Source organism: Pseudoalteromonas sp. OOF1S-7 (assembly GCF_022347765.1).
GTDB lineage: Bacteria > Pseudomonadota > Gammaproteobacteria > Enterobacterales > Alteromonadaceae > Pseudoalteromonas.
Genome location: NZ_JAKRFZ010000015.1, coordinates 1 through 57671, shown reverse-complemented (window position 1 = coordinate 57671; position 57671 = coordinate 1). Strand labels below are relative to the sequence as shown.

Annotated in this window: 55 protein-coding genes and 1 riboswitch (1 of these 56 running past the window's edge); of the genes, 30 read left to right on the top strand and 25 right to left on the bottom strand. The window is 49.1% G+C overall.

Annotation, left to right across the window (positions count from 1 at the left end):
- The 4 genes from MHN33_RS18650 to MHN33_RS18635 form a co-directional block, all read right to left on the bottom strand.
- Positions 1–146, bottom strand: partial view of an NAD(P)/FAD-dependent oxidoreductase gene (locus tag MHN33_RS18650; RefSeq protein ID WP_239400199.1) — the start only. The gene continues 952 nt to the left of window position 1, outside the view; 146 of the gene's 1098 nt are visible here — the first part of the coding sequence; it begins with the start codon at positions 144–146; its stop codon lies beyond the left edge, outside the window.
- An 86-nt stretch (positions 147–232) separates the two neighbouring features.
- On the bottom strand, positions 233–451 hold the full coding sequence (locus MHN33_RS18645; RefSeq protein ID WP_239400197.1) for a hypothetical protein: 219 nt from the start codon (positions 449–451) through the stop codon (positions 233–235).
- Positions 452–541: 90 nt separating this feature from the next.
- Positions 542–982, bottom strand: a complete 441-nt coding sequence (locus tag MHN33_RS18640; protein WP_239400195.1) for a PaaI family thioesterase — start codon at positions 980–982, stop codon at positions 542–544.
- Between the two features lie 15 nt (positions 983–997).
- Entirely contained in the window at positions 998–1396 is a 399-nt protein-coding gene (locus tag MHN33_RS18635; RefSeq protein WP_239400193.1) for an RNA-binding S4 domain-containing protein, read from the bottom strand.
- Positions 1397–1602: 206 nt separating this feature from the next.
- Between MHN33_RS18635 and MHN33_RS18630 the strand changes: the two genes are divergently transcribed.
- Both MHN33_RS18630 and MHN33_RS18625 read left to right on the top strand, forming a co-directional pair.
- On the top strand, positions 1603–1875 hold the full coding sequence (locus tag MHN33_RS18630; RefSeq protein ID WP_239400191.1) for a hypothetical protein: 273 nt from the start codon (positions 1603–1605) through the stop codon (positions 1873–1875).
- 84 nt (positions 1876–1959) lie between these two features.
- On the top strand, positions 1960–2634 hold the full coding sequence (locus MHN33_RS18625; protein ID WP_239400189.1) for a hypothetical protein: 675 nt from the start codon (positions 1960–1962) through the stop codon (positions 2632–2634).
- A 55-nt stretch (positions 2635–2689) separates the two neighbouring features.
- Here the strand turns inward: MHN33_RS18625 and MHN33_RS18620 are convergent, their stop codons facing one another.
- Complete coding sequence (locus MHN33_RS18620) at positions 2690–3352, bottom strand: DUF2959 domain-containing protein (protein ID WP_239400187.1); 663 nt, start codon at positions 3350–3352, stop codon at positions 2690–2692.
- A gap of 108 nt (positions 3353–3460) precedes the next feature.
- Here MHN33_RS18620 and MHN33_RS18615 point away from each other — a divergent pair, with 108 nt between their 5' ends.
- Genes MHN33_RS18615 through dtd form a run of 3 tightly spaced genes read left to right on the top strand, consistent with a single transcriptional unit; the run spans position 3461 to position 5778 of the window.
- Positions 3461–4345 (top strand): virulence factor BrkB family protein, encoded by an 885-nt coding sequence (locus tag MHN33_RS18615; protein ID WP_239400185.1) that lies wholly within the window; start codon positions 3461–3463, stop codon positions 4343–4345.
- A gap of 11 nt (positions 4346–4356) precedes the next feature.
- Positions 4357–5298, top strand: a complete 942-nt coding sequence (locus MHN33_RS18610; RefSeq protein ID WP_239400183.1) for an alpha/beta fold hydrolase — start codon at positions 4357–4359, stop codon at positions 5296–5298.
- Between the two features lie 42 nt (positions 5299–5340).
- On the top strand, positions 5341–5778 hold the full coding sequence (gene dtd / locus MHN33_RS18605) for a D-aminoacyl-tRNA deacylase (protein WP_239400181.1): 438 nt from the start codon (positions 5341–5343) through the stop codon (positions 5776–5778).
- Positions 5779–5790: 12 nt separating this feature from the next.
- On the opposite strand, the gene MHN33_RS18600 is transcribed toward dtd, so the two are convergent.
- A complete protein-coding gene (locus tag MHN33_RS18600; protein WP_239400179.1) occupies positions 5791–6480 on the bottom strand; it encodes a methyltransferase in 690 nt (229 codons plus the stop codon).
- A gap of 216 nt (positions 6481–6696) precedes the next feature.
- On the opposite strand from MHN33_RS18600, the gene MHN33_RS18595 reads away from it, so the two are divergent.
- Positions 6697–7590, top strand: coding sequence for a bifunctional GNAT family N-acetyltransferase/hotdog fold thioesterase (locus MHN33_RS18595; protein ID WP_239400177.1), 894 nt, complete (start codon positions 6697–6699; stop codon positions 7588–7590).
- Positions 7591–7631: 41 nt separating this feature from the next.
- Here MHN33_RS18595 and MHN33_RS18590 read toward each other — a convergent pair whose 3' ends face one another.
- Positions 7632–8654, bottom strand: coding sequence for a phospholipase A (locus MHN33_RS18590; RefSeq protein WP_239400175.1), 1023 nt, complete (start codon positions 8652–8654; stop codon positions 7632–7634).
- Between the two features lie 171 nt (positions 8655–8825).
- Here MHN33_RS18590 and MHN33_RS18585 point away from each other — a divergent pair, with 171 nt between their 5' ends.
- Positions 8826–9029 carry a hypothetical protein gene (locus MHN33_RS18585; RefSeq protein ID WP_239400173.1) on the top strand — a complete coding sequence of 68 codons (204 nt, stop codon included), beginning with the start codon at positions 8826–8828 and terminating at the stop codon, positions 9027–9029.
- A gap of 128 nt (positions 9030–9157) precedes the next feature.
- Here the strand turns inward: MHN33_RS18585 and MHN33_RS18580 are convergent, their stop codons facing one another.
- Genes MHN33_RS18580 through dapA form a run of 4 tightly spaced genes read right to left on the bottom strand, consistent with a single transcriptional unit; the run spans position 9158 to position 13125 of the window.
- Positions 9158–10270: a succinylglutamate desuccinylase/aspartoacylase family protein gene (locus MHN33_RS18580; RefSeq protein WP_239400171.1), complete on the bottom strand. Its 1113-nt coding sequence runs from the start codon at positions 10268–10270 to the stop codon at positions 9158–9160.
- Positions 10271–10272: 2 nt separating this feature from the next.
- Positions 10273–11478 carry a PLP-dependent decarboxylase gene (locus MHN33_RS18575; RefSeq protein ID WP_239400169.1) on the bottom strand — a complete coding sequence of 402 codons (1206 nt, stop codon included), beginning with the start codon at positions 11476–11478 and terminating at the stop codon, positions 10273–10275.
- Complete coding sequence (locus MHN33_RS18570) at positions 11478–12218, bottom strand: 2,3,4,5-tetrahydropyridine-2,6-dicarboxylate N-succinyltransferase (RefSeq protein WP_239400167.1); 741 nt, start codon at positions 12216–12218, stop codon at positions 11478–11480. The genes MHN33_RS18575 and MHN33_RS18570 overlap by 1 nt, the downstream gene beginning before the upstream one ends.
- A gap of 10 nt (positions 12219–12228) precedes the next feature.
- On the bottom strand, positions 12229–13125 hold the full coding sequence (dapA, locus tag MHN33_RS18565; RefSeq protein WP_239400165.1) for a 4-hydroxy-tetrahydrodipicolinate synthase: 897 nt from the start codon (positions 13123–13125) through the stop codon (positions 12229–12231).
- A 113-nt stretch (positions 13126–13238) separates the two neighbouring features.
- A riboswitch (Lysine riboswitch) is annotated at positions 13239–13415 on the bottom strand.
- 173 nt (positions 13416–13588) lie between these two features.
- Here dapA and MHN33_RS18560 point away from each other — a divergent pair.
- Complete coding sequence (locus tag MHN33_RS18560) at positions 13589–15343, top strand: response regulator (protein ID WP_239400163.1); 1755 nt, start codon at positions 13589–13591, stop codon at positions 15341–15343.
- Here MHN33_RS18560 and MHN33_RS18555 read toward each other — a convergent pair.
- Together MHN33_RS18555 and MHN33_RS18550 are read right to left on the bottom strand one after the other, a co-directional pair.
- Positions 15327–15941 (bottom strand): hypothetical protein, encoded by a 615-nt coding sequence (locus tag MHN33_RS18555; RefSeq protein ID WP_239400161.1) that lies wholly within the window; start codon positions 15939–15941, stop codon positions 15327–15329. The two genes, MHN33_RS18560 and MHN33_RS18555, sit on opposite strands and share 17 nt — an antisense overlap.
- Positions 15942–16036: 95 nt before the next feature.
- Positions 16037–16918, bottom strand: coding sequence for a TraB/GumN family protein (locus MHN33_RS18550; protein ID WP_239400159.1), 882 nt, complete (start codon positions 16916–16918; stop codon positions 16037–16039).
- 504 nt (positions 16919–17422) lie between these two features.
- On the opposite strand from MHN33_RS18550, the gene ilvG reads away from it, so the two are divergent.
- The 8 genes from ilvG (at position 17423) to can (ending at position 26866) form a co-directional block, all read left to right on the top strand.
- On the top strand, positions 17423–19078 hold the full coding sequence (gene ilvG, locus MHN33_RS18545; protein WP_239400157.1) for an acetolactate synthase 2 catalytic subunit: 1656 nt from the start codon (positions 17423–17425) through the stop codon (positions 19076–19078).
- Positions 19079–19106: 28 nt separating this feature from the next.
- A complete protein-coding gene (gene ilvM, locus MHN33_RS18540) occupies positions 19107–19346 on the top strand; it encodes an acetolactate synthase 2 small subunit (RefSeq protein WP_010383772.1) in 240 nt (79 codons plus the stop codon).
- A gap of 18 nt (positions 19347–19364) precedes the next feature.
- Positions 19365–20288 (top strand): branched-chain amino acid transaminase, encoded by a 924-nt coding sequence (locus MHN33_RS18535; RefSeq protein ID WP_239400155.1) that lies wholly within the window; start codon positions 19365–19367, stop codon positions 20286–20288.
- A gap of 109 nt (positions 20289–20397) precedes the next feature.
- Positions 20398–22254: a dihydroxy-acid dehydratase gene (ilvD, locus tag MHN33_RS18530; protein ID WP_239400153.1), complete on the top strand. Its 1857-nt coding sequence runs from the start codon at positions 20398–20400 to the stop codon at positions 22252–22254.
- Between the two features lie 2 nt (positions 22255–22256).
- Positions 22257–23801, top strand: a complete 1545-nt coding sequence (gene ilvA, locus MHN33_RS18525; RefSeq protein ID WP_239400151.1) for a threonine ammonia-lyase, biosynthetic — start codon at positions 22257–22259, stop codon at positions 23799–23801.
- A gap of 62 nt (positions 23802–23863) precedes the next feature.
- Positions 23864–24919 (top strand): ABC transporter substrate-binding protein, encoded by a 1056-nt coding sequence (locus tag MHN33_RS18520; protein WP_239400149.1) that lies wholly within the window; start codon positions 23864–23866, stop codon positions 24917–24919.
- Positions 24920–24994: 75 nt separating this feature from the next.
- Entirely contained in the window at positions 24995–26188 is a 1194-nt protein-coding gene (locus tag MHN33_RS18515; protein ID WP_239400147.1) for a methyltransferase, read from the top strand.
- A 9-nt stretch (positions 26189–26197) separates the two neighbouring features.
- Positions 26198–26866 carry a carbonate dehydratase gene (can, locus tag MHN33_RS18510; RefSeq protein WP_239400145.1) on the top strand — a complete coding sequence of 223 codons (669 nt, stop codon included), beginning with the start codon at positions 26198–26200 and terminating at the stop codon, positions 26864–26866.
- 3 nt (positions 26867–26869) lie between these two features.
- Here can and MHN33_RS18505 read toward each other — a convergent pair whose 3' ends face one another.
- The gene (locus tag MHN33_RS18505) at positions 26870–27142 is read right to left on the bottom strand and encodes an accessory factor UbiK family protein (protein ID WP_239400143.1); all 273 of its coding nucleotides are present in this window, start codon (positions 27140–27142) and stop codon (positions 26870–26872) included.
- Between the two features lie 127 nt (positions 27143–27269).
- Between MHN33_RS18505 and rep the strand changes: the two genes are divergently transcribed.
- Positions 27270–29282: a DNA helicase Rep gene (rep, locus tag MHN33_RS18500; protein WP_239400141.1), complete on the top strand. Its 2013-nt coding sequence runs from the start codon at positions 27270–27272 to the stop codon at positions 29280–29282.
- Here the strand turns inward: rep and MHN33_RS18495 are convergent.
- The 3 genes from MHN33_RS18495 to elbB form a co-directional block, all read right to left on the bottom strand.
- Positions 29279–31852, bottom strand: coding sequence for a diguanylate cyclase (locus MHN33_RS18495; RefSeq protein WP_239400139.1), 2574 nt, complete (start codon positions 31850–31852; stop codon positions 29279–29281). The two genes, rep and MHN33_RS18495, sit on opposite strands and share 4 nt — an antisense overlap.
- Positions 31853–32021: 169 nt before the next feature.
- Positions 32022–32411, bottom strand: a complete 390-nt coding sequence (locus MHN33_RS18490) for a cytochrome c5 family protein (protein WP_239400137.1) — start codon at positions 32409–32411, stop codon at positions 32022–32024.
- A gap of 236 nt (positions 32412–32647) precedes the next feature.
- Positions 32648–33298, bottom strand: a complete 651-nt coding sequence (gene elbB / locus MHN33_RS18485; protein WP_239400135.1) for an isoprenoid biosynthesis glyoxalase ElbB — start codon at positions 33296–33298, stop codon at positions 32648–32650.
- A gap of 434 nt (positions 33299–33732) precedes the next feature.
- Between elbB and polA the strand changes: the two genes are divergently transcribed.
- From polA to MHN33_RS18470, 3 genes are all read left to right on the top strand, one after another.
- Positions 33733–36486, top strand: a complete 2754-nt coding sequence (gene polA / locus MHN33_RS18480; protein ID WP_239400133.1) for a DNA polymerase I — start codon at positions 33733–33735, stop codon at positions 36484–36486.
- A 446-nt stretch (positions 36487–36932) separates the two neighbouring features.
- A complete protein-coding gene (locus MHN33_RS18475) occupies positions 36933–37496 on the top strand; it encodes a YceI family protein (RefSeq protein ID WP_239400131.1) in 564 nt (187 codons plus the stop codon).
- Complete coding sequence (locus tag MHN33_RS18470; RefSeq protein ID WP_239400129.1) at positions 37489–38019, top strand: DUF1285 domain-containing protein; 531 nt, start codon at positions 37489–37491, stop codon at positions 38017–38019. The genes MHN33_RS18475 and MHN33_RS18470 overlap by 8 nt, the downstream gene beginning before the upstream one ends.
- 28 nt (positions 38020–38047) lie before the next feature.
- Here the strand turns inward: MHN33_RS18470 and yihA are convergent, their stop codons facing one another.
- Entirely contained in the window at positions 38048–38701 is a 654-nt protein-coding gene (gene yihA / locus MHN33_RS18465; protein WP_239400127.1) for a ribosome biogenesis GTP-binding protein YihA/YsxC, read from the bottom strand.
- Positions 38702–39071: 370 nt separating this feature from the next.
- Here yihA and MHN33_RS18460 point away from each other — a divergent pair, with 370 nt between their 5' ends.
- The 4 genes from MHN33_RS18460 (at position 39072) to MHN33_RS18445 (ending at position 42110) form a co-directional block, all read left to right on the top strand.
- Positions 39072–39704 (top strand): c-type cytochrome, encoded by a 633-nt coding sequence (locus MHN33_RS18460; RefSeq protein WP_239400125.1) that lies wholly within the window; start codon positions 39072–39074, stop codon positions 39702–39704.
- Between the two features lie 647 nt (positions 39705–40351).
- Positions 40352–41002: a class I SAM-dependent methyltransferase gene (locus tag MHN33_RS18455; protein WP_239400123.1), complete on the top strand. Its 651-nt coding sequence runs from the start codon at positions 40352–40354 to the stop codon at positions 41000–41002.
- A 22-nt stretch (positions 41003–41024) separates the two neighbouring features.
- On the top strand, positions 41025–41600 hold the full coding sequence (yihI, locus tag MHN33_RS18450) for a Der GTPase-activating protein YihI (protein WP_239400121.1): 576 nt from the start codon (positions 41025–41027) through the stop codon (positions 41598–41600).
- A 3-nt stretch (positions 41601–41603) separates the two neighbouring features.
- The gene (locus MHN33_RS18445) at positions 41604–42110 is read left to right on the top strand and encodes a DUF2489 domain-containing protein (RefSeq protein WP_239400119.1); all 507 of its coding nucleotides are present in this window, start codon (positions 41604–41606) and stop codon (positions 42108–42110) included.
- An 11-nt stretch (positions 42111–42121) separates the two neighbouring features.
- On the opposite strand, the gene MHN33_RS18440 is transcribed toward MHN33_RS18445, so the two are convergent.
- From MHN33_RS18440 to cutA, 6 genes are all read right to left on the bottom strand, one after another.
- Positions 42122–43015, bottom strand: a complete 894-nt coding sequence (locus MHN33_RS18440; RefSeq protein WP_239400117.1) for a DMT family transporter — start codon at positions 43013–43015, stop codon at positions 42122–42124.
- Positions 43016–43186: 171 nt separating this feature from the next.
- Positions 43187–44527, bottom strand: coding sequence for an acetyl-CoA carboxylase biotin carboxylase subunit (gene accC, locus MHN33_RS18435; RefSeq protein ID WP_239400115.1), 1341 nt, complete (start codon positions 44525–44527; stop codon positions 43187–43189).
- Positions 44528–44548: 21 nt separating this feature from the next.
- Entirely contained in the window at positions 44549–45013 is a 465-nt protein-coding gene (gene accB, locus MHN33_RS18430) for an acetyl-CoA carboxylase biotin carboxyl carrier protein (protein WP_239400113.1), read from the bottom strand.
- Between the two features lie 19 nt (positions 45014–45032).
- Complete coding sequence (gene aroQ, locus MHN33_RS18425) at positions 45033–45494, bottom strand: type II 3-dehydroquinate dehydratase (RefSeq protein ID WP_239400111.1); 462 nt, start codon at positions 45492–45494, stop codon at positions 45033–45035.
- Between the two features lie 236 nt (positions 45495–45730).
- Positions 45731–47557 carry a protein-disulfide reductase DsbD gene (locus tag MHN33_RS18420; RefSeq protein ID WP_239400109.1) on the bottom strand — a complete coding sequence of 609 codons (1827 nt, stop codon included), beginning with the start codon at positions 47555–47557 and terminating at the stop codon, positions 45731–45733.
- Complete coding sequence (cutA, locus tag MHN33_RS18415) at positions 47557–47877, bottom strand: divalent-cation tolerance protein CutA (RefSeq protein WP_239400107.1); 321 nt, start codon at positions 47875–47877, stop codon at positions 47557–47559. The genes MHN33_RS18420 and cutA overlap by 1 nt, the downstream gene beginning before the upstream one ends.
- 173 nt (positions 47878–48050) lie before the next feature.
- On the opposite strand from cutA, the gene MHN33_RS18410 reads away from it, so the two are divergent.
- From MHN33_RS18410 to MHN33_RS18385, 6 genes are all read left to right on the top strand, one after another.
- Positions 48051–48557 (top strand): FxsA family protein, encoded by a 507-nt coding sequence (locus tag MHN33_RS18410; RefSeq protein WP_239400105.1) that lies wholly within the window; start codon positions 48051–48053, stop codon positions 48555–48557.
- A 163-nt stretch (positions 48558–48720) separates the two neighbouring features.
- Complete coding sequence (locus tag MHN33_RS18405; RefSeq protein ID WP_010383739.1) at positions 48721–49008, top strand: co-chaperone GroES; 288 nt, start codon at positions 48721–48723, stop codon at positions 49006–49008.
- Between the two features lie 61 nt (positions 49009–49069).
- The gene (gene groL, locus MHN33_RS18400) at positions 49070–50719 is read left to right on the top strand and encodes a chaperonin GroEL (RefSeq protein ID WP_239400103.1); all 1650 of its coding nucleotides are present in this window, start codon (positions 49070–49072) and stop codon (positions 50717–50719) included.
- A gap of 412 nt (positions 50720–51131) precedes the next feature.
- On the top strand, positions 51132–53456 hold the full coding sequence (locus MHN33_RS18395) for a TerB N-terminal domain-containing protein (RefSeq protein WP_239400101.1): 2325 nt from the start codon (positions 51132–51134) through the stop codon (positions 53454–53456).
- Positions 53457–53459: 3 nt separating this feature from the next.
- On the top strand, positions 53460–54767 hold the full coding sequence (locus MHN33_RS18390; RefSeq protein WP_239400099.1) for an ATP-binding protein: 1308 nt from the start codon (positions 53460–53462) through the stop codon (positions 54765–54767).
- Positions 54764–56983, top strand: coding sequence for a DEAD/DEAH box helicase (locus MHN33_RS18385; protein WP_239400097.1), 2220 nt, complete (start codon positions 54764–54766; stop codon positions 56981–56983). The genes MHN33_RS18390 and MHN33_RS18385 overlap by 4 nt, the downstream gene beginning before the upstream one ends.
- Before the next feature lie 317 nt (positions 56984–57300).
- Here the strand turns inward: MHN33_RS18385 and MHN33_RS18380 are convergent.
- Positions 57301–57671, bottom strand: a 371-nt coding sequence (locus tag MHN33_RS18380; protein WP_239400095.1) for an integrase core domain-containing protein, incomplete at its 5' end; no start/stop codon positions are given.

Below are 57671 nucleotides of genomic sequence, written 5' to 3'. Positions count from 1 at the left end.
ATCACTTCGCTGTTGCGGCTGCTGGTGTGTTCGCCGAATTGTCCCATCTGGTCTATCACCAGTACCTGGCGAGTCTGGCTGAGGCGCGCTGCGAGGCCTAAGCCCACGACACCCGCGCCAATGATCACTGTATCTACGTGGTCCATGGATGTGTTTAAATTAGCAACTGAGGAATAAAATTGTAGCGAAATGCCCGCGTGGAGGCAAAGTCAGAGACACCGAGACGCGACAGTTACTTTTCTCTGCGCATCAGCAGGATGGTCAGGTAGATTTTCGTGGGCAACGAGCAGACCAAACCAATTGCTATACAGGCTGCGCCTAGTGCATAGCCCACGGGGCCCAGTGCCGTGAACCACAGTGCGTTCAACAGACTATGTCCGATGAAAATGAGTAACAGTCCACAGACAATCACGCAGTGCAGAATCACAATCAGGCGCTTTTGTTTCTTCACGATCTCAGCCTCCACAAACAGGGTTGAGATCATTGTGATATTGTGAAGAATAAAAAGGGTTGTGCTATATCAAGTTTGGCGACGTTAGGGCTATCGTCGTTCGACGACTGCGGCGGTCATGCGGGCCACGCAGCATAGCTCATCCCGGGCATTGACTATTTTCACTTCCCATACTGAGGTACGCCGGCCAAGGTGCAGGGGTCGCGCTGTGGCACTAAGTGTCCCATTGCGCGATGCCTTAAGATGATTGGCGTTGATCTCTTGTCCGACACAGTAAAAACGCTCAAAGTCGACTGCAAAATTAGCTGCATAACTGGCAACGGTTTCGGCTAGCGCCACGTTGGCACCGCCATGAACCATACCTAGTGGGTTGTGGTGTGCAGGGGTAGCCGGCATAGTAGCAACCAGGTAATCATCGCCAATTTCACTGATGCAGATCCCTAAAGTCTGCATCAGGGTGCCTTTTTTATGTTGTCCTTCATCGAGGGCCTGACAGTCTGCCAGTGTGACGGGGCGATACCAGATACTCACTATATATTCTCCTGTTTATCCAAATGAAATGGGTTTTCTGCCAGTCACACTATCCACCTTGTTGTTTTGTTTATTACGTCGCTTTTTGCCTGACTGGGTTGGCTTTTTGCGATTGTCCGAGGCTGAGCTTGCACTGGGTTGGTGCGCCGCAAGCGGTTTTGGCTGGCTACGTTCGGCGGGAACTGCGCCTTCAGCTAAGGTCAGCATAAAGGTTTCTTCGTTAAAATAGAGCGTATCACCGGCATATAATTTCTTGCGTTTAACCGTACAAAGCTCACCATTGACGCCTACATATCCGGCGGCGATAAGCTGCTTAGCTTGCCCGCCACTTTCTGCAAAGTCTAATACTTTTAAAAGGTTACAAAGTTCAATTGGCTCTTCTTCGAGCTCGATTTCGATATAATCTTGATTCATATCACAACCTCACTGGATGTTTTGCGACAGTATAGCGCGACGCTGCGGTGAACCACGAAACTTTTTCGCTTATCACCGTGTCTTTAATGTAATTGCAGCATTTGGTGTGTATCTTGCACGCCGATCAGAGCTGGGCGGCCTTGGGCCGTCGCTTAAAGCCGTTGTTCGCTGCGGCTATTGTAAATTATGACAACAGGAGACACTCCATGGGGATCCGTTCTGCACTAAAAAGAGATCTGATGAACTTAGAGGCATCGGGGTTAATGACAGCAGATGATGTGCGTGGCTATCTCAATACTCAGCTTAATTTGGGCAAAGACAAACTGGCGTTGATCTCACGATTCAATGAGCATCACAGCCAGGTACAAGCTGGCTTACCCAGTCAGGAGAGCGATCTTAAATTTGAGCGTCACCGCCTGTTTAAAGAGATTGTGTATCCCAAAACCGCGGTGCAAAACTGGCTGACACGTAGCCACTGATGCCGAGAGTGACGATGACACAATGTACAGATGTCAGGCTGCTGTGGTTTACTCAGACCATAATAACAAGAATCAGGAGTTTTCATGAAAGTATGGTCAGTGGCTGGGTGCTTGCTACTGAGCGCCTGCAGCTCTCAGCCTGTGGTACATGTGTTCCACTCATCTTTGGACGACGCAGGGCAACACTTGCTGATCAACCAGCTGGAACAGGCCAATATCAACTATGTATTGAATGACCTTCCTGTACCAGTAGAGTACACCAGTGATAGTAATACTGTTCGTCTCAATCGCTTTCCGGCAGATCAAAATGATGTTCTGATCTCACAGTTGTCTGAGGTGGTACGTGCGTTGGGGTATGCCGGACTCAATGTGCAGGACTTTAACGGCGAATATCATCGTTTCAGTGAGGGCAATTATGGTTTGTATTTTCCGAGCGATAGAGCTCAGTTTAGGCTGCCTAACGTCGTACATTCGCACGACTGTGCAATGGATCCCTTTCAGATTGAACTGAGTACGAGCGGAGACTGGAGCCTGACTGGGACAGCAACAAAGGGACAGTGGCAATACATTGACCCCTATTTGACCCTGATATGGAATGATGGTCGTGGCGCGATGCAACAGGCCTATCAGATGCGCTCGCACACAGTACAGACGCGGTTTGGAGAAAAGCCTGCGGTCACCTTACAGGTGATGGGCCACCGCAGTTATGCAGCCATCCCCATTTTTAACTGTGATTTGCAGGTAATCTACGCCGATTAGCATAGTAGTCACGGTTAACTGGCAGTATTAACCGTGACTGAGCAGAGCTTTGCATTTATGGCTGATTGGTATTATTCATGCTGGCAATAAAGGCATTGGAGTCCTCAATGGAGCGATTCATATCCGTGATCAGCGACTGAATATCGCGTTTCAGACCACTAAACTCGCCTTTGATTGCGGTAATCGCCTGAGCATTGAGGTTGTGCTTTAAATACAGCACATTATCTTTGAGCGAATCCAGCACAGGCTGCATTTTGGCTTCGCTGGCACGCATTGAGCGCAGCAACTTATCGAACTGGCGTTGCGTTTGACGGAGTTTTTGCTCGCTCTGACGTTTGAGCTTGGCGCTGGAATACTGCGTCAGTTCGTCCTGCCATTCGGAGAATAAGGCGTCGGCAACATCTTCAACTTTGTCTATGTTAGTACGTACGTCCTGTGCAGCGGCTTCACTGGACAAATAGTCGTCATTGAGTTGTTGATACACACTTTGTAACTCGCCACCATCAAAGTTGATCAGAGTGGTCAGGCGCTCCAGCGCAGACTGAAACTCTTGTTGTGTGGCCTGTTGCGCTGCTTTGGTATTCTCTACGCGGTCCACTAAGATCTCGCGCTTATGCACCCCCACTTTTTCCCAGGCGGCGTAGTACGCGCTTTGACAGGCGCTGAGCAGGCTCAGGCTTAAGATAATGAGGCTCGTTGTTAACACAGAATTGTTCATCGGCTTTCCTAATGCAGTTGATACATAACGGCTTATACTTAAATCTGACCCTATGAATTATGACTGGGATTGGTAAGATGTGCAAAACTCACTCTGTAAACCTGTGTAATGATGAATGAATTATGGCGCTTGCGGTTGCAACGTCTGAACCTGCAAAGCCGCGCTTTGATCAGGCGCCAGCCCGATTGGTGGTTGCGCTTTTTTAAACGCTGTCAGGAAGATCAGCTGACGATCAATGCCGGCTATCTGGCGTATGTAACCTTGTTATCACTGATCCCGCTGGTGGCGGTTGGGGTGGCGATTTTTAGTGCCTTCCCCGGCTTTCAGGATGCCCGGGATGCGATAGAAAATTTTATTTTTAATAACTTTGTGCCCACCTCAACAGACACCATTAAATCCCATATCAGTGCCTTTACCGGCAATGCCAATGAGATGACCGCGGTCGGGATTGGTTTTTTGACGGCGGTTGCTCTGTTACTGATCCGCAACGTGGATGCGGCACTCAACCGTATCTGGCGGGTCGAAAAATCTCGGCCTATGATGATTTCCTTTGCGATTTACTGGATGGTACTGACGCTGGGACCTGTGTTACTGGGGGCTAGCATAGGAGTCACCTCTTATATTGTGTCTCTGGTATCATTTGCCGATCAGGGGATCCCGGGGTTCAGTGGTTTCTTATTGAAGCTTTTGCCCTATGTTATTTCCATGGCAGGCTTTTTTATGCTCTATACTTTAGTACCAAATACACGCGTGTCTTATCAGGCAGCGATACCCGGGGCATTTTTTGCGGCCTTATTATTTGAACTGACAAAAAAAGGCTTTGCCCTGTATATCAGCCATTTCCCCTCGTATGAGGTGATCTACGGTGCCCTGGCCACAGTGCCTATCTTGTTTGTCTGGGTTTATTTGTCCTGGATGGTGGTGCTGTTAGGGGCGGAATTTACTGCCTGTTTGTCCGAAAAGGACTGTGAGGAACAAGACACACCAGAATAAAGAGGTGTGCAATGACTCAATTATATCGGCTGGAGTCGCCGCGACGGAGTTTTCATTTGGCGGTGTCTGATGGGCACCAGCTGCATGTTGAAGAGTTTGGTCTGGAGACCGGGGTCCCAGTGGTGATCTGCCATGGTGGCCCGGGCAGCGGTGTATGTCGCAGTTCGGCCAGCTATTTTAATCCCCAGCGCTATCGTATAATTTTGTTTAGCCAGCGCGGTTGTGGTCAGTCGTCGCCTCAGCAACTCACTCATAATACGACGGAGCATTTACTTCAGGACATCGATAGCCTGCTGTCTTATCTGGATATCAGTCAGTGTGTGTTAGCTGGTGGCTCCTGGGGTGCAACATTAGCATTGCTGTTTGCCCAGCGTCACCCTGAGCGGGTGCAGGGTTTAGTGTTGTGGGCTACCTTTCTGGCGTGTCAGAGTGATCTACAGTGGTTGTATGGTGTCAGTGGGGTCGGTGCACAATTCTACCCTGAGCGCTATCAGATATTCAGTCAGGGAGAGGGAGATTACAAGGCGGTGCTGGCACGCTACGCGCAGCTACTGCACAGTGATGATGAAGTGGCGGTACGCCGTGCAGCGCAGCAATGGCATGACTGGGATCGTCAGCTGAGCGTGGGCAGTCAGGCACAGCGCTATCAGCTGGACCATGAACAGGCCGTGGTCCAGCAGGCCAGGATCATGGTGCATTATTTTAATTCGCGCTGTTTTATTGAAGAGCAACAGATCTTTCATCAGGCTGAACGGCTTAAGCATTTACCGGTCTGGATGGTGCATAGCCGTCACGATTATGTCTGCCGGTTTGCCATGGCGCAGGCGTTAGCGGATCAGCTCAATGCACGTTTATTGATCCTCGAAGAAGTTGGGCACTGTGCGACAAATGCAGTATATTCCGAAGCTATACGGCGTGCCGCCGATCTGCTGCTGTGTAAATTGGCACATTAGCGGCAAAGTCAGTCAATCATAGTCGGATCCATTGAGGTAACAGTGCAGGGATTAATTCAAAGAGTCAGTCAGGCCAGTGTCATGGTCGAAGGTGAGTGTGTTGGTCAAATTGGCCAGGGGATCCTGGTATTGCTCGGGGTGGAAAAGGCCGACGAGCAAAAAAGTGCAGACAGCTTGCTGCACAAAATCAGTAACTATCGTATTTTTACCGATGCACAGGGCAAAATGAACCTGAGTTTGAGAGACATTGCAGGCGAGCTGCTGGTGGTGTCTCAGTTTACACTGGCTGCGGACACCAAAAAAGGCATGCGGCCGAGCTTTTCTTCCGCTGCCACACCGGCGCAAGCCGAGGCGCTTTACGATTATTTTGTTGCTCAGGCAAAAGCGTCGGGGTTAAATGTGGCCACAGGTCGCTTTGCGGCCGATATGCAGGTGAGCCTGTGCAACGATGGTCCTGTAACCTTTAATTTGTCGGTGTAAGCAGGTAAGCGCTCAGCGCGTCAGAGAAATAATGTGATTGGCGTAGTCGGGCACTTTGTGTACGAAGGGTTTTTTACCAAAGTTGGTAATAAGCAGGTGCTCCAGCTGTTTTAACTGCGAATCATGTTCTGCAAGAAAATTGATATATAAGCGCCCCCCTTCATTGAGCGTGGCACGAATTTGTGTGTAAAACTTGTGTTCGTATAAAAACCGGGGGGCATCCAGCTGACTGAATAAATCCAGAATGATCCAGTCATAATGGCCATTGTTCTCCAATGCCTGGTAGGCATCGCTACAGCTGACGTTAGAGATAGGATCGCCGCCAAAATAGCGCTTGTAGCAGTGGATGATATCCGGATTATTATCTACTGAGGTGATCTGGCAGTCGGGGTAGCTAATGTGCAGATAATCCCGGATGGCACCGGCGCCAAGTCCCAGCTCTAGTACTTTACCGGGGGCCGGGCATTTTTGCCACAGCGCCGCTAACACTTGCAGATGCGGGAAAAGCAGTCTCTCCGGATGATTGAGTTCAATCACGGATTGCAGTGTGTCGTTGATCAGTAACCAGCGTAAGGTTTTTTCCTGGCGTACTTGTATGCTGATTTTGCCATGCTTATGCCAATACAGCAGGTGCCCGAGTTGATGGCTCTGGTGCACAAACTCGTTACTGATGGTGCCGGGTTCGGTTATAAAATCTTGCATAGTTACATCAGCATAGCTGGGCTTGACAGTTCTGCCACCGCGTTTCGTTGAATTTACATGACAAATTGGCCAAATCTGGTCAATCATTCCCTGTTGCATACTTTTCTTGTAAGGTAAGGTCCATAAATTAGACAAAAGTTCCCGCAAAAAAGATGGGAGCAGTTTGCACAAGCCTGGGTATAGTCCCACGGCGACAGGAAAAGCACAGGAGTCACCATGTTTCAAATAACAGCGCCACAGAGCAGCGAAGATTGGCAAGCGTATTATCAATTGCGATGGCAGGTTTTGCGGGCCCCCTGGGATCAACCCAGAGGCAGCGAGCAGGATGATCTTGAGCAGGAAGCTGAGCATCGTTATATCAAGAATAACGAAGGTCAGGTACTCGGTGTGGCACGTCTGCATTTTAATAATCAACAGCAGGCTCAGGTCCGATACATGGCTGTAGATGAGGCACATCGAGGTCATCATCTTGGCAGCCGACTGCTGCACGAGCTGGAAAAAATTGCCTGGACACAGCAAGCCGAAGAATTGGTGCTGTTTGCCAGAGAGCGGGCGCTGGCCTTTTATGAGCGCCATGGCTATCAGATGGTTGAAAAGGCTCACCTGTCATATGGTGATGTGCAGCACTGGAAGATGGTCAAACAGCGCCCTAGTGAGCCCGGGTGGTTCCGTCACCCGCAGTGGACTCAGGTGTTACAGGACACCTGGCGTGAGTCGATCCCTATTAGTGATGCGATGGGCATTAAGGTAGAAAGTTACACCGACTGGCAGTTTTCAACTCGTGCGGATCTCAAAGCTAACCTGAATCTTCACAACTCGATGTTTGCCGGTTCGGTCTATAGCATGGCCACCTTAACCGGGTGGGGCGCCACTTATCTTGCGCTCAAAGAGCTGGCGCTGGAAGGCAACATTGTGTTGGCTGATGCCAATATTCAGTACCTCAAACCGCTGACGACTGCACCTTGTGCGACGGTGACACTGGCCGAGTGCAGTGGTGAGCTGACTGCACTAAACGACGAGGGCAAAGCCAAGTACCGAGTGCCGGTGAATGTGTACGATGGAGATGTGCTGGTGGCGAAATTTGAAGGCTTATTTGTGGTTATCAAATAAGCGCTTACGCGGCCTGCTGTAGCAGGCCGCGCTGGTTGATCTTAGAGCAAATCGGTCACGGCAATGCCCAGGCCGAGACGCTGAATATGCGCATTATAGTCGATCATACTCTCGCCGTAGCCATTAAAATATTGCACATAACCACGTACCCGCGAAGATCCCAGCAATGGAAATGACCAGTCGAGCTGTATTGCGCCATGGTTGTCGCTGTTAAAATTGTTGCGGGTCATAAAGCCAAACTCATGCCTGCCATAGCGATAGGCACCGCTGAGTTCGAAGTAGCCCATGTACTTGTGAATATCCGGGTTATCATCCCCTTTTGCGACTAACGGTTCGGGCTTGTCATCCTCCGGCAGGCGGTACCAAGGTTTAAAGCTAAACACGAAGCCTTCATATTCCCAGATAAAGTTGGCATAGAGGCGGTTCCAGGAACGTGAGTTTGGCTGACTGCGGCCATTTGACTGGTGTGAGGCACCCAGAATAATGGCCATCTCGTCACCCCACAGGACGTTCTCGTCGTCCAGGAAGTTGACCCAGAAGATTTCCGGCTCGTAATTGGTTTCACGAAATGGTGAGGAAATGTCTTTATTATAGAGCTGCCAGTACGATTGCAGTGTCACGCCGACATATACCGCCTGATCTTTGTCTTCAAAGTGGCGATAAAGGGGCACTTTCATCGATATCTGGTATTTGACCTCCATATGATCGAGTGGTTCGCCTTCTTCTTCCTGAATGGCTTTTAATCCATCAAAGGGCCGGGAGTTCGGGTTTTTGACATAGGTCACTGGTAAAATGTAGTTGCGATTGTGCGGTGTCAGCACATTGCGGTTATTTTCTGTCACCATTTCGCGCGCCATGCGGCGGTCCAGTTTACTGAGGCGGGTTTCGTTGAGCTTCTGACAGTACGCTTTGAGCTGCGCAATGGTTTGTTGTTGATCTCCGGCGATGATCTCGTTCAGTACACATTGTTTTATCAGCTCCAGGTCATCCGGGTCGTCCTGTTCATTGGCGAGCACAGAAGTAGAGGTCAGCAAAGATAACAAAGCGAGCATCCTGAGTTTCATAGGCGATGAAGTCCTTAGTCAATAGCAATTTATAAGCATAGTATCATGGTCAAGAAAAAACGTAGAAGGACAAAGATTGACAATCTATGACCTTGTCAAGATACAGGTTGGTTGATTTTTGCTCAACATGGCAGTAGGTTAATTAAGCACACTGCATAAAAGGAGATTGAAATGAAAATATCACTGAACAAAAAATGCATTAAACAACTGAGCCACAGTCAGCAACTGGGATTGGCGCAGACACCCAGGGTTGCTGCGGGGGCTTCTGGGTACCCTGCCTGTGACTCGTTTGGTTGCGACACTGCTGTTTTTCTGGGTTGCCCGACGGGTCGGGATTGTTACTCGGGCCGCTTTGAGATCTGCATGCCAGACTAAAAAGGCCGGCGGCAACGCCTGTTGCCGCCTTACCTTAGCAAGTGAGGATTGCTCACCTACTCTCACGCAATCGTTGTGTTGCTCTGTATTTGATATCAACCGGGATCTTGGCCAAGTCGTAAGCGCGACTACAGTTCATAGTAGTTTGTGAAAAATTTATATAACTCAGTGCCCTGATTAACACTGGCCGAGGCAAAATGCAGAATGGCTATGGCATCTTGCTCCAGGCGCAGAGTATGCAGCGGCGTTTCAGATAAATACTGCTCCATGCGTAAAATCTGTGCGACACAGTCTCCGGCTTTAATCTGCCCACCCAGTGGGGCCTTATATTCCACCATGCCGCCCATCGGCGCATAGTAAGTCAGATAATCTTGCAACGCGCAGGCATAGCGTTTCATGACTTTGGGGCGATGGTTTGCACCTGTAAGTACTTCTTTATGTGTCAGATAGCTGAGGATGCTATTGGCGTCATGTACGGCTTCATCGAGGTCGATCTTTTCCTGAGAGCCCAGCTCCACAGTAAAGGCTTCCACGGCAACGGGAAAATCGCGACCTTGCGCTTTTAGTGCATCACTTAAGCGCCACCAGGGACAGAAACTGGCCTCATCCATTGCACCGTCGAACTCATTGGGGATCAACAGTACGTGGGGAATATCGAAGTAGCGCGCACTGTCTTTGGCGTATTCAGGGCAATATAAGTGCTTAGCCGAAATTGGGCCGGTGTGCAGGTCCAGCACAATATCGGCCTGATGCGCCAGTTTTTGCAGTGTCAGTGCAATGCGCCTACCAGTAGTTTGAGTATGTGCAGGCGCATCCAGCAGTGCCTCGGTTGCCTGACATAACTGTTCGCGAAAGGCGGCGATGAGCGCTTTATCTGAGTCCTCTGCGTGTTCCTTAAGACAATGCTGTACCAGGGCGCTGTGGTCATGATACATGCGATTCCAGTTCACCCCGGTAATGGGGTCAAAACGACCCAGCGTAAATTCACCGGATTTCTGATTACACCCAATCGGGTTGGCATAAGGCACCAGAGTGATATTTCCGGCCAGAGGAAGGTGCTTTAGTTGTTCCAGCAGTGCATAAATCACCGCATTTCCCTGCACCTCTGCGCCATGCATATTTGCCTGAATGTACACGTTTGGTCCAGTGCCATTGCCCTGCAGTCGATAGACCGGGATGGTCAAAGGCAGGCCGTTGGCGATTTCACCAACCTGAATATGTTGTTGTGTGATAGTGTTCATGGTTACCTCAGGTAATAGTCGGCGTTTTCACTTTGCCGGATGCAATACAGCTGGCCCTGTTTAAAGACATATTCAGCCGGCAGTTCATGGCACAGAAAGTAAGGCATACTCTCGGTAAAGCCATAGGCACCACACTGGCCGAATATCAACCAGTCGCCATACCCGAGGTCCTCAGGCAGGGGGTGAGTTCCGAGGTGGTCCAGTGCGGTGCACAAGGGGCCATGCAAATGATATTGGCGATGAGCGGCAGTAGATGTGCGCAGTGTCTGTACCGGAAAAGCCTGGCCGGTTACCGCCGGGCGCAGCAGGTGATTGATACCGCCAGCAAGGATCAACTGGTGTTCACCATAGTTGACCTTTTGCTCCACCACCGGGTTAAGATAGTAGCCACAATGAGCGACCGCATAGCGGCCCAGCTCCATCCACAGTTCCTGCACGCCTGCTTCGGCTTTAATTTTTGCCAGGCTGTCGATAACCTGCTCCCAGTCAAGCGGTTGCTGGTGTGGCTCATAAGGCACACCTAATCCGCCGCCAAGGTCCAGGATCCTCAGCGTCATACCCAGTTGTTGACTCAGTTCGGTCAGTGGCGGCACCATTTGCTGCCATAAGCTGGCAAGCTTAGCCGCATTCAGCATATTGCCCCACTGGAAAATATGCAGACCTGCAAAATCCAGTGCAGGATAGTCGCTCAGCGTGAGTTGCTGCCACTGTTCACATCCGAGTCCAAACGGGGTCAGGCTGTCGCCACCGAGCGGGTTTTTGTCGCCTGCTGGCCAGCGCAACTGTACACGCAGCAGCACAGTTAAGGTTGTTTGGTGTTGTTGTGCCGCATCGTTTAACCAGCGCACCTGGTTCAGGCTTTCAGCCACAAAGGTGGTGACGCCAGCATCGAGAAAATGTTGGATCTGGGCCGGAGATTTGGCCGGCCCGGTGTTGAGTACGCGTTCGGCCGCAATGTCCTGGGCCAGTACCTGCGTGAGCTCGCCCCGGCTTGCGACATCAAAGTTAAACCCGGCGTTATCCAGCGTGCTAAGTACACAGGATAACGGGTTGGCTTTGACGGCGTACCAGAGTTTCACTACGTTTTGCGCAGTGAGTTGGTTGACATGAGCGCTCAGTACATCCAGATCGTAGACAAAAAACGGGGTGTTGAGATCGCTTCTGAGGGCCGTCAGTTGCGTGCGCAGGGACGTACTCAGTGTGGTCATTAGCGCAGCACCTCTTCAAGTTCCAATGAGGCGTCACTTTGCTCGTCACGGTATTTCACTATCAGGGCACAGGACATGCTCAACCCTTGCGCTTTAGCCCACTCACTGGAAGCGGGACGTGAACCGGGGATCACAATGGCAAACGGGGGAATGGCTTCGCCTTTTTCCAGGGGGCGCTCATTCACACAGTCGTATACCGGGATACTGGCAGACAAGCGCACGCCTGGTGCCAGCACCGCGCCTTGTTTTACTACAACGCCTTCCACCAGCACACAGCCCGCGCCTATGAACGCATCGTCTTCAACCACCACCGGACTGGCACCAACGGGTTCCAGTACGCCACCGATCTGCACGGCCGCACTTAAGTGTACATTTTTACCAATCTGTGCGCAGGAGCCTACCAGCGCATGGCTGTCGACCATAGTACCGCTGTCGATATAGGCCCCGATATTGACGTAGGCGGGTGGCATAATAATGGTGCCGGGTGCCACATACGCACCGCGGCGCACGCTGCTGCCTCCTGGCACCATACGAACCGCTTCGTCGGCAGCAAAACCGCGCGGTGCCAGATTGTCTTTATCGACGAAACCGCCAGGGTATTCGGTGTTTTGACCAGCCCGGAAGGCCGCCAGAATACCTTCTTTGACTTCGACATTGGCATGCCAGTTACCGTGCTCGTCTTGGTGTGCCGCACGTTGTGAACCGTTTTCTAAGTTATCTAATAGTGTTGACCAGGTCATAGGGAGTCTCTTAATTCCAGGATAAAATCTGTTCGTTGGCGGCATGTAATGCCGCATTACTGGTTAGTTCCAGGTGCGTCAGTGGCGGCCTGAGGTGCGGCGTAGCCAGATTACCTTGCAGGTGCATGAGCGTTTTTACCGGGATGGGGTTTGCAACAGCAAACAGGCTGCTGATGGCGTCAGCCCAGGTGGTAAAGAGGTTTGGGCTGGTGCCACTGAGTGCGCGGCGCACAAACTCGGCGGTTTGAACTGGCCAGGCGTTGGCTGCCACAGAAACCAGACCGGCGGCACCGGCCTGGGCAAAGTAGGGAAGCAATGCATCGTCACCGCTGTAAATGGCCAGTGCTGGTAAGGCACGGCGGAACGCTTCAAACGTGGCGATGTCACCACTGGCTTCTTTGAGTGCCCAGAGGTTGTCATGGTGTGCCAGGTTGGTCAGCACTTCGGGGGCGATTGCAACGGCGCTGCGTCCGGGGACATTGTAGATCATGCAGGGCACATTGGCGGCGCTGAGCAGTGCATCGAACCATTGCGTCTGACCCACAACGCCGGGCTTGGCATACACGGGTGAGCCCAGCAGCAGGGCGTCTATATTTTGGCTATTACAAAACTCGACCCACTCAAGCTGGGTAGCCAGGTTAATGCCGCCAACGGCCACCATGATGGGCACCTGAGGTGCCAGCGCGCAGACAAATTCAACGATTTTGCGTTGCTCAGCCAGGGTCAGAGCCAGACCTTCCCCGGTACTGCCAAGCAGCAAAATACCATTGTTAGCCTCGACTTGCTGTGCAACGAGTTGCTTTAAACTGTGATAATCGACCTGATCATGCGCATCAAAGGGCGTAACCAGAGCCGTCCATAACGGGTAGTCAGATAACTGATCAGATAACTGAATGTGTGATTTCATCTCTACCGAACTTCTTGCTGGTCCGGTAGTCAGGAAAGAGTCCCGCTCCGAACCGTTTAAAATTCGAAGAGCAATGGACTTAAAAAGAATAGGCTGCTGGCCATATTGTTTCTAAGACCAGAAGCTCTCCACCAAATGTGTTGGTGACAGTCGCTGGGATTCAACCCAGTCGCCCGAAGCATCACGCAAGCAAAACGCAGTGCCTCTCGGCGTTAATTCCCCTCTTTGAGTTTCATAGGAGTTTGCTCTCCTCCACTCAAATACCTGAATAACGCACCTCTTCCAGCCCTGAGACGTCCACACTTTTTGGAAGCATGGCCGTCTGGATAAAATAGGGTACGGGCGCATTGAAACATTTTGGCCGTCTGGGTGTCAAGTCACTGTCGGCAAAAGTTTGAAATTTAATCTAAACTGGAAAAGAGTCTGGCGCCTGGATGATTAGGCTGGCATGTGGAGGGATGATTTGGACAATCTGGTTACGCGCTATCGCCTGAAATACCTGGTCGCACTGGTGATTATGTTGTTGCTACTGACAATGACGACCGGGCTGACTTTGTATCTGCTGGAACAGCAAAAACAGGCCGCCAGGGTGATTAATATTGCGGGCATGCAGCGCATGTTGTCACAACAAGCAGCGCTGCACCTGGAGTATGTGATCATCATGCGTGAGCAAAATGTAGCCGCAGATCGCCAGGCTCTGAGTAATGCATTGCAGCTGTTGCAAAGCAACCACGATTTTTTACTGATGCGCGATGGCGAGGATTATGTACACCTGAACGCCGAGTTGCATCGCTGGTACTTCGCACAACCGGGCGATCTGGATAATCAGTTAAAGCAGTATATGGCGTTGTTATCAGACGCCGCCAGTCAGCCCAACTTAAGTCAAATTCAGGAAATTCATACCCGTTCCCAGTTGTTGCTGCAAGATTTGGATCAGGCGGTGTTGTTGTTCGAGCAGTTTACCAATGACAAAATCGGGAGGCTCAGAAACCTGCAACTGCTGATGTGGTTGTTGGGGCTCTTCTTGCTCCTGGCGGAGATCAAGTGGATCTTTTTCCCGATGGAGCGCAGTATTGCCAGCGCGATTGAGCGGTTGCAGCAGACACGCCTCAAAGCTGAGCATGCCAACCAAAGCCGCGCCATGTTCCTGGCCCGTGCCAGTCACGAGTTGCGGACGCCATTACAGGCAGTGCTGGGATATTTACACTTGTATCAGGAGTCACAGCGTGAGGGCTATCTGGCGCAAGCCAACAAAGCGGCGCAACAATTAAAAGCGCTGATCGCCTCTGTGGAAGATTACAACCGACTGTCTGACGAACAGCAACCTGAACTGAACTGTCACCCGGCGCGTCTGACTGACACTCTGGGTCAGTCTGTTGCCACTTATCGATTGCTTGCCAGAGAGAAAGGTCTGGACTTTAGTTATCATTTCAACAGCCACAGCGAAAAAATATTTGAATGTGATCATGAGCGCCTGAGCTGGGTGATTGGCCAGTTACTTGATAATGCGGTGAAGTTCACCGAGCACGGGGTCGTGAGTTTGTCTGCTCGGGTTGAACAAATCCACTCACAGGAAGATGAATCGAACTGGCGTTTTCATTGCGAGGTAGAAGATAGCGGGCCGGGATTTAATATGGCACAGGTCAGTGCCCTTCCTCTGGCAAGCAACCCGAATGGTCATCACTTTCAGGGCCTTCAGTTGGGGCTGGCACGCTGCAATCTGTTACTGACGATTATGTCAGGAGAGCTGAATTTTGTTGCCCGTGAGCCGCATGGCACGAAAGCTGTGCTCAGTGTGCCGCTTAAACGACTCCCTGAGTCCGATCAGGCCAACGGACTGGCCCGCAGTAAAGTGCTGCTGGTGGAAGACAATCAGCTCAATGCCAAGATCATTGAAAAAATGCTGGAGAGTATGGCCTTAACCAGCATTCATGCCAGCCATGGCGGGCAGGCTATTGAGGTACTGGCTCACCAGTCTTTTGATGTGATCCTGATGGATTTGAATATGCCCATTATGGATGGTTTCAAAGCCATTAAGGAGATCCGTCAGACCCTGATGTTATCAACGCCTATTCTTGTGTTAACTGCAAACACCTCAGAGCAAGCCATTAAGTCGGCCATGCAACTCGGCGCGACCGACTATTTGTTTAAGCCAGTAGAGCAGGCTGCACTGGAGCGTGCCTTACTTAAAATATTATCGCTTAGCGACGCAAAGTAATATTGCCAACGCCCACCTCAATATCGAGGCTATGCTCACCTTGACCCCGGTATCGTAAAGTCTCACCGACCAGATTGCGATTGGTATCGATTTCGCCTGGCAGGTCGGAAACCCGGGTTTTACCGACCCCAGAGTCGAATCGCACGCGGCGGAAGTCTTTGGCATTTGCCTCAATATTGACATTGCCAACGCCAATTTCAACATCGGCATCATTGTTTAATCCGAGCAATTTGGCATTGCCGACATCAATTTCAATATCCAGCTCCATTGACTCCGGTACTTTTACCGTCCAATGTTGTTTGACATACTTATTATTGATACTCAGACTCAGATCGTCTCCTGCCCGGCGACTGTCCAGTTGCACCTCTTTCAGTATATCAGCCATGTCATTGAGGTCGTACTCAGCGGGTTCAAGGACGATGGTGACCTCGATGGTTTTGCCTGAATGACTTTCGGTTTTGAGTTTGCCAATTGGAAACTGAATTTCCAGCTCCGTGCTGTCGGCCAGCTCAAAAGTCTGTGTCAGTGTGCGTGTCTCTTGCGCCTGAGCGGCGGCACTGAGCACCAGCAGTGCCCCAATCATGATATTTTTTCTCATCCTGTTGTCCTTCGAGTATATGGTATTGATATCTCTGTGACGCGGACCAAATCGAAAAGGTTTAAAAGCGACATAAAAAGTCGCTCTGCAGGCGATTATCTGATGCGTTGTACCTTAAAGCCCTGGGCTTCAAACTGTGTGAGCAAGCCATGCTGTTGTGGCAAGTGTAGTGCACCGACCGCGATAAAGTGAGACGCTTTGGTCAGTTGTGGCGTCAGCATTGTCATCCAGTTGTTATTACGCTCAACCAGCATGACCTGTTCGGCTTGCTGTCCGTACTTGCTGTCATCAAAACTGCGCTTATAAAACACATTAAGCTGCTGATAATCTCCTTCTTTCCAGGCATTTACCATCTTGGTAAAGTATCGGTCAAAGTCCATTACCTGTTTGAGTGTGTCGACCAGCATAGCGTCGCCTTGACCCCCTAAAGTGCCGAATAAGGTGAGTTGCTGCTCCAGGCTTTCCAGTTCCTTAATAGGCTTGTTTAAGCCTGTGGCATACTCGATGATTTGCTTATCAATACCAAACTCTTCACTGAACCCGGCTTTTTGATACTCCAGCCGTAAAATTGTGAGCATGACAAACCAGGGCTGGTAATTATCAAACAGCGTTATGTCGATCTGGCGCTCAGAAAAGTAGCTTTTAAGCTGTTTATAGGTATCAGCAGATAAACTGGATTTTAGTGTGCTTCCCTGCTCCTGGAGCATAAAGGGCAGGGTTCTGCGTTGCATTTCCAGCGTGCCTATGGTCTCGGTGTTCAGTTCGACTACCACCGTCTGACTGTTTGCGATAGCGGCTTTGATACGCTGATCCAGACCGTGCATTTTGTTATCACCGACATGTACAGTGCCAAACAGGTAAGAGGTGATCCCGTTTTTTTCTACACTCCACAGTGCGGGCTGCGCGATGGCAAGCTGGCTAAGCTGTGCGATAAAGAGCACACATATAAGGTGTGTCAGGCGGATAAAGTGAGGCATGGCGCCCTCCAAATGTTAAAAAGTGGGTACATCATAGTCAATTCCCAGAGTAAATCATAAAAATTTAATGTTGTGATGGACGAGAATGAATTGTGTGGGAAAGATCACTCATTTTAGCTCATAGGGAATAGGATGTTTAAAGTGGGTATTTTTTATCTATTTATTTGTTTAATTTTAAATAGGCTTTTATTTTTGTGCTATTCATGACAGGGAAAGAGCATAGTTTTTAGGGTTGACTTGTTGGGGTCCTACGGGTTACTAATAAAAAAAGAGCACAACAGAGCGCTTAAAGCGTGTGCAACGTATTCGTTTATTCAGAAGAGCAGTGACATGTTAAAAACAGTTTCTCTACTAGTCGTGATTATCAACGTGGTGATTATTATTACCGCGGGGGCTGGTTAGTGCTGTTTAAAAAGTATTAGCAAAAACCCCCCGCACTGAAAAGTTCGGGGGGTTTTTTCGTTTTAGGGCCAAATTCAAAGACAAAGGGCAATGGGCAAAACAATGACAGGCGCACAATTGGTAATAGACATGCTGGTAAAACAAGGGGTGAGTTCGGTATTCGGGTATCCGGGTGGTGCCATCATGCCGATTTACGATGCGCTGTACGGTGCGCCACTGAAACATTACCTGACGCGTCACGAGCAAGGGGCCGGGTTTGCGGCGGTTGGTTACGCCAGAAGCACAGGTAAGCTGGGCGTGTGTTTTGCCACCTCAGGACCAGGCGCCACCAACCTGATCACCGCACTGGCCGATGCTATGATGGATTCGGTGCCACTGCTGGCGATCACCGGCCAGGTGCCCACTGCCGCGATTGGCTCCGATGCGTTTCAGGAAGTCGATGTACTGGGCATGTCACTCTCCTGCACCAAGCACAGCTTTATGGTGGAGCGCGGAGAAGATCTGGCTGAGGTGTTACAGCAGGCAATGCATATCGCTCAGTCTGGCCGCCCGGGTCCGGTGCTGGTGGATATCCCAAAAGACATCCAGCAGGCTCAGGTGCCTTTTCATGCCTGGCAGGCCGAAGCTTATCAGCCAACCCCGTTGTCGAGTTTTGAGCTGGATAAGGCCAATGCACTGCTGGCGCAGGCGAAAAAGCCGGTGGCTTATGTGGGCGGTGGTGTCCACAGTGCGGATGCACAGGCTGAACTAATGGCGTTTTTGCAGCGTACGCAGATGCCTGCAGTGTCGACGCTCAAAGCTCTGGGCAGCGTGAAGCCCGAGTATGCGTTTGACCTGGGGATGCTGGGCATGCATGGGGGGCAGGCTGCCAACCTGGCGGTGCAGGAGTGTGACTTGCTGGTGTGCATCGGTGCCCGCTTTGACGACCGGGTAACGGGCAACCTGGCTAAGTTCGCCGCCGCAGCCAAAGTGATCCACCTGGATATTGACCCGGCCGAAGTCGGTAAGCGTAAACCCGCTGCGGCTTCGCTGATCGCTGATTTGAAAGTTTCACTGCCTTTATTGCAGGGCGAACTGACACCGGCTCCCTGGCGTGCCCACATCAGCGCGCTGGCCGAACAACACGCGTGGCGTTACGACTACCCCGGTGACAAAGTGTTTGCTCCTTATCTGCTAAACCGCTTGAGCCGTTTGATGCCAGACAGCGGCGTGGTGTGTTGTGACGTGGGCCAGCACCAAATGTGGGTCGCGCAACATATGCGCTTTAGTCATCCAAGTAACCACCTGAGCAGTGGGGGGGCAGGCACTATGGGCTTTGGTCTACCGGCTGCCATCGGTGCTCAGGTTGCTCGCCCTGATGACATGGTGATCACTGTGTCTGGTGATGGCTCGATCATGATGAATATTCAGGAACTGGCCACCATACGACGTAACAATTTACCGGTCAAAATTGTCATTCTCGATAACCAGCGATTGGGTATGGTACGCCAGTGGCAGCAGCTCTTTTTTGATGGCCGCTACAGTGAAACCAATCTGTCGGACAACCCGGATTTTGTGCAGCTGGCTGCGGTGTTTGGGATTCCGGGGCAGACCATCACCCGTGCCGATGAGGTCGATGGTGCGGTTGATGCATTACTGGCCTCGACAGGGCCTTATATATTGCATGCCTGTATCGATGATAAAGAAAACGTCTGGCCTTTGGTGCCGCCGGGCGCTGCAAACCATGAAATGCTGACGCAAACGCAGCAGCAAAGTTAATTTTACTTCCTTTGACGGAGCGAACACCATGAAACACCAACTCACCGTAGCGGTAAACAACCAGGCCATCGCAGTCGAGCGTTTTTTGCGCGTCGCCCGTCATCGCGGGTTTCGCCTCACACAATTAGAGCTCCAGGGCCACGAAGAGTTATTTCACGTCAAAATGACGGTAGATAGTGACAAACCTATCTATCTATTGACGTCACAATTAAATAAGCTGGTTGAAGTGCAGTCAGTCGATCTGCACACACTACAGCAGGCAATATAATAAATAAGGTTTTAAGTAATGACACAAACTTCACAATACATTTGGCACAACGGCGATCTGATCCCTTACGAGCAAGCAACCACGCATGTGCTCAGTCACGCCATTCATTATGGGAGCTCCGTATTTGAAGGGATCCGCGCGTACGATACGCCTAAGGGTCCGGCTATTTTTCGTCTCAAGGATCATATTCAGCGTTTATTTGACTCAGCCAAAATCTACCGCATCGAGATCCCTTTCACCCAGGAAGAGATCATGCAGGCGTGTAAAGACGCGGTGGCTAAAAATGGTTTCACCAATGCTTACCTGCGTCCTTTCGCTTTTTTAGGCCACGTGGGTCTGGGTGTACACCCGAAATCACACCGCGCGGAAGTGACTGTCGCAGCGATGGAGTGGGGCGCCTATCTGGGTGAAGGCAGCCTGGAGAACGGTGTGGATGCATGTGTCTCCTCCTGGCAGCGCCTGGCGCCGAATACCATGCCAACTGCAGCCAAAGCTGGGGGTAACTATTTGTCGTCGCAGCTGATCACCGCAGAAGCCAAGCGCCACGGCTATGTTGAAGGCATCGCACTGGACGTAAACGGCTACCTGAGTGAGGGTGCTGGCGAGAACCTGTTTGTGATCCGTAAGGGCATCATCTATACCCCGCCAACCACGGCGAGCATTTTACCCGGTTTAACCCGTGACACCATTATGCACCTGGCTAAAGCCCGTGGCTATGAGGTCAAAGAGGAGCCTATCGCCCGTGAAGGTCTGTATCTGGCGGATGAGTTCTTTATGGTGGGGACGGCGGCCGAAGTGGTACCGGTGCGCAGTGTGGATCAAATCCAGGTCGGTGATGGTCAACGCGGACCTATCACCGCAGAACTGCAGCAGGCTTACTTTGATCTGGTTAAAGGACAAAGTGAGGATCCGCAAGGCTGGCTGGATTACGTCAACGAATAAGGCCAGCAATTAACGCTTACACGCCGGGCTGACTGGCCCGGCAGACATATTTTGGAATGAGGAAAGCCGTTGCCAGATGAGGCAGCGCAAACTGGAAAAAGGGGTCAACATGGCAAAGTTACGCAGCAAAACAACCACTGAAGGCAGACAGCAAGCAGGTGCTCGCGCATTGTGGCGCGCCACCGGTATGACCGACAGTGATTTTCATAAGCCCATTGTGGCGGTGGTGAACTCGTATACCCAGTTTGTGCCCGGGCATGTGCACCTCAACCAACTCAGCGAGCTGATGGCGGACGCCATCCGGGACGCAGGCGGCGTCCCGCGCGAATTTAATACCATTGCCATTGATGATGGCATTGCGATGGGCCATGGCGGTATGTTGTACTCTTTGCCTTCGCGGGATCTCATTGCTGATTCTGTGGAGTACATGGTCAATGCCCACTGTGCGGATGCCATGGTGTGTATTTCAAACTGCGACAAGATCACGCCGGGGATGCTGCTGGCGGCACTGCGGCTGAATATCCCGGTGATTTTTGTCTCAGGTGGGCCCATGGAAGCGGGCAAAACACGCCTGGCCGACATCGACATTAAACTTGACCTGGTTGATGCCATGGTCAAAGGTGCTGATCCCAGTGTCAGCGATGAAGACTCTGACAAAGTGGAACGTTCAGCCTGCCCAACCTGTGGTTCCTGCTCCGGCATGTTCACAGCCAACTCAATGAACTGCTTATTAGAAGCACTGGGGCTGGCATTACCGGGCAACGGCACTACCCTGGCGACGCATGCCGATCGTCGCTTCTTATATGAAGGGGCTGCAAAGCGCATCATGGCGTTGTGTGATGAGTATTATGGTAAAGACAATGCAGCAGCACTGCCGCGTAATATTGCCAATCAGGCCGCGTTTACCAATGCGATGACCCTGGATATTGCCATGGGTGGTTCTTCGAATACCGTTTTGCATCTGCTCGCGGCCGCCATCGAAGGTGGGGTCGAATTTGATATGGCCGACATTGACCGCTTATCTCGGACTACACCTTTCTTATGTAAGGTAGCGCCGGCAACCCAGCAGTATCACATTGAAGACGTTCACCGCGCGGGTGGCATTATGGCGATTCTCAATGAACTGGGCAAAGCCGATAAACTCGATCTGGCGGTGGGTCATGTTGCAGGTGGCACGCTGGGTGAGGTCATTAAGCGCTGGGATGCCACCGATCCGAGCAATGAGCGTGCGCAAGCATTTTATCGAGCCGGCCCGGCGGGCGTGCGTACCACACAGGCGATGAGCCAGGAATGTCGCTGGGATGAACTGGATCTGGACCGCGAAGGTGGTTGTATTCGCAGTGTTGAGCATGCATTTCGTCAGGATGGCGGATTAGCGGTACTCACCGGTAATTTGGCGCTGGATGGCTGCATCGTGAAAAGCGCCGGTGTGGATGATGACATGCTGTGCTTTGAAGGTTCTGCTGTGGTATTTGAATCTCAGGATGATGCTGTTGAAGGTATCCTGGGTGGCAAGGTGAAAAAAGGCGATGTGGTGGTGATCCGCTACGAAGGGCCAAAAGGTGGACCGGGTATGCAGGAAATGCTCTACCCTACCAGTTACCTGAAGTCCATGGGGCTGGATAAAGACTGTGCCTTATTAACCGATGGTCGCTTTTCTGGTGGTACGTCAGGTCTGTCTATTGGCCATGCATCGCCTGAAGCAGCCGCCGGAGGGGCATTGGCGCTGGTGGAAAATGGTGATGTGATCCGCATTGATATTCCCGCGCGCAGTATCAACGTACTGCTGGATGAACAGCAATTAGAGCTGCGTAAAGCGCAGCAAGACGCACGCGGTAAAATGGCCTACAAACCGCTGGACCGCCAGCGCTATGTGAGCCCGGCACTGAAAGCCTATGCCTTATTGGCGACCAGTGCTGATAAGGGCGCGGTGCGCGATTTTGAAAAGTTGGAGGCATTGAGTTAATTATGGTGGCAAAAGAGCTCGATTACTTTCGTGCTGTAGTGCAGGCCAATGTCTCACCGCTGGTCCGGGAAACCGAGGTCAGCGAGCTGGGCGGGCTTTCCGCCCGGCTCGGACATCAGATCTGGCTGAAGCGCGAAGATCAGCAACCCGTTTATTCGTTTAAACTGCGTGGCGCTTTTAACAAACTCAGCAAACTGCCGCCAAACAGCCTGGTCGTAACAGCATCTGCTGGCAATCATGCTCAGGGGGTGGCGTTGAGCGCTGCGCATCTGGGCCATCGTGCCATCATTGTCATGCCAGTCACTACACCGGAGATTAAAGTCAATGCGGTGCGTAGTCAGGGAGGCGAAGTGGTCTTGCATGGTCATCACTTTGATGCTGCACAGGAATATGCTCAGTCTTTATGTAAATCGGAAGGTGGTGTATTTGTCCCTCCCTTTGACGATAAAGATGTGATCATCGGCCAGGGCACCGTTGCCCGTGAGTTGATGCAACAGCTTCATCAGCTGGATGTGGTATTTATTCCCGTAGGTGGCGGCGGTTTACTGGCTGGTATGGCGGTGTACATTAAATCTTTGCGTCCGGAGATCCGCGTGGTGGGCGTTGAAGCTGAGGAAAGTGCCTGCCTGAAAGCGGCGCTGGAAGCCGGGCGTCCGGTCACGCTGGCACGGGTGGGGAGTTTTGCCGATGGCGTTGCGGTAAAGCGTATCGGCAGCGAAACTTTTCGCCTGGCCGAGCAGTTTTGTGATGAGGTGGTCACCGTCAGCGCAGACGAAATTTGTGCTGCTGTACAGGATATTTTTGTAGAAACCCGAGCCATTGCGGAACCCTCCGGCGCGTTGGCCACGGCCGGACTAAAAAAATGGTGTCAGGGCAGTGATGAGCAGGGGTTGATGCTTGCGTCGGTGCTATCCGGGGCCAACCTTAATTTTGACCGCTTACGATATATAGCCGAGCGCACAGCGCTGGGCGCGCGCAGTGAAGCATTGCTGGGCGTAACCATAGAAGAATCCAAAGGCAGCTTTAAACGCTTTTGTCATGCTTTGTCTGGCCGGGCAATCACCGAGTTTAACTATCGTTACGCCGGTGGCAACACGGCACAGATCTTTGCGGGAGTCGGCCTGCGCGGTGGTGAGCGGGAATTGCAGGAATTAAAAACCAGTCTGGCTGAGGCAAACTATCAGTTTACCGACCTGTCCGACAACGAGCTGGCCAAGTTACATATTCGCTATATGGTCGGTGGCAAGCCGCCAGTTGCGCTGAGTGAAAGGCTTTTTCGGTTCGAATTCCCTGAATATCCGGGGGCGTTAGCGCGCTTTTTGGAGACGCTGGGGAGTAACTGGAACATCACCTTGTTTCATTATCGCAATCATGGCGCGGCACAGGGCAATGTGCTGGCCGCATTTGAACTGAGTACGCAGGACAGTGTCCGGTTTGATGAGCATTTGCAACGTTTGGGCTATCAGTATCAGGAAGAGACAGACAACCCGTGCTTCAGGCAGTACCTTCAGCACGACAGGGGGCAGATGGATCGTCGCGTCAGCTAGTTTTGCATTGTGCCCGGTGGCTTCTATAGTTGTAACAAGGCAGGTTCCGGGCGCGTATCACAATGAGTTACTCCCACTTTATCTTGGCCATTGCGTTGTGCTCAAGCAGTGCGCTTAGTGCACTGGAAGAGGTAACGCTGCAACTCAAATGGACTCATCAGTTTCAGTTTGCCGGCTATTATATGGCTCAACACAAAGGCTTTTATCGTCAGCAAGGGCTGGACGTTAACATTGTACCGGCCGATCAGGATAATCCGGATGAGCAGTTTAAAGTCTTGTCGGGGCAGGCACAGTTTGGTGTGACTCACTCGGGGATTTTACAACAACGCCTGCAGGGAAAGTCGCTGGTGGCATTGGCCGCTATTTTCCAGTCTTCTCCTTATTGTTGGATGGTCCGCGCTGATAGCGACATCTATGTCCCGAAAGATTTTGCGGGAAAGAAGATTAGTCATTTGGGCAGGATAGAGGGCGCTGAACTGGTTGTGATGCTCGAACGTGCAGGGATTGACGTGACCCAGTTGCCTCTCTACGCTGGGTTAGAACCCATAGAAGACTTTGTGGCCGGACATTTTGATGCACTGCAGGTGTATATTTCTAACGAACCCTTTAAGTTAGCACAACAGGGGGTTGCCACTCGACAGATCTGCCCCAAGCATTTTGGACTGAACGTCTATGCCGATATATTATTTACTTCCGAAGATGTGCTGAATTACCGACCGCAAACCGTCGCCCGGTTTCGCCGCGCTTCTTTACAGGGCTGGCGCTATGCTATGAGCAATCCCGATGAAGCGCTGGCGGTCACTCAGGCTGAGTATGCGACAACCAAAAGCATCGAGGCACTGGCAAATGAGGCCGATAAGCTTATGCCCTTTATAAAAGCGCCGGGTATCGCACTGGGTGCCATGTCGCAGGCTCGCTGGTTATGGATTGCCCAGCTTTATCGGCTCGATCTCTCAGAGTTTCACAAACAAAAACATCAGTTTATATATACTGAACCAGATCAGGAAGAAGACAGTTGGTCGTGGATGCTGATTTTGGCGGCGATTGTGGGGGTGATCTGCGTGCCCATGTACATACATCTAATCTTCTTCCGCCACCGGCGTTTTACCTTAAAATAATCACCAGTGCTTTGCGAGCGAGGCGCGAGCGCATACAATGAGCGCCCTTTGTTTTGTTCGGTGCGGGTGGCTTGTATGCGCAGTTCCTTTCATTCTCAGTTTTTAGCCCTGGATGCTTTGCTTGCGGACACCCGCCAGTACTGGCAGTTGCTGGCCTTCGACCATACTGACATTCCCTGGCCTGAACTCAAAAGTGCTTTATTGTCGCTGAGCGATGAACAAGTGACAGCATTGGATCATGAACCCAAAGCCCTGGTATCTTTTTTAGCGCCATATATTCCTGCGTTATCAGCGCTGCCTGCCCTGACGACCCTGGTTCAGGAGGAAGCGGATCGGCCTGAGTTTCCGTTCTGGCTCAGTAATGGTATCAAAGGCCGCAAGCTGACTCAGTTGCAGGACTTTGTCGCCCATGTTTATCAGGCAAAGCGCCCGGTGCTGGAATGGTGCGCGGGTAAAGGTCATTTGGGTCGCCTGCTGGCTTATCTGGGCGCGGAGCATGTTGACAGTGTGGAGTTACAGGCGGCTTTGTGTCAGCAAGGGCAGCATAGTGCTGAGCAGCAAAACCTGGCGATGACGTTTCATTGTGCTGATGTGCTCAAAGACCCGGTCGCGCAGTATTTTCAGCCTCGGCAGCAGGCTGTGGCACTGCATGCCTGTGGCCGTCTGCATCAATCTTTTATGGCACAGGCCTGCGCCGCAGGATGCGAGCAGATCAGTTTATCGCCCTGTTGCTATCATTTGTTTACTGAACCCACCTATCAGCCAATGAGCGACCTTGCTGCGCACAGTACCTTAGCGTTGTCGCACAGTGATATGAAACTGGCACTGCAGGAAACCGTGACTGCGCCCGGCAGAGTGGCCAGAATACGCAAACGGGAGGTGCAGTGGCGACTGGCCTTTGATGCACTGCGTCGTGATGTGACAGGTGACACCCGGTATCTCAGTGTGCCTTCCGTGAATAAGGCCATTTTTTCCGGAGAATTTGTTGATTTCTGTCACTGGGCGGCTGAGCAGAAACAGCTAGACTTACCTGCACGCTTTGATGCTGACCATTACCTGGCGCAAGGACGGGCAAGACAGCGCATCACAGAGCGCATTGAGCTGGTGCGCCATGCGTTTCGTCGTGCCATTGAATTGTGGCTGGTACTCGACAGGGTGTTATATCTTGAACAGGCCGGGTATGATGTCAGTCTCTCAGAATTTTGTCATAAATCACTGACACCCAGAAATATCTTGATCCAGGCGACACGGTGTCGGTCAGCAGAATAAGGAATAGCCATGTGTCAGTCTGACAGCCAGCTGCAACACTTGCTCAACAACAATCGCCAGTGGGCGAAACAAACTCAGACCAATAACCCGGAATTTTTTGCCAAGCTATCGATGCAACAGAATCCCAATTATTTGTGGATCGGCTGCTCCGACTCCCGGGTACCGGCTAACCAGATTGTCGACTTAATGCCGGGGGACTTATTTGTTCACCGTAATGTGGCCAATGTGGTGGTGCATACTGACCATAACTGTTTGTCTGTGATGCAGTATGCCATTGAGGTATTGAAAGTAGAACATGTGCTGGTGGTAGGTCACTATGGGTGCGGTGGTGTTCGTGCCGCTTTGGAAGATGCGCGCTTAGGTCTGATAGATAATTGGCTGCGTCATGTCGGTGATGTCAAAGAAATGCATCAGGCGATGCTCAACGAGATACAGCCAGCACAGCGCTGCGACGCTTTGTGCGAGCTCAACGTCATTGAGCAGGTGCGTAACGTTTGCCGAACCAATGTGGTGCAGGATGCCTGGGCGCGGGGCCAGAAGTTAACCATTCACGGTTGGGTGTATGGCCTGGCTGATGGCTTGCTCAAAGAGCTGAATACTCAGATAGAGCAGGAAGGACAACTGGCAACGCACTACGAGCGGGCCCTGGTGGACCTGGCTAAACGATACCAGTTATAGTCGTTACGATTCCGACTGGTCGCTGTTCTGAGCGATCAGTTTAGCCTCCAGTTCAGTTACTTTGGCCTCCAGTTCCGAGAGCTTTTCGCGGGTCTTGATCAGTACTTTGCTCTGAATATCAAACTCCTCACGACTGACAAAGTCCATTTCGGACAGTTTATTCTGAATAGCCTGTTTGGTTTTGCTTTCAAATGTGTCTGCCAGGTTTTTAACACCTTGTGGCATGTTACTGGAGATCTGCTTGGCGATTTCTTCAATTTTTGCTGGGTTGATCATGGGCTGGCCTCTAAGCTTAGTTATTGTCTCTATCTTACCTAAAGCGGTCACCGGTTAAAAGCGCTTGGGATCCACTTAAGCATTACGGTAAACTTAGCAGCTTATTGACTCAAGGTGATCACAGAATATGAAACTGAACCCGAAACAAGACGAAGCCGTCAAGTATATCAGCGGACCCTGTCTGGTACTGGCCGGTGCCGGCTCTGGTAAAACCCGGGTGATCACCAATAAAATTGCCTATCTGGTGCAAAAATGTGAGTACAAGGCGCGCAATATCGCGGCGGTAACCTTTACCAACAAAGCTGCCAAAGAGATGCGTGAACGGGTATCGCAGACGCTGGGCAAACAGGAGGCCAAAGGGCTGTGGGTGTCTACCTTCCACACGCTGGGACTGGAGATCATCAAAAAGGAAGTCAAAACGTTGGGCTACAAGCCGGGCTTTTCGCTGTTTGACGATCAGGATACTCATCAGCTGCTGGCCGAACTGACCGAGAAAGAACTGGATCGCGATAAGGATTTGCTCAACCTGTTGAAGATGCAAATTGGCAACTGGAAAAATGAACTGATCCAGCCCGAGCGTGCTATCCGTGAAGCGGGTGAAGCGCAAAAAGTGCTGTTTGCCCAGCTCTATGCCCGCTATCAGACCCAGCTCAGGGCCTATAACGCGCTGGATTTTGATGATCTGATCATGATCCCGACCTTGTTGTTAAACAGCTCAGTTGAAGTGCGCGCGCGCTGGCAGGCCCGTTTTCGTTATCTACTGGTGGATGAGTATCAGGATACCAACACCAGCCAGTATCAGCTGGTAAAACTATTGGTGGGCGAGCGTGCCCGCTTTACCGTGGTAGGGGATGACGACCAGTCTATCTATTCATGGCGGGGTGCCAAGCCACAAAACCTGGTGCTGTTGAGCAAAGATTTTCCAGGGCTTCGCCTTATCAAGCTGGAGCAAAACTACCGCAGTGCCGGGCGGATCCTCAAGGCGGCAAATATTTTGATCGCCAATAACCCCCATGAGTTCGACAAAAAGCTATTCAGCGAGCTGGGTTACGGGGATCCATTGCGTTTGATTGCTACCCGGGATGAAGAGCATGAAGCCGAGCGGGTGGTGGCGGAGATCATTTCCCATAAGTTTATGAAACGCACCAGTTATAAAGATTACGCCATTTTGTATCGTGGCAATCACCAGGCACGGGTATTTGAAAAAGCGCTGATGGCCAACCGTATTCCCTACAAGATAAGTGGGGGGATGTCGTTTTTTGCCCGCAGTGAGATCAAAGACATCATGGCCTATTTGCGCCTGCTGGTGAATCAGGATGACGATAACGCTTTTTTGCGGATCGTGAATACACCGCGCCGTGAGATCGGGCCGGTGACTTTAGAGAAGTTAGGAAGCCTGGCTAACGATAAGCATATCAGCCTGTTTGCTGCCTGTTTCGAACCGGAGTTAGCGCAGCGCCTCAGTGGCCGTGGCCTCAATGCGCTGATGGGATTTGCCCGCTGGGTGGTGGAGCTGAGCGACAGAGCGACTCGCGGAGATACCCTTGAGGCCGTTAAGGACATGGTGCGAGAAATTAACTATGAGGCCTATTTATATGAATCCTCGCCCAGCGCCAAGGCGGCCGAAATGCGGATGAAGAACGTGTCTGAACTATATCGCTGGATCAGCGATATGTTGACGGGCGATGCTGACAACCCGCCCATGACCTTACCTGAGGTGGTCAGCAAGCTGACGCTGCGAGACATGCTGGAGCGCAATGAAGAAGAAGACGACAGTGATGCGGTACAACTACTGACCTTACATGCCTCGAAGGGACTGGAATATCCACACGTTTTTATGGTCGGTATGGAGGAAGGGTTATTGCCGCATCAAACCAGCATTGACGAAGACAATGTCGAGGAGGAGCGTCGTCTGGCTTATGTTGGTGTAACCCGGGCGCAGCAGACGCTGACCATGACCTATGCCAAGAGTCGCCGTCAGTTTGGTGAGCAGATCACACCAGAGCTCAGTCGGTTTGTTCAGGAAATGCCGCAGGATGACATTCACAGTGAAGGGAAAAAGCCGGTGCAGTCACAGGCTGAACGAATGGAGAAAGGGCAGGCCCGGGTGGCGAACCTGCGTGCCATGTTAAAACGCTAAAGTGGCAGTGATTCGTGCGCACAGAGGGGGCCGCCCTGGCAGACACCCGACAAGCTCTGTTGCTTACCAAAAAACAAATTCAGTCCGTGGCGTTCCAGCAAACTTCGGAAATTTAAAATGGCGGGGCCCTTGGCGATAACCTGAATGGATTTTAGTGCCGTGACCGCCAGGATCCCCTGCAGCTGCACGTCATAGCTGTTTTGTTGTAATACCCGCTTACTGAACGTCGAGCTGAGCAGCAGATATTTAAAGTCGATATGACTGACCAGCGCCAGATCGCAGCGATCTTTGGCAAAATCATTGAGGCCAACGGCGACATCCAGGCTACACAACTCTGTAAGATTCTCGAGCTGCATACTCGACGCGTAGCGGATCTCGCTTTCGTCAAATAATAAGCACAGGTTACCAGCTCGTTGACTCAACAGTTGTTTAAGCTCCGCAAAGGTGGTGCTTTCGAGGATGGCACATGAGCAGGCAAACAGCACATCGGTAGTTTTTGCCTTGCCAAGGGTTCTGGCTTGTTCGAGTGCCTGGCCGAGTAGCTGCATTTCAATTTTGAGCTGCTCATCTTTGGCTGCGGCAAATTTCTTGAGAATATCAAAGCTTGTACTGCCCAGTACCGGATGTTCACCGAACGCCTCAAGCATCACAATATGCTGGCCATGATTGGTCATATTGACGATTTCGGTACTGCGAAAATGAACCGGCAGCGCGCTTAAGTGGTGGTATTCAGTTTGTTTGCTTTGCGTACTGGCTGCGCTGAGCAGCGGGTGATAGAACTCGTAGCGGCCGCGGCCCGCATTTTTGGCGTAGTACATCGCCGCGTCGGCATCTCGGATGATTTCGTCGGTATTTTTATAGTCTTTGTTACTGTAGGTAATGCCAATACTGGCACCACTTTGCATGCATACACCCTTCATACAAAACGGCTGCTGCATCACCCTGATAAGGCGTTTAGCAACGTCTTCAGCCTGCTGTCGATCGCTCAGATGATCCAGCAGGATCACAAACTCATCACCTGCCAGACGAGCCAGTAAGTCGTGATCACGAATGCATTCCGAAAATGCTTTACTGACCCAGATTAAAAACTGGTCACCTGCCTGGTGACCCAGCTCATCATTGATGTCCTTAAATTTATCGAGGTCGATAAACAACACAGCAAAGTTGTTGTCCGGATAACGCTGGTACTTCTGTAAGGTTTTTTCCAGCTGAGTGAGAAACAGTAGGCGGTTTGGCAGTGTTGTCAGGGGATCATGGTGTGCATCATGATAAAGCTGTTGCTCAATCTTTTTCCTTTCCTCGATTTGCATTTGCAAATGTAAATTGGTTTGACGCAGTTCTTTGGTTTTCTCTGCCACCCGATGCTCCAGCTCCAGGTTACTGGCTTTGAGTGCCTGGTTGGCCAAGTGAGTCTGCAAAACGGAGGCGATTTGATTCGAGACAAATGAAATTAATTCAACATCCTCGTGATTATATTCGTACTCATGGTTGTAAGCCTGACACGCGATGAGACCAATGACCCCTTTTGCTGTCTTCAGCGGTGCCCCCAGCCAACTGGTGGCGGCATTTTTAAGCTGGTAATTGTCGGGCCGTTTGACAATGTCGTTGTCGATCAATACTTGTGCCCGCTTGGTGTCGACAAGCTGGCTGCGCTCTGTGGTGATCACCAGTTCACTGTAGCCATTGGCAAATGGACGAGGCTTATACTGGGTCATTTCGTCTACGCTGTAGGGAAAAGTGAGCCAGTTGGATGCCTTATCATGCAGCGCAATAAACAGGTTATCAGCAAAGGTAATGGAACGCATGATCTGGTGGACCTGCTGATATACGTCGTCTATATCACTGAACTGAGTTGCCAGTTCTGAGATCTTAAAGAGAATTTGCTGCCGCTCCAGCGCACGTTTACGTTGATCAATTTCGGTATTGAGTGCTTCGTTGCTCTGCATTAGAGCTCGGGTTCGAATTTTTACTTCGGACTCAAGCAGCTCACGCTTTTTAACGCGTTCAATCGCAGTGGCCAGGTACAGAGACATGACTTCGAGCAACTCAACTTGCTGTTCACTGTAATGCTGATCCGGCGCATAGTTTTGCGACACCATGACACCAATGATGGTTTTTTCGCGGAAAATGGGCACACCAACCCAATGTTCAGCCTGAGTACCCAATGCTTTGAACAGCCCTTGCGCACTCATGTGCTCCATCTGCTGACGTTTAAGATACAAGGTTTGTTTATTTTTAAAGACGTAACCCGTTATACCCTGACTGAAGTGATTAGCCTCATGCAGTGGTACCGAGATACCATCTTTTTCGTCAACAAAATAAGACAATTCCAGCCCCTGAGTGAACTGGTTTTGCAAAACCACATAAAAGCTCTTGCTGGGTAAATACTGTTCTAAAATGTTGTGGATAGCGGGGTATAGCAGCGTCAACTCAGCCACTGTGCTGGCCTGCTCTGACAACTGGATCAGGGCATGCTGCAGGTGTGAGTTTTGTTTGTATTTTTTCAGCAAGGACTCTAAACGGCGGTTTTTTCGAGTCAGTTTGCGAACTAAGACGCTGGGATCTTCCAATGATGAAACCAAGAGTTGTTATTGTATATTTATTGTTCTTATATTTTCATTTTTACAATGAGGGGTCAAGTGCAAAATTTTAATAACAATATGGTGATAATTGTCGTGAACTTTGCGACAAGACACGCTATTGAAGGGGATGTTCTATCCATCCCCATTCGGCGATTATTTACTTAATCATAAAGTCGATGGCTGCGGCGATTTCGTCATCACTACAGTCCATGCAAGTACCGCGAGGTGGCATTGCATTGAAGCCATTGATCGCGTGATCAAGCAGTACATCTTTGCCTTTGGCAATGCGGGGTGCCCAGTCATCAGCTGTTTTAGGTGCACCTAGCGCGCCTGTGCCATGACAAGCAAAACAGGAAGCTTGATACACTTGCTCGCCAGTACGTGGGCCAGTCGGGGCAGCGGCAGCAGTATCTTCGGCACCCGCCAGATAGACAGAGCCAACAGACTCAAGGCGCTTTTTAATCGCTTCTTCAGTTAAAGAATTGTCGAATGGCTGTGCGATTGCCGCAGTAGATAGCAATAACAGTGCTGCTGAAAGTTTCTTCATTTACCTTGCTCACTTCAAATTGAACGTGATCTATCACGATGGATGACGGAATTAAGCCGATTATAACGTCACCAACTAATTTATAAAACGTAAACTTGATTATAAGCGACTAAAAAATAAAATTTATTGCGTTAGGGCAAAAAATCATAGGGTGATGATAGTGAAATTACATCCGTGTGGTGGTTTTTTGAACTATCTGCGAAAGATGAGGCGGCCTACTACCGCCTCACCCTGGACTATGCCAGCTCAATGAGTTTTTGAACGGCTTTTTCAATACCGTCGGATGCTTCACTGACAGAGCTTGCCAGCATATAGGCCGGTGTGCTGATCACTTTATGGGTGTCATCGACGACGATGTCAGAGACGCCGCAGTTCACATGGCGGGCACCCAAGGATTCAATCGCCTGTGCGGTTGCCTCGTCATTTCCTATGGTGGCGAGTGTGCCCGATGCATGAATATGGCCAATCAGTGCCGGGGCAATGCACAAATAAGCAATGGGTTTCCCTTGCTGGTTAAACGCCTGACAGCTCGTTTTCACCGCTTCCAGAATACTGGATTGTGCGCCCTTAAAGGCAAAATCAGACAGGTTTTTCGCCACACCAAATCCTCCAGGCAAGATCAATGCATCAAACTCACTGGGATCCAGTGTGGCCAGATCTGCGACCTCACCGCGCGCAATACGCGCTGCTTCAACTCGAACGTTGCGCTGCTCGTCCTGTTCTTCTCCTGTAATGTGATTGACTACATGATGCTGCTGAATGTCAGGCGCAAAGCACTGATAACGCGCTCCCTGACGCTCTAAGTGCAACATAGTGAGTACAGATTCATGGATCTCAGCACCGTCAAAGACGCCACAACCGCTTAAAATGATCGCTACTTGTTTCATCGGGATCTCCCTTTAAGGTCTTTAATTTTCGATATATGCAATTTTGTCATTACGCGAGTTAGAAAAAAATATAAAGGATCTGCTTTGATCTTTGATCGTTTGTGTTAGTATACGCGTCCGCTTGAGAAAAAGCGGTGAATTTATAGCCATTCAAAGGTTGGCTGTAAACTGACTCCAAAGTCACTATCCACAATCTTAGCTTAAAGCATATAAAAGAGTAAAAAGAAATTTCCTTTTATATCCAGTGTCTTACAGTTGAATCCTAGACCTCTTTCTGAGGTGTGGGACGATAGCTCGTGTTTATCTACAAAGTTATCCACAGGGCATCCCCATTTTTCATGGGTTGTTTAGGAGTGTGCCAGACTCGTTTTATGTCCGCCCTTATGGCATGCTAACGCTGATTAAAAACTTCCAATTTTAGGATCCCTATAACTATGTCTCAGATCCCTGAAAATCCGCTGATCCTGGTCGATGGTTCGTCGTATTTGTTTCGTGCCTATCATGCGCCACCGCACCTGACCAACTCCAAAGGAGAAGCCACAGGCGCCATCTATGGTGTTATCAACATGCTGAAAAGCTTGCTCAAGCAATATCAGCCCAGCCATATGGTAGTGGTGTTTGATGCCAAAGGGCCGACTTTCAGAAATGAGATGTACAGCGAATATAAAGCACATCGTCCACCGATGCCGGATGATCTGCGTACGCAGATAGCCCCGATCCACGATATTATTCGTGCGATGGGCTTGCCGCTTGTGAGTATCGAAGGGGTCGAAGCAGATGATGTCATTGGTACTTTCTCACGCCTGGCGTCAGAGCAGCAAAGACACGTACTGATCAGCACCGGCGATAAAGACATGGCTCAGCTGGTCAACGAGCATGTCACGCTGATCAACACCATGACCAACACCATTTTAGATCCACAGGGCGTGGTGGATAAGTTTGGTATCGGGCCAGAACTGATCATCGATTATCTGGCCCTGATGGGCGACAAAGTAGATAACATTCCGGGTGTACCGGGTGTGGGTGAAAAAACAGCGCTGGCCATGTTACAGGGGTTGGGATCGATTGACGAACTCTATGACAACCTGGATAAAATCGCTGATCTGGGCTTTCGTGGCTCAAAAACGATGGCCAAGAAGCTGACAGAGCATGAAGCACAACTGAAGTTATCCTACGAGCTCGCAACCATCAAACTGGATTGTGAGGTTGAACAAGACCTGGAACAATTCAAGATCCAGGAAATGAATAAAGATCAGTTGATTGAGCTGTATGGCCAGTGTGAATTCAAACGCTGGCTGGCTGAACTGCTGGATGGTAAGAGCGCGCCGGAAACGGCCGCAGACACAGAGCAGGACTCTGTGGTTACACCACCGGTTGAGGTGGACTATGAGACCATTTTAGAGCGCGAACAACTGGATCGCTGGCTGGATAAGCTGCGCGAGGCCGAGCTGTTTGCCTTTGATACCGAAACCACCAGTCTGGATTACATGCAGGCGGAGCTGGTTGGTATGAGCTTTGCGGTCGCTGCCGGTGAAGCGGCTTACCTGCCGCTGGGCCACGATTATGTGGGCGCGCCCGAACAGCTCGACAAGCAACTGGTGTTTGAGTTGATTGGTCCGATTCTGGCAGATCCTAAGTATAAGAAGGTCGGGCAGAACCTGAAGTACGACAAGAGTGTGCTGGCCCGAGCCGGACTGGAACTCAACGGTATTGCCTTTGATACTATGCTGGAATCTTACGTATTTAACAGTGTGGGCACGCGCCATGATATGGACTCGCTGGCACTTAAATACCTGGGACATAAAAATATCAGCTTTGAAGAGATCGCCGGTAAAGGTAAAAACCAGCTGACCTTCAATCAGATTGAGCTGGATAAAGCCGCGCCCTATGCGGCTGAAGATGCCGACATCACTCTGCGTTTGCATCAGCACCTGTGGCCGCAATTACAGCAGCATCCAACTTTGGTAAGTGTTTTTGAAGACATCGAGTTGCCACTGATCAGCGTGCTTTCTGAGATTGAGCGCACCGGCGTTAAAATCGACAGCGACATGTTGGCCACGCAGAGCCACAATATTGAAACGCGCCTTAAAGAGCTGGAGCAGGAAGCGTTTGAGCTGGCTGGAGAAGAGTTCAACCTCAGTTCGACCAAGCAGTTGCAGGCAATCCTATTCGAAAAGCTGGCGCTGCCGGTTTTGAAGAAGACGCCTAAAGGCGCGCCATCGACGGCAGAAGAGGTGTTGCAGGAACTGGCCCATGATTATCCGTTACCTAAACTGATCATCGAGTATCGCGGCCTGGCCAAGCTGAAATCTACCTATACCGATAAATTGCCTAAGATGGTAAACGAGCAGACTCAGCGTGTGCATACCTCGTATCATCAGGCGGTGACCGCCACAGGTCGCCTCAGCTCCACCGATCCTAACCTGCAGAACATTCCGATCCGCAATGAAGCCGGACGCCGGATCCGTCAGGCCTTTGTTGCCGATCAGGATCATGTGATCATGGCGGCGGACTACAGCCAGATTGAATTGCGGATCATGGCGCATTTATCTCAGGATGCGGGCTTACTTAAAGCCTTTGCTGAGGGGAAAGATGTCCACAGTGCAACTGCTTCAGAAGTTTTTTCAGTGCCACTGGAAGAGGTCACCTCCGATATGCGTCGTAAGGCCAAGGCGGTCAACTTCGGACTGATCTACGGTATGAGTGCCTTTGGCCTGGCCAGACAGCTGGATATTCCGCGCCACGAAGCACAGCACTATATGGATAAGTACTTTGAACGCTTCCCGGGTGTACTGGAATATATGGAGTCGACCCGAGAGAAAGCCGCAGAGCAGGGCTATGTTGAAACCCTGTTCGGTCGTCGTTTATATTTGCCAGATATTAAGGCACGCAATGGTGCGCGTCGCAAGGCGGCTGAGCGTGCTGCGATCAACGCTCCGATGCAGGGCACAGCCGCAGACATCATTAAAAAGGCGATGATCAAAGTGGCCCAGTGGCTGGCTACACAGCAAGACAGTGATATTAAACTGCTGATGCAGGTACACGATGAACTGGTCTTTGAAGTCAAAGCCGATAAAGTTGCTCAATACAGTGAACATATCTGTCAGCTAATGAGCGAGGCAGCCGAGCTGGATGTCCCATTACTGGTTGAAGCGGACTATGGTGACAACTGGGAACAAGCCCATTAACCTGGGCACAGGTTTGAAAACACGGCCCTGGCCGTGTTTTTTATTGCCCGGACCCCAGTAATGACGGGCCTCACAAATGTATCTGGTGTAACTGGTAGGTAAAAATGTGCAGTCTGATGTTTAAAAAATATCAAATTGGCGCATAACTTGCTTTTGGTGGTTTATTTCGCCTGGGTGATTTGTTACAGTGCGCGCGTCCTCTTCCTGTAGGACATCCTGTTGATGATGTATCTCTCCTAGTGAAGATACAGTGTATTGATAGCTTCTCCCCAGATTGCTATAACGGCTCGCAATGTGAATGGTGCGAGCCGGTTTTTCCTGCTATTTTATCTTTCAAGTTAAGTCCAATTTTAATCGACAGGTTAAGCCTGTATTGCGCGCTATGGCGTTGCATCCGTTCGATGTATGCAGTTAAGATGTCCACTTTCATTTTCAAGGAATACGTCATGCTTAAACCCCTTATTTTTTCTGTTCTTGGCTTATCAGCTCAGTTTGCCCAGGCATGGCAACTGGACGCGACGCACAGCGATGTGAGTTTCACTTCAATTAAGTCGGGTAGTGTTGCCGAGAATCATTACTTTCAACAACTCTCTGGTACGATTAATAAAGCCGGTGAGTTGGAGCTGAGGTTGGATCTGAGCAGCATCGAAAGTCTGATCCCAATTCGTAATGAACGCATGAAAAAAATGTTGTTTGAAGTGGCTAAGTTTCCTGAAGCGAAGATCACTGCGAATGTAAGCCAACACCTCAAAGCATTGAAGCCCGGTGTGCAGATCATCCGTCAGGTACCTGTGACATTGTCACTGCATGGTCAGGTTGCCACACTAAACGTGGATTTGGTGGTCAATAAAGGGGCTCAGCAATTGCATGTGACACCGTTGCATGCCGTTCTGATCAACAGCCGTGATTTTGGCCTGGACACAGGCATTGAAGCGCTGCGAAAGGTTGCTAGCCTGAATCGGATTGCCACGGCTGTCCCTGTCACTTTTAATCTGGTGTTCAGTGAATAAGATTGAGGCGCTGATCTCGCATTACGTGACGCAGCATGCGCCCACCGGGCGCTGGCACGCGGATGAATGCGGGGTTGGGGAGTTTGCCATAGATGCACAAGGGTGCTGGTTCCATCAGGGCGCACCTATTGGTCGTGAAGGGCTCGTCAAGTTACTCGCCAGTGTTCTGTGTTTTGAGCAGGATCAGTACTTGCTCAAATCTCCCAGTGAAACCTGCCCGGTTGAGGTCGCAGACAGCCCATTTGTGATTGTCGCCTGGCAGCATTGCCCAGTGGCACCGACATTGGGTTTGGCAACGACATTCGTTGCGCAGGACAATCTCGGGAGATTATGGCCGGTGTGCAGCGAGTTTCCCTTACAGCTTAAATCTTATCAGGGTCAGCAGGTGCCGTATTTAATGCTCAATTATGGTTTGTCGGCACGAGTAAGTCGGTCGGTCTATTATCAATGGGCAGAGCTGGCACAGTGCCGGGGGGAGGCGTTCATCTTGACATCAGCTGATGAGCCATTTGTGATTGGCTAGGCTGCGTCAGTGGCGCAGCCTGATGTGCTTATTGAGCGGCAGAAGGAGGGTCCTGCTCTGCCTCTTCTTCTTTGACATACGGACCCAAAAACCAGTCATCCAGCTGCCAGGCCAGTTCTTTGAGGCCTAATCCCTTGAGCGACGAAAAAGCGTGAACGGTAATGTCTGCATTCAGCTCTGCCAGCGCTTTTCGGACTTGCAGCACCTCGGCTTTGCGTTTGCCCTGCTTGAGTTTGTCGGCCTTAGTTAGCAGTGCCAAAACCGGAATATCACTGCCTGCAGCCCAGTTGATCAAATCCATGTCCAGGTCTTTAAGCGGGTGACGGATATCCATGAGTACGACGATGCCTTTCAGGCTCTGGCGTTTTTGCAGGTATTCGCCCAGCGACTTCTGCCATTTCTTCTTCATTTCCAATGGCACTTTTGCAAAGCCGTAACCCGGTAAGTCAATCAGGCGCTTGTCGTCGTCGAGTGAGAAAGTGTTAATGAGCTGAGTACGGCCCGGTGTTTTACTGGTCCGTGCCAGTTTTTGATCGGTCAGGGCGTTCAGCGCACTGGATTTTCCCGCATTGGAGCGTCCGGCAAACGCAACTTCAATGCCGGTGTCGGCGGGTAATCGGGAAATATCTGGCGCGCTCGTTACAAACTGAGCACGGTTATACGGCATGCGGGATTTTAGCACTTCGGCTCCTCAAGGGGATTGAACTCGTTATTTTCTATTTTATTATACTTGGTTGCTAATGCAAAAGCCGATAAAATCTTCACCCTGGGTGAGTTTTTACGCTAAGCACTGAAAGGGAACCTTAATCCGAGTCAAATCCCTATAATTTATGTGTTTAATGTGAGCAGAAAACGTGCCAGAGAAATTAATATCGTGTAGACTGTAGCAATTGCAACGTAAAACTCGAGCCCGTTGACTTTGTCAGTGCCAATTAGCGCACATTTTGTAAGCTTGGTCAGTCGGTCTCAAATAAGATTTGCCCACGCAGTGAAAGAAACGAGGCTTTTTCGGCTGGGTTCAAAATTACAGGGTCGGAAACAGAGAATTTACCATGAAAAAAATAGCATTAACTTTAACTATGTTGCTAGGGTCTTTGTCAGCCAGCAACGTCGCGGCATTTGATGGCGATGCGCAAGCCGGTAAAGCAAAGGCTGCAACCTGTGCGGCGTGTCACGGTCCAGATGGCAATGCTCCTGTTACTATATATCCAAAAATCGCTGGTCAGCATGCGGATTACCTTTATAAGCAATTGCAAGAGTTCAAGCTAGGTATGACGTCAGGTGGTAAAAAAGGTCGTATGGATCCTGTGATGAGTGGTATGGCTATGCCTTTATCGGATCAAGATATGAGAGACTTGTCTGCTTATTTCGCGTCTTTGCCAATGTCATCAGGCACAACACCGGAAGATGTGGTTGAAGTCGGCCAGAAGCTCTACAAGGCCGGTGACGCTGAGCGTGGTATTCCGTCTTGTGCAGCATGTCACGGTCCACGTGGTAACGGTACATCTCTGTCTAAGTTTCCTAAAATCTCATTCCAGCACCCGGAGTACATCAAAGCCCAGCTAGAAAAATTCCGTGATGGTGTTCGTAGCAACGATCCAAATGGTATGATGAGCGATATCGCGAAGAAGCTGACAGACAAAGACATCGAAGTGCTATCGAAGTACTTGGGTGGCCTGCATTAAAGTCGTATAGATACAAAGCAGACCCAGTATAAACGCTGGGTATTGTAAAAAAGGCAGCAACTGAGCTGCCTTTTTTTGATCTCGCAGTGTGAGATATGTCTCAACTTTAGTGTGAGATATATGCTTATAGAGCATGTACGACTTGACTTAATTTCATCTTGTGTTCAGTTGTAACCCTTTGTAATAAAATTGGTTTAATGTTGTTCTAAAATATTCAGGTAATAATTTTGTTATTGTTTAGTTGTAACTGTTTCAGATCGGCGTAGATTATTCGTTGTCGCCAGATAATAAAAAAACAGGGACAATTCGTATCGGAAGCGTCGGTGGCAGGATTAAGTATTCACCTTGAATACACAGGATGACCAAGAAAGCGTCAGGAAGACCGACAATAAAAAATGCATTGGAAGTTTGATAACAATAACAATATGGAAAGTGTTCACGGAAGTGACAATAAAAACAAAACGGAAGATACCACAATAAAAATAATAATGACTTAAAAGTCGAAGGGAGAAGTGTCCAGTTTGTGACGCTCAGATTAGTAAGCGGTAGAGAGCAATCTCTGCCGCTTTTTTATTTGTGTGTGCATATTTGTTCACTAATTGATTGCTGTTATAATACGGCCTTTAAGGCATTTCGGTTTATCTCAGTTGCAAAATCCACAGTCATGGCGTTGCGGCCTTTGTGAAGGCGACTCATTAACGCACTACCATCAGGACAAATTCAGAGACTACTGGCAGTGTCAGTGCTGCAAGCTGGTGTCTGTCTCCCCCGAGCAGCGATTAAGCGCTGAGCAGGAAAAAGCCATTTATGACAGCCATGAAAATGATCTGATGGATCCCGGTTATCGGCGATTTTTATCCCGGCTGGCTGAACCGCTGTGTGAGCGCTTACCGGCGGCTCAATCCGGCCTGGACTTTGGCTGCGGACCGGGCCCATTGTTGGCCAAAATACTGACAGAAGCTGGCCATCGGATGGCGCTATATGATTTATACTATGCCAATGATCCCAAAGTGCTGGATCAGCAGTATGACTTTATTACCTGTAGTGAAGTGATAGAACACCTGGCCCAGCCAGGTGAAGTGCTGCATCAGTTGCTGGCCATGCTCAAGCCTGGCGCACCATTGGCATTAATGACTAAGCTGGTAATAGAACCAGCACGTTTTGCAACCTGGCATTACAAAAACGATCAAACCCATATCGCGTTTTTTAGTCGTGAGACGTTTGCCTATATTGCAGAGCAATTTAATACCCAGGTTGAAGTGATAGGCAATGATGTCATCATTTTAACTAAGCGATAGCGAAGAATGAGTAAAGATTAGTATGACGAGAAAGAAAAAATCCCGGAAGGTGGGGAATATAGGTACACCCAGGCTGAGCAAAGAGAAACTCCAGGAGCTCAGGGCACTTAAAGAGCAGCGCACCAAAAAGCATAAAGGTAAAAAGCCGGGTTCACGTAATGCGCAGGAAGCGAAAGTGGAAGAGAGTAAAACCACGGGGAGTAACAAGGATCCGCGTGCCGGCAGTAAAAAGCCAGTTGCGCTGGTGCCTCAGCCACAGCAGGCCAGCCAGCCTAAGCTCAATCGTGATCTTAAACCTCAGGTAGAACTGAAAAAAGTAGCACAGGTTACGTTGACACCGGAGCAGGAATTACAGCAGCTGGAAAATGATGAACGCCTGATGGCCCTGTTAGAGCGTCATGAACGTGGTGAGCTGTTAATGGGCAAAGATGCTAAATACTTCAACAAGTCGGTGGCTCGTCATCAGGAGTTGTGTGAGCTACTGGGTATTGATGATGAGTTTGAAGAAACCGATATGGCTCAGGAAGATGAGCTGGATCAGTGGATGAGCAGTGATCTGGCGGATGAGTGGTTAACAGACGAAGACGAGGAGCGTTAAACTATGTGGATAGCCGCGATTGTGGTAGGCGCGTTGATCATCGCCGGTTTGGCATTTTACGCCGGTAAGCTGTTGTGGCAGCTGAAAGTACAGAAAGACACGATAGCAAAATTGCAGCAGGAGCAAACAGAGAAGCTGGCACGGTCTCGTCAGGAACGCAATGCCAAGCTGTCCGATAGCATCAACCTGATAGCTAAGGCGATGCAGCAGAAGCAGTGCGAGTACTCTGAAGGCTGTCTGCGGGTGTGGGTGCTGATGTCTCAGTACAGCTTTGATGAGGAAATCGAGCTGAGCCAGAGCTATCCGGGCGTGCATGAAATGTACGAGGAAGTCAAAGAAATGCCTACTCATGACGCACGAAAAAAATACAGTAAGAAAGAGATCTATAAGATGGATGCACAGCGCTGGCGTGCTGAAGAGCGTCTTGAGACACAGATCCTGGAAGACTGTGAAAAGCTACTGAGCCGTTTTAAGCCCTTGCCGGGCAGCGAAAATGTGGTCTTTCAGTAGCCATGTATGATCTACTGGGTGTGCTCAGCGCGCCCAGCCAGCAGGGTGGTGGGTGAAAAGCCCGTCACCAGCATAGTACCCGTTAATACCAAAACCATTCCTCCCAGCGTATTGAGTCCAACCTGTTCATCTAATATGAGATAACCCCATACGATCCCAAACAGGGGGATTAAAAAGGTTACAGATAGCGCAGAAACAGCCCCTACCTCTGAAATTAATCGAAAATACAGCAAATACGCGATGCCTGTACAGATCACGCCTAATGCAATAACGGCAGAAATCTCCGTGTTCACTGGCACTGCCCGCATGGGTATGAAAGGAAGCAATGGCAGCAACAAGATGGCCGCGGCCCACATACTGCCATGAGCGTTATCAAACGCGGCGATCTGGGGCGCATTTTTGGCATAATTGCTGGCGATCCCATAACTCACCGCGGCAAGCACACTCGCCAGGACCGGCCAGATCGTCTTGTTCAAAACAAGTGTTTCATCCCAGCCAACCAACACTACAACGCCACCGATCCCCAGCACCATGCCGCTCAGGGACTTGACACTAAGGGGCGACCGATGCCAGAAAAAAGCAATTAAGCCACCCCAGATGGCCGCCGTGGCATTCAAAATTGCCAACATTGAAACCGTCAGGGTTTGTGCCGCATAGGCAAAGAGCACAAAAGGCAGCGCGGTATTGAGCAAACCCAAAATAAAATAGTGGCGAGCATGTAAGCGAAACTGCAAATGTTGCTTCAGATACAAGGCGACCATTAGCAGTGCAAGTGCAGCAAAGCTCACTCTGAACTCGATGAGATAAGCCGGTCCAAATGTAGGCGCAGCAATACGCATAAATAAAAATGAACCGCCCCAGATTGCTGCCAGGCAGAGTAAACGCAAAAAGCTGGTCAATGGCATCCTGTTTCCCTTTGCAGAGTCGTTCTGCAGATGAAATGGGTGATGCTGTTAAAGTGACGCAAGAGAGAGCCGGGTGCAATGAAAAATACAGAGTGAGTTCTGAAAGTGGCTATTTGGAGGCAAGGAGCAGGTAATACACGCAGGGGTTCTTTCACCCCTGCGCAAACAGGCCTACAGACCCAGTTTCTTTTCCAGGTAGTGGATGTTGGTGCCACCGTTTTGGAAGTTTTCGTCCGCAAGAATTTTCTTGTGTAACGGAGTATTGGTTTTTATTCCATCAATCACAAGTTCATTCAGGGCGTTACGTGCTCTGGCAATGGCCACATCACGGTTCTCACCGTAGGTGATCAGTTTGCCAATCATAGAGTCGTAATGTGGTGGGACTGTGTAATCAGCATAGATATGGCTGTCCCAGCGTATGCCCAATCCACCGGCCGGGTGGAAGCGCGTGATCTTACCAGGAGACGGAATAAAGTTCTCCGGATCTTCTGCATTGATACGACACTCAATGGCATGGCCACGGATCACGACATCATCCTGCGTGATAGACAGGGGCTGTCCTGCGGCGATTTTCAATTGCTCTTTGATCAGGTCTACGCCAGTCACCATTTCAGTCACCGGGTGCTCCACCTGGATACGGGTGTTCATTTCAATGAAGTAGAACTCGCCGTTTTCGTAAAGGAATTCGAACGTGCCAGCACCACGATAGCCGATTTCGATACAAGCTCGGGTACAACGATCACCGATGAACTTACGCATTTCTGCTGTAATACCTGGTGCAGGTGCTTCTTCCACAACTTTCTGGTGACGACGTTGCATTGAACAATCACGCTCACCCAGATGGATGGCATTGCCCTGGCCGTCAGCAAGTACCTGTACTTCGATATGACGTGGGTTTTCAAGGAATTTCTCCATGTATACCATGCCATTACCAAAGAATTGTTGTGCTTCTGTTTGCGTCAGCGCGATTGAGTCCAGCAGTTCTTCTTCGCTACGTACAACGCGCATACCACGACCACCGCCGCCGCCTGCAGCTTTGATGATCACTGGATAACCGATACGCTTAGCGATCTGTACGTTGCGCTCATTATTATCTGTCAGCGGACCGTCAGAACCTGGTACACAAGGTACGCCTGCTTTACGCATTGCTTCAATTGCCGATACTTTATCCCCCATCAGGCGAATGGTGTCGCCTTTTGGACCGATAAAGATAAAGCCGCTTTGCTCAACCTGATCGGCAAAGTCTGCATTTTCAGACAGGAAGCCATAGCCCGGGTGAATCGCTACGGCATCAGTGACCTCTGCAGCTGCAATGATACGCGGAATATCCAGGTAACTTTCACTGGCTGCGGGTTTACCAATACAAATGGTTTCGTCTGCAAGTAGCACGTGTTTGAGGTCACGATCGGCAGTTGAATGCACTGCAACCGTTTTAATCCCCAGCTCCTTGCAGGCACGCAATACGCGAAGCGCAATTTCGCCTCGGTTTGCAATGACTACTTTATCTAGCATAGTGTTAACCTTCCAGGGGCATTATTCGATGATGAACAGTGGCTGATCGAACTCAACCGCGTCGCCATTTTCAACCAGAATCGCCTTAACTACACCGGCTTTATCGGATTCAATTTGGTTCATCATCTTCATCGCTTCAACGATACACAGTGTGTCGCCAACATTGACTTTTGAGCCCACTTCAACGTATGCCGCTGCCGTTGGAGAAGACGCTGAGTAGAAAGTACCTACCATAGGTGATTTCACCTGATGACCGACTGGTGTATCGCTGATAGCAGCGGGAGCTTCGGCGGTTGGTGCTGCCGCAGGCGCTGCTACTGGAGCAGGTGCCGCTGTTGGTAATGAGTACTGCTGTGGCTGAGCAATAACCGGTGCGCTGCTGTGACGATTGATGCGTACCGACTCTTCACCTTCGGTGATTTCCAGCTCTGCAATACCTGATTCTTCTACTAGTTCGATAAGTTTTTTGATCTTGCGAATATCCATAACTTGACCCGCCTGTTAGTTAATTTGAGTTATCTTGTTTGCGCAGCTTGGCCACGGCCGCCATTAATGCGGCTTCGTAGCCCAACGCACCTAATCCACATATTACGCCCTGCGCCACATCCGAAAAGTAGGACTTGTGACGAAATGGCTCGCGTGCATAGACGTTTGACAAATGCACTTCATAAAACGGGATGCTGACGCTCAGTAATGCATCTCTCAAAGCAATGCTGGTGTGTGTAAATGCCGCCGGATTGAAGATGATGCAATCAACACGCTCATATTGTGCATGAATATGATTGATCAACTCGGCTTCGCTATTGCTTTGAAAGTGACTCAGCTCGACATCGTAATTTACTGCGCTTTGCGTCAGGTCCAGCATTATGTCTTTTAAGGTCCGGGTGCCGTATTTATCCGGCTCACGTCGGCCCAGCATATTCAGGTTTGGGCCATTCAGGACTAAAATCTTCAAATTTGTAGACATAATGCATGAAATTCCTTTAATTAGAAAACAAAGCCGCTTTTTTTGAAAAAGACCTTGTTAACTTAAGCGTATGCACAGCAAATAGCAAATATTTCTCACGTTCGCGAACTATTATAGAGAGTTCAAGGTAAATAGCAGCAAAATACTGGTCTAATCAGCATAAGAAAAGACGAGACACAGAGGTAAAACTTCAGGCCTCTGTGTCGTGGATAGCGTATCATTCGCCAGTGGTAGGGTTACAGCACATACTGGCGTACTTTTTCCAGGTGAGCTGCAAACTCGTCGGCGTCCTGAAACCCGGTCACGCGCAGTTCGGGGATCTCATTCCCCTGGGCATCAAAGAACAGTATGCTGGGGAGGCCGAAGACGGTAAATGCTTCCATGATCTCTATGGTGGTGTCATTACTTTCGGTCAGATCGAGCTTTAACGTATCGAAGTAGGCAAACTGGGTTTGGACTTGTTCGGTAGGAAAGGTGTATTTTTCAAACTCTTTACAGGCCACACACCAATCGGCATACAGATCCACCATGGCGATTTTACCGTTGCTGTTGGCCTGCTCGACTGCCACATTCAGTGCAGCCAGGTCGTCCAGTAGCCTGAACCCCTGCTTAGTTTCCTGTTGTGCCACGTTGATCTGAGCCGTTCCAGAAGCCGGGAACACCACGCTTCTGGCGGTCAGCAAGCCGACCACAAATAAGCTGGTAGCCATTGCCCAGAGCAGGGTTTTGCCTTTGCCCTGTGTCTGGCCACTTTGCCAGTGATGCAAATACAGGGCGGTCGCCACTGCCAGCACCGATGCCAGTCCCAGAATGATATTAAAGTCGAGGATCCGCTCAAGAAGAATAAGTGGTACAAACAACATGACAAAGCCAAACAGGGTTTTGACCTGTTCCATCCAGCCACCCGCTTTGGGGAGTAATTTACCTCCTGAGGTACCAAGCAGTAACAGCGGCAGGCCCATCCCTAAGCTCAGCGCATACAGTGTCAGACCACCGACCATAAAGTCACCACTTTGAGCGACATATAATAGTGCCGCTGATAATGGCGCCGTGGTACACGGGGATGCGATCAGGCCGGATAAAACGCCCATAGAGAACACACCAACATAATTACCGCCACTTTGTTGGTTACTGATCTCGGTCAGCTTGTTCATCATGCCGCTGGGCAGTTTGATCTCGTACCAGCCGAACATGGCAAAGGCCAGCAACACAAACAGTAAGCTAAAGCTTATCAGTATCGCCGGGTGTTGCAGATAGCCCTGTACCTGGCCGCCAAAATAGGCCACCACTAAGCCAAGAGCTGCATAGGTTACGGCCATGCCCTGAACATAAACAAAAGACAGGCTAAAGGCCTTTTTGGTCGACAAATGTTGCTGACCGGCGATCAGACTAGAGAGGATTGGAAACATCGGGAAGACACACGGCGTAAACGCCAGGCCCACGCCCACCGCAAAAAACACCGCCAGGTTGGTGAGCAGTGATTGCTGCGCCAGTCGCTCCGTGAAGCTCAAATCGTCGCTGCTGTCGGATGAGACCTCGGGCTGGCTGGTTGCTTTGACGGGCGGGCTTGTATCATCGCCGCCACTGACGAGCACCGTTAAAGGCACAGTGATCACTTCGGGCGGGTAACACAGCCCGGCTTCGGCACAGCCCTGATAGCGAATTTTCACCACTGCCCCGTCGGTGATGTTACTGAGTCGGGAGATCACGGCAAACTGATCAAAATAAACTTCGGTTTTACCAAAAAACTCATCCTCGATCATTTCACCCTGCGCGTATTCGGGCACTGAAATGTCAGCCCCTTTGGCGATGATCTCCAGTTTCTTCTTATATAGGTAGTAGCCGGGCGCAATATCCCAGCCGGTAAACAGCACTTTGCCCTGCTGGTCGAAGTCGAACTTAAAAGCTTCTTCGACGGGTAAAAACGTTTGCTGCTTGGGAGCGAGCAAACTATCGAGCACAGTGGCATTGCCTGCCGCCTGGCTGCTGGTGCTCATCAGCATCAACAGAGCGGTCAAAACGGCCAGTATGCCGCTGGGTAAAAAGCGCGTCAGCATTCGCATTAATTCAGTACCTCATCAATCCAGTTAAAATAGTCCCGCGATCCTGCACAAATTTCGATGACCTGTATTTCAGGGACATCATATGGGTGCAGGCGGTGAATGGTCTCCATGACAGCCTCGAGTAAGTTAACATGGGTTTTAATCATTAACTTGTATTCGCTGTCCTGAGTGATCTCGCCCTGCCACACATAGATGGACTCAACGCTTGGCAAAATGTTCACACAGGCCGCTTGTTTATTTGCCACCAGGTGCCTGGCAATGTCACGGGCCTGCACCTGAGTGCCACAGGTGGTCATGACCAATCGGTAAGGCGTCGTCATGGTTATCCTTTCACTTGAGCTAAATTTGCTCTAGTGTAACCAAACACGCAGCCTATCCCAAGCGCTTCACCTGTACTTTCAGCGCTTTGGTCGCGTGCTTTGCTGTGCCGATACACGGGCTTGAAATAAGACCCGAGGACCCATACATCTATTTCAGTTATTTTGGAGATCCTATGTTTAAAGTCCTTTTTCTACTCTTTATTGTTATTCCCATCGCTGAAATAGCCCTGTTATTGCAAGTCAGTGAAGTTATCGGCGGATTTGCCACGCTGGCACTGGTGATCCTGACCGCGGTATTCGGGGCGCGGCTGGTCAAGCAACAAGGCCTGGGTGCCTACGCCAATGTGCAACAACAAATGGCACGTGGACAGTTACCTGCAAGCGATCTGTTTGCCGGTATTTGTGTGATCATTGCCGGTGTATTGCTGATGACGCCGGGGATCATGACCGATGTATTAGGCTTTATGCTGCTCACGCCGGCCATTCGCCAGAAATTAGCTAAGGCGCTGCTGCAACGTGCCACCGTACAAGTGCAAACTGGTGGCATGTTTAGCCAACACAGCACACAGCAACAAGAGCAGCAGTTTGACCCGTTTGCAGGCCGCCCTTCTGATCACGGGCAATCGCAGCGTGATGAGGGGAATACCACGTTAGAAGGTGAGTTTAAGCGCAAGGACTAAAAAAAATAAAAAAAATGCTTGGATTTTGTTTTGCCCATCCCCATAAAGTGAAGCAACTTAGAAATTAATTAGTTAGCCCCTTGTAAACGGTCAAGTTTAAGCGGCAAACATCTTACACTATGTATTCTGTCATTGTTCAGAAACTGTTAGGAGAACTAAACACATGAACATTCGTCCTTTACATGATCGCGTTATTGTTAAGCGTCTTGAAGAAGAAACTAAGTCTGCTGGCGGTATCGTTTTAACTGGTTCTGCCGCTGAAAAATCAACCCGTGGTGAAGTGGTTGCTGTGGGCAACGGCCGCGTGTTGGACAATGGTGAAGTGAGAGCATTGCAAGTTAAAGCGGGCGACACCGTACTATTTGGCTCGTACGTTGAGAAAACAGAAAAAATCGAGGGTCAGGAATACCTGATCATGCGCGAAGATAACATCCTGGGCATCGTAGAATAAGCCCGGTCATCGCACTCAACATTTAACGGTTAATCGAAAAGAATTTAGAGGAATAAATATCATGGCAGCTAAAGAAGTTCGTTTTGCAGGCGATGCCCGCACTAAAATGCTTAAAGGCGTAAATGTACTGGCAGACGCAGTAAAAGTAACTTTGGGTCCAAAAGGCCGTAACGTAGTACTGGATAAGTCATTCGGTGCCCCTGTTATCACTAAAGACGGTGTATCTGTTGCAAAAGAGATCGAACTGGAAGACAAGTTCGAGAATATGGGCGCACAAATGGTGAAAGAAGTGGCGTCTAAAGCAAATGATGCGGCGGGTGACGGTACTACGACTGCAACGGTACTGGCACAAGCTATCGTGAACGAAGGTCTTAAATCAGTGGCTGCGGGCATGAACCCGATGGATCTGAAGCGTGGTATCGACAAAGCTGTGATTGCTGCGGTTGAAGAGCTTAAAGCGCTATCTGTTCCTTGTTCAGACGCTAAAGCGATTGCTCAGGTAGGTACTATCTCTGCAAACTCTGACAACGAAATTGGTGACATCATTGCAGAAGCAATGGAAAAAGTAGGTCGTGAGTCTGGTGTTATCACCGTAGAAGAAGGCCAGTCACTACAGAACGAATTAGACGTTGTTGAAGGTATGCAGTTTGACCGCGGTTACCTGTCTCCTTACTTCATCAATAATGCTGAAAAAGGCCAGGTTGAACTGGACAACCCACACATTCTGTTGGTTGACAAAAAAGTATCTAACATTCGTGAACTGCTGCCAACTTTGGAAGCGGTTGCCAAAACCAGCAAGCCTCTGTTGATCATCGCTGAAGACCTTGAAGGTGAAGCGCTGGCGACTCTGGTTGTGAACAATATGCGCGGCATCGTAAAAGTTGCAGCAGTTAAGGCGCCAGGTTTTGGCGACCGTCGTAAAGCTATGCTACAGGATATTGCTATCCTGACTGGCGGTACAGTTATCTCTGAAGAGATTGGCCTTGAGCTAGAAAAAGCAACGGTTGAAGACCTGGGTACTGCGAAGCGCGTTGTTATCACTAAAGATGACACAACCATCATCGATGGTGCGGGCGAGCAGGAAGGCATTGATGGCCGCGTTGCGCAAATCAAAGCACAAATCGAAGAAGCGACTTCAGATTACGACAAAGAAAAACTACAAGAGCGTATGGCTAAACTGGCCGGCGGTGTTGCAGTGATCAAAGTGGGTGCCGCAACTGAAGTTGAAATGAAAGAGAAGAAAGACCGCGTTGAAGACGCCCTGCACGCAACTCGTGCTGCGGTTGAAGAAGGCGTAGTGCCTGGTGGTGGTGTTGCACTGGTTCGCGTTGCGAGCAAGATTGAATCACTAACAGGCGACAACGAAGATCAGAACCATGGTATCAAAGTTGCGCTTCGCGCGATGGAAGCGCCACTACGTCAAATCGTATCAAACGCGGGTGACGAAGCCTCTGTGGTTGTAAACGCTGTGAAAGGCGGCGAAGGTAACTACGGTTACAACGCGGCTAACGGTCAGTACGACGACATGATTGAAATGGGTATCCTTGATCCAACGAAAGTAACGCGCTCTGCACTGCAGTTCGCAGCGTCTGTAGCTGGTCTGATGATCACCACAGAAGCCATGGTTGCTGAAATTCCGAAGGAAGAAGCAGCTGGTGCCCCTGACATGGGCGGCATGGGCGGCATGGGTGGCATGGGCGGCATGATGTAATAAAAATCGGCCCAAATCGCTTTTTAGAAAAACCCTAACAGTTTGATGTTAGGGTTTTTTTATGTCTTTAATTTGCTAAAGCTTCTTCATCATCGGGGTATAAAGTGGAGTATCGATTTAACGCCCATTTGTTGCTTCTGAATTGGCAAACACCTTTTTTTAGAATTTTTATATAAGCACATTATCGCGAATTACTTGCAAGCGATTGTATTTGAGCCAGTATTAGAGGTATCGACTAGCCGCTGAAAGTTTCTCAGTCAATTTGAGAACAACCTGGCAAGCGCTGGTTACTATAGTCGTAGCCTCAGAGTTGTACTCGAACCTTGTCTAGCTAATTTTGACTTGAGATAGCAACAATAAAAAGTGGCTCATAACCAGCTTATTTAGGTCATAGAATAAATAGGAAACTAAGATGGAATTTGTTATTGGGATATTTATCATTTATGTGATTTATAGATATTTTAAAGGTAAAGGAAATAGTAAACTGAATCTTCATAATTCGGTTCAAAAAAGAACTCTACACCCTTTCTCTGAAACCCCCAAAGCTCCTGTAAAAGAAACGGTCTCGCCTAATATTGCTGTAAGCTCTTCTAGTACCACTATATCGACTATAAATAATCAGGATTCTTGGGATGAAGACGAAGATGATGACTTTGCTACTTTTACTATTCATACAAGCTTTGGCCGAGAGCCAGAAAAAACAACGAATAAGCAAAAAGGCCGATGGATAAGCGAAGATGAACAACTTTCTTTTAATGGAAGACAGTTAACGAAAGGCTTTTTCTACTTTGGTGGAGCAATGAATTCACTTGATGGTTACGGTATAGAACCATCTCTAGTAGATGATAAACGCCCAGCTTCAAGTCCTTCGGTAGATTCAGAAATATATACTGATGAATCCTTAGGGTACTGGCCGAGCTATGCTTCCTTGTCTAAAGGCTGTAGAGGCGCTTATCTAGATTGGCTTGCCTCAGAACGCTCAAACCCCAATACCCCAATTGGTTATGTCTTTATCTATTTCTACGGGTTTGAGAGAAGAATCATCGAAAACAAATCCAATAATCAAGTATCTGATGAAGAGTACATAGCAATATTTGAAGAAGTGCTGCGTCTCAATAGCGTTTTCAACGCAAATCGTTCATTCAGAGGATACTCTGCTAATTTCCTCGAACTAATGGCACTTCAAAAACCCGCCTTATTTGAAGATAGATTGTCAGATATACCAGAAACTAATAATGCATTATCATTCAAAGTTAAACTTGCAACAACTGTAGCCAATGGAAAGCCTGTTACAGCTCCCTTAGCTTTAGAGTGGCTAAAAAATACATTCGAGTATTCCCTAAAAACTCCGGCCCGTAGATGTGAAGAAGAGTTTAGCCAGCTTTTCCAAATCAGATTTTCTGACAAGTTTGGCGAAGGAATTTTCGTAAAACCCAATAAAACTAAACTGCGACTTTCATACCATGCGGCAAGTAATGGTGTGCATGGGGTTGATTTGGATTTGGGTGACTTACCTGACCCAAGTATTCTCAAAGGCCCAATTAAAAAGCTCATTCCTATTGCCGAGCAATGTACAGAAGAGCTGAGCAGCTATAGCCGTTACTTAGGAAAAGCAGAAACCTCAAGGAGTGACATTGCAGCGTTGATGTTATTACCTAAAGAACTGGCAAACGAAGTAAACTCACCAGTTATAGAAACATTTAAGTCTTGGGCAAATCAGATAATTAGTTCGAATGATGGACTAACCACAGTCAAAGAATTCTGGACTCATACAGGTACGCCTCTCCCTAAGGCGTTTAATAAAAAAGAAAATGAACTAGTTGCTAACTTAGCTGCTAAGGCTGAAATAGGTATTGCGCCAGACCAACGTTTTCATCATGCGAAATTAAAAATCGATGACAACATTGTGCTCTTCTCACCGGGCCATGGAGAGTTTTTTGAGCCAAGCTCGGCATTCAACCAAGTAAGTTTAGCAATTAGGTTAGGGGCAATGGTCGCAACAATAGACGGCACTGTAGATCATCATGAAAAAATCGCCTTACAAACGTTGATAAACCATGATGACAAACTCTCTCCTTCTGAAAAGAACTCGTTAAATGCATATTTAACTTGGCGTCTAAATGCCCCTGTAAATAATACCGGCTTGAAAGCTAGGATTGAAAAACTCGGCGTTCCACAGGTGGAATTCTTGAAAAGATTCATGCTTTCTATCGCTCTTGCTGATGGAAAAATCGATGCTTCTGAAATTAAGCAAATTGAAAAATTATATACCTCGTTAGGCTTAGATAAATCACTCGTTACAAGTGACATTCATGCGTATGCCTCCAGTAAACAACCTATTTCTGCCACATCTAAAGACGCTTCAATTGATAAAAGTACCTTTCAGTTGGATGAAGGTATTCTGGCTATGCATGAAAGTGACACCAACGATGCAAAGAGTATGCTGGAGAGTATATTTGCCGTTGATGAAGAAGCTGAACTGGAAGTGATCCCCACAGCTGATGTCAATGAAGAAGGCTTAGATAGCCCTTACAAAGAACTTTTTGAAACTTTGATAGCTAAAGAGTCGTGGCCACGTAAAGAAGTTCATGAATTGTGCAGCAAACTTAACATAATGGTTGATGGCGCATTAGAAACTATTAATGACTGGGCTTATGACAAAGTCGATGCGCCAGTTCTAGATGACGATGGTGATATCTATGTCGATCTAGAAATCGTAGAAGAATTGAAGGGATAAACAATGGTTGCAAAAAGAATACGAGCTAAAGAAAGGGATGCAATTATCCAATCTCTGAAGTCAGGTGTGACTCCTAAGATTGGAATCCAGCATATCCAAGTTGGTCGAGTAAATGAATTAAAAGCTCTGATCCAAGACATTGATCGGATCTCAGATGGAGGTTCAGCTTTCAGGCTCATTATCGGCGATTATGGTTCTGGTAAAACATTCTTTTTAAGTGTTGTACGTGCTATTGCTCTAGAGAATAAGCTTGTAACCGTCAATGCAGACTTATCTCCTGATAGACGTATTCATGCATCGGCTGGTCAAGCTAGAAACCTTTACTCTGAGCTAATGCGTAACATGGCGACTCGCAACAAACCTGATGGTAATGCTTTAACCAGTGTAGTTGAAAAGTTCATCACAGAAGCGATGAAAGAAGCTGATACTTCAGGAAAAAGTATAAATTCAATTATCCATGAAAAATTAGCATCACTTTCTGAACTCGTTGGCGGTTATGATTTTGCTAAAGTTATTGAGGCTTATTGGATAGGTCATGAGAAAGATGATGAGATATTAAAAGCTAACGCCATAAAATGGTTACGAGCAGAGTATTCAACTAAAACCGATGCCCGAAATGACCTAGGAGTTCGAACAATTATTTCGGATACATCTTTTTATGACGCGCTGAAATTAATGAGTCTATTTGTCAGACAAGCTGGCTACCAAGGGCTTCTAGTTAACTTAGACGAGATGGTAAATCTATATAAGTTGAACAACACCACAGCGAGAACTTCTAACTATGAACAAATACTCCGAATTCTAAACGATTGCTTGCAAGGAAGCGCTGAGCATTTGGGATTCCTTCTCGGCGGGACCCCTGAGTTTTTGCTAGATCCACGTAAAGGCTTGTATAGCTATGAAGCACTACAATCTAGATTGGCAGATAACAGCTTTGCTAAACAAGCGGGCGTGATTGATTATTCGTCACCAGCGCTACACCTCGCTAGCTTAACCCCTGAAGAACTTTATATTTTGCTTAAAAACTTGCGTCATGTTTATGCTGAAGGTGACGAAGCGAAGTACTTGGTTCCAGACGAATCTCTCAAAGCGTTCTTACAGCATTGCAGCCAAACTATAGGGGATGCGTATTTTAGAACGCCACGTAACACCATTAAAGCATTTTTAGACATGCTCGCGGTAATCGACCAAAACCCGCAAATTGCATGGTATAGTCTAATCTCATCAGTAGCAATTAATGAAGATAAGCCTTCCGATGTTGAACTCGAAACAGAGGACAATGAAGATGGATTTGCTGACTTCAAACTATGATTGATGAACATGAAAAATTAGACCATCGGATTCAGCGCTGGATATTCAAACAAGGTTGGACTGGCTTACGAGAAATACAATGCCTTGCTATTGAACCTATATTGTCTGAAAAGACAGATGTGCTGATCAGCGCTTCAACCGCAGCAGGAAAGACAGAGGCATTTTTCTTGCCTGCGCTCAGCGCTATAGCACCTCAAGAAACGGGCGTAGGTATCCTTTACGTTAGCCCTCTAAAAGCCCTTATAAATGACCAAGATAGGCGCTTAGAAAGTCTGTCTGATCTGTTAGAAATACCGGTTACTCCCTGGCACGGTGATAGCTCACAGAGCCGAAAGAAGAAATTAAAAGCATCACCGTCTGGTGTCGTGTTAATAACACCAGAGTCATTGGAGTCATTACTCATCAGAGACTCTGGCTGGATCAAAGCTGCATTCTCTAATTTGAAATATATCGTTATTGATGAGTTTCATGCCTTTATTGGCTCTGAGCGCGGCCATCACTTACTCTCTTTACTTCATAGACTTGAACACCTTCTCGGAAGACTAGAAACACCAATCCCGAGAGTCGCTTTGAGTGCTACGCTTGGTGAGTTAGAGAAAGTGCCTCTATCACTTCGCCCTAATAGCTCTTTACCTTGCAAGATCATCAAAGATACACATTCGACTTCAACCCTGAAGGTTCAGGTAAAGGGGTATGTCAACCCTGCTAACTTAGAAGCTGAGTCTTCCAATGATGCCGAATATACGATCTGCCAAGATTTATTTAAATTTTGTCGAGGCGGCAATCACCTTGTGTTTGCAAATAGTAGAAGCCGTACAGAAAGTATTGCGGCTACATTATCAGACTTCTGTGAAGAAAAAATTGTACCGAATGAATTTTTTCCTCACCATGGTTCGCTATCTAAAGATCTTCGAGAAAGCTTAGAAAATCGATTGCAACAGGAGCATTATCCTACCACAGCGATTTGCACAATGACTCTTGAACTAGGCATTGATATCGGCAAGGTAAACTCAGTAATTCAAGTAACAGCCCCCCATTCTATTTCAAGTTTACGTCAAAGAATGGGACGCTCAGGAAGACGCGGTGGAGCCTCAATATTGCGAATGCTCATAGCTGAAGCTGAATTGACAAAAGACTCTAGCGTCATCGACAAGCTGAGATTGGAGCTTATTCAATCTCTGGCCATGATCAGACTTCTTATCGGCAGTAAATGGTATGAACCAGCTGATACATCACTTTACCACTTCTCAACACTCCTGCATCAAGTACTTGCGGTTACTGCACAATGGGGAGGAATTAGAGTCGAGCAATTATTTAGTTTGCTCTGTAAAGATGGCCCTTTTCAAAACGTTAATGTTGAAAACTTTAAAGCACTACTTGTCCACATGGGCAAAACAGAACTCATAACTCAGTTAGGAAGTGGTGAATTGGTGCTTGGCCTTTTGGGAGAAAAGCTGACAAGCCATTACTCGTTCTATGCTGTTTTCAAAACGCCTGAAGAGTTTCGGATTGTATGTGGAACAAAATCACTCGGAACGCTGCCTGTAGATTCATTGGTATTGGAAGGCCAGCATATTGTTTTCGGTGGAAAACGTTGGAAAGTAAACGACATAGATAGCGAAAAGAAAGTCATTTATGTGGAGCATGCAAAAGGTGGCAAGCCGCCTAAATTTGGTGGTGCTGGCTTGAACATACATGATGTTGTCCGGCAAGAGATGTTCCAAATATTAAAAGACGGTGACTACAGAATTTCTGTGGGGGATCAGAAAGTCGACTTCGCTGATTCAGCTGCACGAGAACTGTTTGGTGAGAGCGTACGATATTTCGAAGATGCAAAGCTCTCTAGAGAACCACTGCTCCAGGTTGGCAATACTACTTATATATTCCCATGGCTTGGCGACAAAGTTGTAAATACTATAGTTGCCTTACTTATTCAGCATGGATTCGAAGCAGGAGCATATGCGGGCGTCATAGAAGTAGAAAAAGCGACATTAGAAAATGTTCGTTCGATCTTGCTCAAAATTTCTTCAACAGAACTCCCTACAGAAACAGAACTTGCACGACAAGTATCAGGAAAGCGTATTGAGAAATTTGATGAGTTTTTGCCAGAAGAAATTCTCTCTATTGGTTATGGTTCGAAAGCTTTTGAAGGCAGTTCTGCAAGGATATGGCTGAAATTATTTGAAACCTCAAAGGTGATATCGCTCGACGTTTAACATAAGAATGAGAAGGTCAAGCTAATCAATAAAGTCCCCATATACAGCTTCTGGATTAGCAAAAAGTACTTTCTAAAGTGTAAAACAATAAAGAATCTTAAGGCTAGAAGAAGCTACTCAAATGGTTGGGCTGAGTCGCACAACATTGTGGCGTATGGAACGAAAAGGGAAATTCCTTTCGCGCATTCCGCTTAGTAGTAGAAGCGTTGGCTGGCGCTCTGTTGATATCGAAAACTGGATGAAAAACAGATAAATTTATCTGTACTAGCTCAGACTTGACCTGACAGTTACCCGTTTTTCAATCGGTGACTGTCAGCTTAGATTTGGGCTAAATTCTTTTCAACCCAGATCGATTTCCCATCTAATAATGTTTCAAGCGGCGTTCTTCCGCAGCATTTTTTACCTTGATGAGTCCGGTCATTATTGTAGTAATTTATCCACTCGTCCAGGTCCTTTTGGAGCTCTTCCAGAGAACTGTACAATTTTTTGCGAAATGTCACTTGGTAAAACTCTTGAAGTATCGTTTTGTGGAAGCGTTCGCAGATACCGTTTGTCTGCGGTGACATCGCTTTGGTTTTAGTATGGTCTATGTCGTTGATCGCTAGGTAAAGCTGATAGTCATGGTGCTCAACCTTACCGCAGTACTCAGTTCCCCGGTCTGTGAGGATCCTTAGCATAGGCAGCTCGT

What these genes read in the sequence shown, in the direction of transcription:
- MHN33_RS18555 (WP_239400161.1), bottom strand. Translation starts at nt 15,941, where the DNA reads ATGAGAAAAAATATCATGATTGGGGCACTGCTGGTGCTCAGTGCCGCC.
- MHN33_RS18630 (WP_239400191.1), top strand. Translation starts at nt 1,603, where the DNA reads ATGGGGATCCGTTCTGCACTAAAAAGAGATCTGATGAACTTAGAGGCA.
- groL (WP_239400103.1), top strand. Translation starts at nt 49,070, where the DNA reads ATGGCAGCTAAAGAAGTTCGTTTTGCAGGCGATGCCCGCACTAAAATG.
- can (WP_239400145.1), top strand. Translation starts at nt 26,198, where the DNA reads ATGTGTCAGTCTGACAGCCAGCTGCAACACTTGCTCAACAACAATCGC.
- MHN33_RS18520 (WP_239400149.1), top strand. Translation starts at nt 23,864, where the DNA reads ATGAGTTACTCCCACTTTATCTTGGCCATTGCGTTGTGCTCAAGCAGT.
- cutA (WP_239400107.1), bottom strand. Translation starts at nt 47,877, where the DNA reads ATGACGACGCCTTACCGATTGGTCATGACCACCTGTGGCACTCAGGTG.
- MHN33_RS18385 (WP_239400097.1), top strand. Translation starts at nt 54,764, where the DNA reads ATGATTGATGAACATGAAAAATTAGACCATCGGATTCAGCGCTGGATA.
- MHN33_RS18550 (WP_239400159.1), bottom strand. Translation starts at nt 16,918, where the DNA reads ATGCCTCACTTTATCCGCCTGACACACCTTATATGTGTGCTCTTTATC.
- MHN33_RS18625 (WP_239400189.1), top strand. Translation starts at nt 1,960, where the DNA reads ATGAAAGTATGGTCAGTGGCTGGGTGCTTGCTACTGAGCGCCTGCAGC.
- MHN33_RS18610 (WP_239400183.1), top strand. Translation starts at nt 4,357, where the DNA reads ATGACTCAATTATATCGGCTGGAGTCGCCGCGACGGAGTTTTCATTTG.
- ilvA (WP_239400151.1), top strand. Translation starts at nt 22,257, where the DNA reads ATGGTGGCAAAAGAGCTCGATTACTTTCGTGCTGTAGTGCAGGCCAAT.
- MHN33_RS18445 (WP_239400119.1), top strand. Translation starts at nt 41,604, where the DNA reads ATGTGGATAGCCGCGATTGTGGTAGGCGCGTTGATCATCGCCGGTTTG.
- MHN33_RS18460 (WP_239400125.1), top strand. Translation starts at nt 39,072, where the DNA reads ATGAAAAAAATAGCATTAACTTTAACTATGTTGCTAGGGTCTTTGTCA.
- MHN33_RS18535 (WP_239400155.1), top strand. Translation starts at nt 19,365, where the DNA reads ATGACACAAACTTCACAATACATTTGGCACAACGGCGATCTGATCCCT.
- MHN33_RS18575 (WP_239400169.1), bottom strand. Translation starts at nt 11,478, where the DNA reads ATGACCACACTGAGTACGTCCCTGCGCACGCAACTGACGGCCCTCAGA.
- MHN33_RS18570 (WP_239400167.1), bottom strand. Translation starts at nt 12,218, where the DNA reads ATGACCTGGTCAACACTATTAGATAACTTAGAAAACGGTTCACAACGT.
- MHN33_RS18600 (WP_239400179.1), bottom strand. Translation starts at nt 6,480, where the DNA reads ATGCAAGATTTTATAACCGAACCCGGCACCATCAGTAACGAGTTTGTG.
- MHN33_RS18590 (WP_239400175.1), bottom strand. Translation starts at nt 8,654, where the DNA reads ATGAAACTCAGGATGCTCGCTTTGTTATCTTTGCTGACCTCTACTTCT.
- MHN33_RS18390 (WP_239400099.1), top strand. Translation starts at nt 53,460, where the DNA reads ATGGTTGCAAAAAGAATACGAGCTAAAGAAAGGGATGCAATTATCCAA.
- MHN33_RS18615 (WP_239400185.1), top strand. Translation starts at nt 3,461, where the DNA reads ATGATGAATGAATTATGGCGCTTGCGGTTGCAACGTCTGAACCTGCAA.
- elbB (WP_239400135.1), bottom strand. Translation starts at nt 33,298, where the DNA reads ATGAAACAAGTAGCGATCATTTTAAGCGGTTGTGGCGTCTTTGACGGT.
- accC (WP_239400115.1), bottom strand. Translation starts at nt 44,527, where the DNA reads ATGCTAGATAAAGTAGTCATTGCAAACCGAGGCGAAATTGCGCTTCGC.
- MHN33_RS18620 (WP_239400187.1), bottom strand. Translation starts at nt 3,352, where the DNA reads ATGAACAATTCTGTGTTAACAACGAGCCTCATTATCTTAAGCCTGAGC.
- MHN33_RS18635 (WP_239400193.1), bottom strand. Translation starts at nt 1,396, where the DNA reads ATGAATCAAGATTATATCGAAATCGAGCTCGAAGAAGAGCCAATTGAA.
- ilvD (WP_239400153.1), top strand. Translation starts at nt 20,398, where the DNA reads ATGGCAAAGTTACGCAGCAAAACAACCACTGAAGGCAGACAGCAAGCA.
- MHN33_RS18410 (WP_239400105.1), top strand. Translation starts at nt 48,051, where the DNA reads ATGTTTAAAGTCCTTTTTCTACTCTTTATTGTTATTCCCATCGCTGAA.
- MHN33_RS18420 (WP_239400109.1), bottom strand. Translation starts at nt 47,557, where the DNA reads ATGCGAATGCTGACGCGCTTTTTACCCAGCGGCATACTGGCCGTTTTG.
- MHN33_RS18505 (WP_239400143.1), bottom strand. Translation starts at nt 27,142, where the DNA reads ATGATCAACCCAGCAAAAATTGAAGAAATCGCCAAGCAGATCTCCAGT.
- rep (WP_239400141.1), top strand. Translation starts at nt 27,270, where the DNA reads ATGAAACTGAACCCGAAACAAGACGAAGCCGTCAAGTATATCAGCGGA.
- MHN33_RS18515 (WP_239400147.1), top strand. Translation starts at nt 24,995, where the DNA reads ATGCGCAGTTCCTTTCATTCTCAGTTTTTAGCCCTGGATGCTTTGCTT.
- MHN33_RS18475 (WP_239400131.1), top strand. Translation starts at nt 36,933, where the DNA reads ATGCTTAAACCCCTTATTTTTTCTGTTCTTGGCTTATCAGCTCAGTTT.
- MHN33_RS18440 (WP_239400117.1), bottom strand. Translation starts at nt 43,015, where the DNA reads ATGCCATTGACCAGCTTTTTGCGTTTACTCTGCCTGGCAGCAATCTGG.
- MHN33_RS18580 (WP_239400171.1), bottom strand. Translation starts at nt 10,270, where the DNA reads ATGAACACTATCACACAACAACATATTCAGGTTGGTGAAATCGCCAAC.
- MHN33_RS18490 (WP_239400137.1), bottom strand. Translation starts at nt 32,411, where the DNA reads ATGAAGAAACTTTCAGCAGCACTGTTATTGCTATCTACTGCGGCAATC.
- ilvG (WP_239400157.1), top strand. Translation starts at nt 17,423, where the DNA reads ATGACAGGCGCACAATTGGTAATAGACATGCTGGTAAAACAAGGGGTG.
- accB (WP_239400113.1), bottom strand. Translation starts at nt 45,013, where the DNA reads ATGGATATTCGCAAGATCAAAAAACTTATCGAACTAGTAGAAGAATCA.
- aroQ (WP_239400111.1), bottom strand. Translation starts at nt 45,494, where the DNA reads ATGTCTACAAATTTGAAGATTTTAGTCCTGAATGGCCCAAACCTGAAT.
- MHN33_RS18585 (WP_239400173.1), top strand. Translation starts at nt 8,826, where the DNA reads ATGAAAATATCACTGAACAAAAAATGCATTAAACAACTGAGCCACAGT.
- MHN33_RS18405 (WP_010383739.1), top strand. Translation starts at nt 48,721, where the DNA reads ATGAACATTCGTCCTTTACATGATCGCGTTATTGTTAAGCGTCTTGAA.
- polA (WP_239400133.1), top strand. Translation starts at nt 33,733, where the DNA reads ATGTCTCAGATCCCTGAAAATCCGCTGATCCTGGTCGATGGTTCGTCG.
- ilvM (WP_010383772.1), top strand. Translation starts at nt 19,107, where the DNA reads ATGAAACACCAACTCACCGTAGCGGTAAACAACCAGGCCATCGCAGTC.
- yihI (WP_239400121.1), top strand. Translation starts at nt 41,025, where the DNA reads ATGACGAGAAAGAAAAAATCCCGGAAGGTGGGGAATATAGGTACACCC.
- MHN33_RS18395 (WP_239400101.1), top strand. Translation starts at nt 51,132, where the DNA reads ATGGAATTTGTTATTGGGATATTTATCATTTATGTGATTTATAGATAT.
- MHN33_RS18595 (WP_239400177.1), top strand. Translation starts at nt 6,697, where the DNA reads ATGTTTCAAATAACAGCGCCACAGAGCAGCGAAGATTGGCAAGCGTAT.
- dapA (WP_239400165.1), bottom strand. Translation starts at nt 13,125, where the DNA reads ATGAAATCACACATTCAGTTATCTGATCAGTTATCTGACTACCCGTTA.